The sequence below is a fragment of the Helicobacter sp. 11S03491-1 genome, from assembly GCF_002272835.1.
Classification (GTDB): domain Bacteria; phylum Campylobacterota; class Campylobacteria; order Campylobacterales; family Helicobacteraceae; genus Helicobacter_J.
In genome coordinates this window covers 1-57,671 of record NZ_MLAO01000001.1, presented here as the reverse complement: position 1 = coordinate 57,671, position 57,671 = coordinate 1, and the positions used below count along the sequence as shown (strand labels likewise).

The window sequence follows — 57,671 nt, the reverse complement described above, 5'->3', positions numbered from 1 at the left end:
GGGCATCATCAATAGAAGATTTTGCTTGGTTGTAGGTTTGAAGCATTCGTTCTAATTTGACTTTTTCTTTATTGATTTCTCCTGCTTTTTTTGTATCATTCCAAAATTCCGGGTTTTGCTGTATTTGGATAATCTCATCTAATCTTGTTTGGAGTTTTGCAGGTTTGATAATTTTGGCAATATTTTCACATTTATTTTTAAGATCTTTGAGTAATTCGCCATATTCATAAGAATCCATAATTCCTGCCTTTTGGGTATTGGTTTAATACAATTGTACAAAAATAATGTATAGTTTAAAATAAAAATTAGCAAGAAGGCATAGATGTTAATAAAAATAAAAAACAATTACGAAATTTCTCAAAATCTTGCGACGTCCCAAGATATCTATTCTTCTCGTAGAAAAATTCTTAAAACAATGGCTGTTTTAGGGGCTGGAAGTGTTTTGGGAATAGATATTTTAGGAGCTCAAACAAGGCAAATAGAAATACATAAAAATATCTATCCTTATGAAATAAATTCTTCTTATTCCCAAAGTCCTTTAACCCCTTATCAAAAAGCTACAACTTACAATAATTTTTATGAATTTGGAATGCAAAAAGAAGATCCCTACCATCGTGCTCATATTTTGCAAACATCTCCATGGAGTGTCATCATTGATGGAGAAGTGCAAAGACCTATGAAAATCGCACTAGAAGATATTCTTAAAAAAGTGAAACTTCAAGAGAGGATTTATCATTTTCGCTGTGTGGAAGCTTGGAGCATGAATATTCCTTGGATTGGTTTTGAACTTAGAGAATTATTGGCATTTACAAAACCCAAAGGAAATGCAAGGTTTGTTTTGTTTGAAACACTCAAACAAGCAGATATGCCCGGAGTAAAAAATCCTTCTATCGTGGGGTATATTAAATTTCCTTATTATGAAGGATTGCGATTAGATGAAGCGCAAAATTCTTTGACAATATTGGCAGTGGGAATGTATGGCAAAATTCTTCCTAATCAAAATGGAGCACCTCTACGATTAGTAGTTCCATGGAAATACGGATTTAAAAGTGTTAAATCCATCGTGCGTATTACTTTGGTTGAAAAAATGCCTGTTTCAACATGGATGGGACTAGACAGTTCCGAATATGGTTTTTACGCCAATGTCAATCCTCATGTTGCCCACCCAAGATGGTCTCAGGCAAATGAACGTTTTATTGGAGAGGGATTTAGTTTTCACCGAATGCCTACAAAGCTTTTTAATGGCTATGCCCAAGAAGTTGCAAATTTATATACAGGAATGGATTTGAGAAAAAACTATTAATTTTTATTATGAATAGTTTTGAATTTTATGTTTTAAAAAATTAAAATAATTTAAAAAATAAAATTACTAGATAATCTTAAGTGACTATAAAGCACTTTTAGGTTTATTGCGATAGAATAAGTCTCCATCCCAAAATAATGAAAGGAAAATAGAATGTATGTAAAAAATGTCATCGAAAAAGTTAAGTCTAATTATCCGAGCCAAAAGGAATTTCATCAAGCAGTTGAAGAAGTACTCATATCTTTATCTCCTGTAATTGATAAAAATAAAAAATACCAAGAAAATGCCATCTTGGAACGATTGGTTATTCCTGATAGAGAAATTCATTTTCGTGTGACATGGGTAGATGATAAGGGAAATGTTCAAGTAAATCGAGCTTATCGAATTGAATTTAATTCTGCCATTGGTCCTTATAAAGGCGGGTTGCGATTTCATCCAAGTGTTCATGAGGGTATCATCAAGTTTTTGGGTTTTGAGCAGGTATTCAAAAATTCTTTGACAACACTTGCTATGGGTGGAGGAAAAGGTGGGAGTGATTTTAACCCTAAGGGAAAAAGTGATGGAGAGGTAATGCGATTTTGCCAAGCTTTTATGAATGAACTTTATCGTCATATTGGAGCGCATACAGATGTTCCGGCTGGAGATATTGGCGTAGGAGGAAGAGAAATTGGCTATCTTTTTGGGCAATACAGAAAGCTTACTAATCGATTTGATGGGGTTTTAACAGGCAAGGGGCTTAGTTGGGGCGGTAGTCTTGTAAGACCTGAAGCTACAGGTTATGGTTGTGTTTATTTTGCTGAAGAAATGCTTAAAGAAAGAGGAGAGAGCCTTGAGGGCAAAGTTTGTACAGTCTCAGGAAGTGGGAATGTGGCTATTTACACGGTTGAAAAACTTTATCATCTGGGTGCTAAACCGGTAACCGTAAGTGATTCTAAGGGGATGATTTATGATGAGGGAGGGATTGATGTGGCTCTTCTTAAGGAACTCAAGGAACTTAAAAGAGCAAGCTTAGAAGAATATATTAAAATCAAACCTCAGGCTAAATATACAAAAATTAGTGATTACAAAGAGGGAAGCAATGCTGTTTGGAGCATTCCTTGTTTTGCTGCTTTCCCAAGTGCAACAGAAAATGAACTCAATGCTATAGATGCAAAAACTTTACTTCAAAATGGTTGTAAATGCGTTAGTGAAGGAGCTAATATGCCCTCAACCCTTGAAGCAACAGACTTATTCTTGAAAGCTAAAATTTGCTATGGACCTGGAAAAGCTGCTAATGCCGGGGGTGTAGCTGTGAGTGGTTTGGAAATGGCTCAAAACGCAAGCAAACATTCATGGGATTTTGAAGTTGTTGATAAGCATTTGCATAATATTATGGAAAATATTTTTGCTAATTCTTCTCAGACAGCTAAAGAGTTTGGAGATCCTACCAATCTTGTTTTAGGTGCTAATATTGCCGGATTTAGAAAGGTAGCTGATGCTATGATTGATCAAGGTATTTTATAGGACTTAATCCATTTTATAGGTTAGGAAAATAAAAAATACCAAAAAGCTTTGTTTATAATTTTCAAGATTTAAAGGATATTTTAGTTTTTATGATGTAAAGTAAGCAAAACAAAAAAGAGAGTGGTATTTGCTTTTAAAATGGGAAGATAACTATAGTGTCGATAATGAAATGATCGACACGCAACATAAAAAGCTTTTTGATTTAGCTCAAAAAGCTTACTTAATGACTAATCGTCCTGTAACAAAAGAAGAAATTAAAATAGTTTTAAAAGAATTTTTTGATTATATGCACGAACATTTCAATGACGAAGAAGCCTATATGGAATCTATCGGCTATCCGGGTCTGGAAGAACATAAAAAGTTTCATCGTCAAATTATTTTTAATTTTTCAGAAGCTATCAAAACAATCCATTCAGCCAATGATTTGAAAGATAAAGTTGGTGTTATCGCCAAAGAATGGCTTCTACAACATATTCTCAAAGAAGATATGCAAATTCGTCGTTATTGTAAAGAGAGGGCTTATGTTGAAAATAAAAGTAATGAAAATATCTATGAATATACTTGTGCTTGTAAGGGCAAGATTCATCGTGTCCCTCTTGAAATACATCAAAAAATCCAAACTCAAAACGCAAAATTTATGTGTCGGTTTTGTAAGCAAATTATTCGTTTTAGGTCTTGAAGTTTTTGCAATCTTTTTATTGATTGATTTTTTACTTACATTGATGACATTTTTTTGATGCTTGCTTGTTGCGTTTCTAAGAACATGAGATTTTATTATTTTAATCAAAGTAAGGAAGGATTTTAAAATAGAGAATCTCAATGATAAAGTTTTGGACTATTTTACAAAACTTAAAATTAACAATAACTTTGATGAGTATCGATACTGACAAAATTGTTCTACAAAACGATCCGGAAATAAAGTTTATATTTGTAAAATAAACCTCGAATTTTTTTTAAAATTCAAATTGATATCATGAAGGTAAGTTTCAGAAAATAAAAAGTGGAAATTATTGATTTTATATTGTTTTATGAGAATAGTTTGAAAATAGTGAAATCAAAATAAAAAATCCAGAATTGATAGTTGATCGGTGTTGTAGGAGATTAAGATAGAATTACTTTGATGGTAAAATAAAAAACTTTAATCATTTTGATGATAAAATAATCCAAGAAGAAATAATCTAAAAAGAACAGATCAATCAATCATTTTAAAATACTTCATGCAGAGGGGATTGGAAGTTAAAAATGAGACAAAAGAGTTGTTAAAAGGGATTTTTAGTTAATGGCCGGGTTTAAAAGATATGCAGAATATAAAAAGACTAACATCAAATGGATAAGAGAAATCCTTCAACATTGGGAATACTTACCAAATAGAGCTATATTCAAAGAAAGAAAAACTCGAAATAAAGTTAACGAAGAATTACTCTCTGTTACTATTAAAAAAGGAATAATAAAACAAACTGCACTATTAGAAAATTCTTCCAAAAAAGATTCCTCAAATGAAGATAAATCTAAATACAAATTAGTCAAAATGGGTGATATTGTATACAATAAAATGAGAATGTGGCAAGGTGCAGTGGGTTTTTCAGAATATCAAGGTATAGTTAGTCCTGCATATATAATCTTAAGTCCTTACAAAAAAATATGTTCAAAATTCTTTCATTATATTTTCAGAAGCCCTAATTATATAAAATATTCATATAATAATTCTTATGGAATTTGTGATGACCAATTAAGCTTGCGTTTTGAAGATTTTAATACAATGTATTCGATATGTCCCCCAATTGCAGAACAACAACAAATCGCCACATTCATTGAACATAAAGAAGAACAAATTAACAAATTAATAAGGCGGCAAAAAAGGCTAATAGAGCTTTTGTAAGAATACAAGAAAATTACCATCACTGAGGCTGTAACAAAAGGCTTGGACAAGAATGCCCCTATGAAAGACAGCGGCATAGATTATATCGGTCAAATCCCTCGACATTGGGAGATCAAAAAGTGGAGGCATCTTTTTAAATTTGGCAAAGGTTTAACAATCACAAAGGAAAATCTTCAAGAAAAAGGCGTACCTTGCGTCAATTATGGAGAAATTCATTCTAAATACCCCGTTCAACTTAAAACTGAAATTCATCCATTAAAGTGCGTATCGGAAGACTATATAAAAAAGTACTCTAATAGCCTTATTTCAAAAGGGGATTTTGTCTTTGCTGATACATCAGAGGATCTTGAAGGTTCTGGAAATTTTACATGTTTATTCTCTGATGCCAAAATATTTGCTGGATATCATACAATCACATTGAAACCAATGACACCAAGTTCTTATTCAAATTATTTTGCATATCATTTTGATTCTATTTTAATACGCAAACAAACAAGATTAAAAGTACAAGGTGTAAAAGTTTATAGTGTTTCGCAAAAAATACTTAAAAATAATCTTTGTTTTTATCCGCCATTAATTGAGCAAGAACAAATAGCAAATTATTTAGATTGTATATGTGAAAAAATTGATGCCACAATTAAAAATAAACAACAACAAATCAAATTATTGCAAGAATACAAGAAAATTACCATCACTGAGATTGTAAGTGGGCAAATTGATGTGAGAGATTATAAAATACCCCCCCGGCATTGAAATTGATGAAAATGACACAGAAGATAGAATAAAAAACTTTAAATTGGATGAATAAAGTAATAATATTTTAATATATTAGTTTATAAATAGGAGTTTATACAATATTGTTAAAGCTATAAAATCAATAAATATTTAAAATCTAAATTTATAAAATTGTTTTATATTTATTTGTCAAGACAGATATGGATCTTTTTTGGCGATTTTATGATTCGCTATTTCCCATTACCTGACTTTGAGCATTGGCAATGAGGGGATCAATGATGGTATCTAAATTGCCGGAGAGCATTATCTCTTCTAAACTATAAAGTGTTATTCCAATACGATGATCGGTAAGTCGATTTTGAGGGTAATTATAAGTTCTAATTCTTTCACTTCTATCCCCGCTGCCTACTTGAGTTTTTCTAGCTTCTGAATTTTGTGCTTTTTGTTCTTCAAGTTCGGCTTCATAAATTCTTGCTTTGAGGATTTTCATCGCTTTATCTTTGTTTTTATGTTGAGATTTTTCATCTTGCATTGAGACGCTAATGCCTGTAGGGATATGTGTAATACGCACTGCTGAGTCTGTGGTGTTCACGCATTGCCCCCCATGCCCTCCGGCACGGAATACTTCTATTTTGAGATCATTGGGATTGATAGTGATTTCTACATCATCTACTTCAGGCATGATAGCCACAGTGATAGCAGAAGTATGGATTCTTCCTTGTGATTCGGTTTCAGGAACTCTTTGGACACGATGCGTGCCTCCTTCGTATTTGAGCTTTGAATAAGTCCCCTTTCCCTTTATGAGTGCGATAATTTCTTTATATCCTCCAAAATTATTTTCACTAGAACTTATGATTTCAACCTTCCATTTTTTTAACTCAGCATACCGGCAATAAGCCCGAAAAAGATCCCCTACAAAAATTCCGGCTTCATCCCCGCCTGTCCCTGCACGCAATTCCAGATAGATATTTTTGTCATCATTTGGATCTTTGGGTATCAGGAGAATTTTTATTTCAGATTCCAGGGAATTTTTTTGAGCTTCAAGTAGTTTTAACTCTTCTTTAGCTAATTCGCCTAATTCTTTGTCTTCAAGAAGTAATTTATTCTCTTTGATAGATTGAATGATTTGAATATATTCTTTCGCATTCTGAGCAATTTCTTCAATATCACTTTGTTCTTTGCTGAGCGTAGTAAGTTTTTTGACATCACTAATAACCTGTGGATTGGCAAGCAGTAAGGAGATTTCATCATAACGTCGAACAATAGGAGTAAGTTTTTGAACAAGCATTAAGATCTCTTTTTGCTAGATTGACTTAAGAAATTCTAAAGAAAATCGATTAAATAAATCAAGCAACTTTGGTGGCAATTTTTTTCACTGATGCATGCAGTCTGGATACTTTTCTAGAGGCTGTATTTTTTTTGATAATGCCTTTTGTAACAAATTTATGCAATTCTTTATTGGCAATTTTGAGATTCTCTTGAGCTTTGGAAATGTCATTGGCACTTACAGCCTCACGAACTGCTTTGATGATATTTTTGATTTTTGTTCGATAATATCTGTTTCTCTCTGTTCTTTTTTCCGTTTGTCTAATTCTTTTTTCTGCAGATTTATGATTGGCCATCTTTTTGGTTAATCCTTTTATAATTTTTTTTAAGGCAAAATTATGCCTTAGTTTTGATTAAATGCAGTTTAAAGTATTTTGGCATTGAAATTATGATTTTGGAGATTAAAGATGAAGATTTTTGGAACTGATGGGGTAAGGGGCAAGGCCGGTTTAGATATTACTCCAATGTTTGTGATGAAATTAGGCGCTGCTGCAGGTTTATATTTTCGCAAACATTCTATTACAAATAAAATCTTAGTGGGCAAAGATACGAGACGAAGTGGCTATATGATAGAAAATGCCCTTGTGAGTGCTCTTACTTCAGTGGGTTATGATGTTATTCAAGTAGGACCTATGCCCACTCCTGCGGTTGCATTTTTGACTGAAGATATGCGTTGTGATGCGGGTATTATGATAAGCGCCAGTCATAATCCTTATGAAGACAATGGAATTAAATTTTTTAATCGTTTTGGATACAAGCTTGATGAGAATGCTGAAGCTAAAATAGAAGATCTATTTTATAATGAAGCCTTGATTTCTCGTAGTTATAAAACGGGATTAGAAATTGGAAGTTCTAAACGCATTGATGACGTTGTGGGGCGTTATATTGTACATATCAAAAACTCTTTTCCAAAAAATTTGACTTTACAAGGAATTCGAGTGGTGATTGATACGGCTAATGGAGCGGGGTATAGAGTTGCTCCTACTGTATTTAGTGAGCTTGGGGCAGATGTAGTTGTAATCAATGATGAACCTAATGGTTATAATATTAACCAACAATGTGGGGCAATGCATCCTTTGGCTTTGAGCAATGAAGTTAGGCGTTATCGTGCTGATATTGGGTTTGCCCTTGATGGGGATGCAGATAGGCTTGTGGTTGTTGATAACAAAGGGAACGTCGTAGATGGAGATAAACTTATTGGGGCTTTAAGTGTTTATGAAAAATCATTAAATAAGCTTAAAAATAATCAAGTTGTAGCTACATTAATGAGCAATTTGGCACTACAAGAATATTTATACCGGCACGATATTAGGCTAATTCGATGTAATGTGGGGGATAAGTATGTGTGCGATGAAATGCAAAAAAATAATGCAAATTTTGGAGGGGAACAAAGTGGGCATATCATTTTTGGTGATTATGCCAAAACAGGGGATGGATTAGTTAGCGCTTTGCAGGTTATGGCAGTATTGATGCAAAGTGGCAAAAAAAGCGCTGAAGTTTTAAACCCCTTTGAACTTTATCCCCATAAATTGATTAACCTTGTTATTGAACAAAAAATTTCACTAGAAACTATTGAGGGCTATCAAGATTGGCTTAAGAAAATTGAAGCGCTGGGAATGAGGCATTTAATACGTTATTCAGGCACTGAAAATAAGTTGCGTATTTTGCTTGAGGGCAAGAATAAATTGTTATTGGAATCCACCATTAAAGATTTAAGCGAATTTTTAAAAAGTAAGCTTTGTTAGGTATGGAATGAAAAAAGCTCTTTTGATTTCATGTGTTATATTCCTTCTGACTTTAGGGGTTGATCAATGGATTAAACATTTTATATTAGATGGCTTTGGTTGGGAAAGCAAAGCCCTTTCTATTGTGCTTGTATTTAATAAAGGCGTAGCATTTTCAATGTTGAGTTTTTTGGGTGAAGGGCTTAAATACCTTCAATTAATGCTTATTGTTTTTGTTTGGGTATTGCTTTTACGTCAAAAGGAATTTTTTCTAAAAAATTATTATGCCTTTGGGATAATATTCGGAGCCGGTTTTTCAAATATTTTAGATAGATTTATTCACGGAGGTGTGGTAGATTATGTCTATTGGCATTATGGATTTGAATTTGCGATTTTTAATTTTGCTGATGTGATGATTGATATTGGCGTAGGAATTTTGTTATTAAGAATGGTCTTAAGTAAAACTAAATAATCTATATTGTATAATCGTCTCTATGCTTTTAACTTCTTTAGACTTAGTAAGCTAAAATTACAATCAATGTTAGGTAGTCCGGGAACTAGCTTAAGACATGGTTTGTTTTATTTTGGTTGTTTGGCTAAGACAATAATCAAGAGTGGTCGCGTAGCTCAGTTGGTAGAGCACTACCTTGACATGGTAGTGGTCGTTGGTTCAAGTCCAATCGTGGCCACCATAATAACCCTCAAGTACTTTTTTATTCCCTAATAATTTTATACCTTAGATAAGAAGAGTTTTTGTTTCTTTGTGATCTTTTTTGAGTTCATACTTAGAATCTCATGTTTAATTTGTAAGTCAAACAAATATATTTAATAGACAAAGGCTAACAAGGTTGTTTTTGTGTTTTAAAAAGACTTTAAATACATTTAGATGGAGCAGATTAAAGTTTGTAACTCTTGCGCAGATTGGTTGGTGGGGTATCACCTTAGTAATTTATATTTATGTCTTATATTTTTATATTTCAAAAAACTCAATTTGTAATTTTGTTTTTTGAAACTCAAGCTATCCAAAAATAAAAACAAGTAATTATTATATATATTGCTTATTGGGAAAATATTTATTCCATCGTATTAAGATTTCATTATATCAAAAGTGTCTCTTAAATATATTTTAGAGTATAGAGGCAGTGAGATTATTTTGCTATTGTGGGCAAAGTTATAGAAGATATAAATGGCAAAATGTGTAATGGTTTTAGAAAAACTAAGCCATAACAGACACCATAAGGCTTTTGGATTGCAATGCAAAAAAGGAGAATAATATGGAAAATATTAAAAGTTTTACAACACAAAGAATTCCTGCTAAAGGTTATGCCGTATCTTCAAAGACCGGCAGATTCGAGCCTTTTAGTTTCAATCGTCATCCTATAGGCGATCAGGACATATTTATAGAAATTTTATATGCAGGTGTTTGTCATAGCGACATTCATAGTGTGCGTAGTGAATGGCAAGAAGGGATTTATCCTATGGTTCCCGGTCATGAGATTGCAGGACGCGTGGTAGGGGTAGGTAAGAATGTAAGCAAATTCAAGGTAGGGGATTATGCCGGTGTTGGTTGTATGGTGAATTCATGCGGGGAGTGTGAAGCTTGCAAAAAGAGTCAAGAGCAATTTTGTGAACGTGGGCAATGTGTTTTGACTTATAATTGCATTGATTGTTTTCATGATAATGAACCAACCTATGGAGGGTATTCTAATAATATTGTCGTCTCTGAAAAATTTGCTATTAAAGTCCCTCAAAGCGCTCCCATTGAAAAAATTGCTCCTTTATTGTGTGCAGGGATTACGACTTATTCACCCATTAAATTTTCCAAAATCAAAAAAGGCGATCGCATTGGGGTAGCAGGGTTTGGCGGGCTTGGAAGTATGGCTGTAAAATATGGCGTTCATTTGGGCGCAGAAGTAAGTGTTTTTGCGAGAAATGACAAAAAGAAAAAAGAAGCCTTAGACATGGGAGTAAAAAACTTTTACAGCTCTTTAGAAAATATAAAAGAAAGATTTGATTTTATTATTAGCACTATCCCAACTCATTATAATATTGATGATTATTTGAAATTACTCAAATATGGTGGAGAAATGGCAATTGTTGGTTTGCCTCCAACAGATGTAAATCCTCTTATCAGCGCTTCTGAGCTTGTTTGGACTGCCGGACGCAAAGTTTATGGATCTCTTATTGGGGGCATTCAAGAAACTCAAGAAATGTTGGATTTTTCTATCAAGCATGGTATTTACCCTGAGATTGAGATTATTAGGGCTGATGAGATTGATAAAGCCTATGAAAATCTGACTACAGGCAAGGCTAAATTTCGCTATGTAATTGATATGAGCACTTTATATTAATCCCAACTCATTTTTAATAAATTGTCTATTTGGTGATTTCCAAATAGACGAAAAATCAAAATAGCAAAAATTAAAGACTAGCATCTCCTAAAATCATCTTCTATCCTTATAATATCATCTTCTCCCAGATATTCTCCGACTTGAACTTCAATAATAACAAGATCAATTTTTCCGGGATTTTCTAAGCGGTGCAGTTCTCCCATGGGAATATACGTAGATTCATTGGCTTTTAAAAATATTTTTCTCTCTCCGAGTGTTACATTTGCACTTCCACTTACAACAATCCAATGCTCATTGCGATGAAAATGTTTTTGCAGACTTAAACGGGATTTTGGTTTGACTGTAATTTGCTTGATTTTATAATTAAAAGATTCAAGCAAAACACTATAATGTCCCCAAGGACGATAGGCAGTAGTATGGATTTGAGTAAGTTCGGGACGAGTTTTTTTAAGATCTTGGACAATATCTTTTATTTTTTGGGATTGTCCTTTTTTGCTTATCAATAAAGAGTCATTTGTATCCACAATGATAAGATCCTCAATGCCAATAGTAGCCACTAGTTTATCAGAAATAACAAAATTATTTTTACTGTCTTTAAGAATAAGATCGCTCTTAGAAGCATTTCCTAAGGAGTCTTTTTTCCATTCTTCATTTAAGGATTCAAAACTCCCTACATCATTCCAAGAAAAATCCCCAATAACACATTTAACTTTTTGACTTTTTTCCATTAAGGCATAATCAATACTTATATCCGGAATTTTTTGTGACAAGTCAGGATCTAATCGAATATATTCTTTATCTTTTTGAGACCCATCATAAGCTTTTTTACACGTTTCATAAATCTCTTTGGCATATTTTTGAAGTTCATGTAATAATAAAGATGCTTTGAAACAAAACATCCCGCTATTCCAAAAATAATCGCCTTCTTTGATGTATTGTCGGGCTAGGTTTAAGTTAGGTTTTTCAATGAAGCGTTCTACATTATCTTGATTGCATTTAATGTATCCATAGCCTGTATGCGGGTAAGTGGGTTTTATCCCGAAAGTTACCAGACAGTCTTGTTTGGCATATGCTAAGGCTTCGTTGATGGCTTTTTGATAATTTTTGGTATTTTTGATTAGATGATCACTGGGCAGGGCTAAAATAATCTCATCTTTGCCATATTTGTGAAGGATATCCAAAGCGCTAAAACACAAGGCAGGAGCAGTATTCTTGCCTATTGATTCCAAGATAAAGCTTTCAATATGCATATGTGATTTTTTGGCTTGATCTTGAGCGAGAAAATAATGGGATTGGTTTGCAATTATTTGGAAATGCGCCTGATGAGATTTGATAAAAGGAGCATTTCTAATGAGAGTTTGGGTAAAAAAAGATCCTTTTTGCAAAAGAGGAGCAAATTGTTTTGGTAAAAGAGAACGTGAAAGAGGCCACAGCCTTGTGCCTGAACCTCCACAAAGAATTGCTATTGTCATAAAAATCTCTTTGTAATTGTAATATTTTATATAATTATATAAGATATAAATTGAAAAACTTGTTAAAAACATTTCAATATTAATTTTGCAGGGTTGTGATTTTGATTTTTCTAAAAAATAAAATAGAGGCTTGACAAAATGATTGTAAATTTAATATAATTGCGCCTTTGCAATGTATTTTGCAACTATGAAAGTGCTGGTTTAGCTCAGTTGGTAGAGCAGCTGCCTTGTAAGCAGCAGGTCGGGGGTTCAAGTCCCTTAACCAGCTCCATATTATTTTCAAACCCTAACAGAAATTTCTCTGAATCAGTGTTTGACCAGTGTTGATTGACCATATACGAATGGCTAGCAGGTGAGATACTCAAGTGGCCAACGAGGGCAGACTGTAAATCTGCTGACTATGTCTTCCGTGGTTCGAATCCACGTCTCACCACCAGTTAAAGCAATGCTTTAATTGAATGTTTGATATTATTTTATGGTTCTTAATAGATGCGGGAATAGCTCAGTTGGCTAGAGCATCAGCCTTCCAAGCTGAGGGTCGCGGGTTCGAGCCCCGTTTCCCGCTCCATTTACTGGGAGCTGAACTTCTAAACTTATTAAAAGGTTTTTATAGCTCCAAAATGCCCATATAGCTCAGTGGTAGAGCACTTCCTTGGTAAGGAAGAGGCCGGCGGTTCAATCCCGCTTATGGGCTCCAGTTTTTCTAGATTTTGATATTTTTGTTTTTAGTATCGTTTTTTAACATTGTTGTAAGGACATTTTTATTAGAATCAAAGTTTAAATTTTATTCAGGAGAAAACAATGGCGAAGGAAAAATTTGTCAAAACTAAACCCCATGTTAATATTGGGACAATTGGGCATGTCGATCATGGTAAAACTACTTTGAGTGCCGCTATCTCTGCTGTTTTGTCTCTTAAAGGTCTTGCAGAAATGAAGGACTATGACAATATAGACAACGCCCCGGAAGAAAAAGAAAGAGGTATTACAATTGCAACTTCTCATATTGAATATGAGACAGAGAATCGACATTATGCACACGTAGATTGCCCCGGACACGCAGACTATGTGAAAAATATGATTACAGGTGCTGCTCAAATGGATGGAGCGATCTTGGTCGTATCCGCAGCAGATGGTCCTATGCCTCAAACTAGAGAGCATATATTGTTATCCAGACAAGTAGGTGTTCCTTATATAGTTGTTTTTCTAAACAAGCAAGATATGGTTGATGATCAAGAATTGCTTGATTTGGTTGAAATGGAAGTTAGAGAGCTTTTAAGTGCTTATGAATTTCCCGGAGATGATACTCCAATTGTAGCCGGATCTGCTTTGAAAGCATTAGAAGAAGCGAAATCCGGAAGTGTTGGTGAATGGGGAGAAAAAGTTCTTAAGCTGATGGCAGAAGTTGATCGATATATTCCAACTCCTCAAAGAGATACTGACAAAACTTTCTTGATGCCTGTGGAAGATGTGTTTTCTATTGCAGGTCGCGGGACTGTTGTAACAGGTAGAATCGAAAGAGGTGTAGTTAAAGTTGGCGATGAGGTAGAAATCGTAGGTATTAAGGCAACTCAAAAAACTATAGTTACCGGCGTGGAAATGTTTAGAAAAGAACTTGAAAAAGGTGAAGCTGGCGACAACGTAGGGATTCTTTTGAGAGGCACTAAAAAAGAAGATGTTGAAAGAGGAATGGTTTTATGTAAGCCCGGTTCAATTACCCCACATAAAAAATTTGAAGGTGAGATTTATGTCCTTTCAAAAGAAGAGGGCGGAAGACATACTCCATTTTTTGACAATTACAGACCACAGTTTTATGTTAGAACTACAGATGTGACAGGTGCTATCAGATTACCACAAGGTGTTGAAATGGTTATGCCCGGAGATAATGTAAAAATTAATGTTGAATTAATCAATCCTATTGCGCTTGAGCTTGGAACTAAATTCGCTATCAGAGAAGGTGGTAGAACTGTTGGTGCAGGCGTTGTAACAAAGATTATTGAATAATTAGGAAAAAAAATGAAGGTTAAAATAGGGCTAAAATGTTCTGAATGTGGTGATATTAACTACAGCACAACAAAGAATGCAAAAACAAATACAGAAAAACTGGAGCTCAAAAAGTTCTGCCCTAGGCTTAACAAACACACTGTCCATAAAGAAGTTAAGCTAAAAAGCTAGAGGTTCCTCTAGCTTATAGGTCAGTAGCTCTAATGGTAGAGCATCGGTCTCCAAAACCGAGTGTTGGGGGTTCGAGTCCCTCCTGGCCTGCCATTTTTAAATTGGGCTATAATTTAGAAGTGAGATTTTATGAAAAAAATATTTACATATTATAGGTTAGCTAAAGAAGAGTTATCAAAAGTAATTTTTCCTACCAAAGAACAAATTAGAAATGCTTCAATATCCGTAGTGATTGTTGTGGCTGTTATTACTTTGTTTTTAGCGTTAGTTGATCTTATTTTGTCTGCTTCTGTATCTAGTATTCTGTAAGTAGGAGAATTTATGTCATTAGATTGGTATGCTATACAGACTTATTCGGGTAGTGAGCAGGCTGTTAAAAGAGCAATTGAGAATCTTGTTCAAGAGTATAAAATTGGCGATCGCTTAAAAGAAATTGTAGTCCCTACAGAAGACATTATCGAAATTTCCAAAAAGAGTAAAAATAAAGTTACTGCACAAAGTTTATATCCGGGCTATGTTTTTATTAAAGTGGATTTAGATACTGCACTTTGGCATAAAATACAATCTTTACCCAAGGTTTCAAGGTTCATAGGTGAAAGTAAGAAACCTACACCACTTGGAGAAGCAGATATTAACCATATTTTAGAAAAGGTTAGAAATCGCGCAGCACCTAAGCCTAAAATTTCTTTTGAATCAGGTGAAGTAGTGAGAATCGTAGAAGGTCCTTTTGCAAATTTTACAGCAACAGTTGAGGAATATGACATTGAGCATAGAAAATTGAAATTAAATGTTTCTATATTTGGTAGAAATACTCCTATAGAGATACTATATTCACAAGTAGAGAAAATAGTATAGACTAAAATATTTTTTAAGGAAATAATATGGCAAAAAAAATTGTGGGTGAATTGAAACTTCAAATTCCTGCCGGTAAGGCAAATCCATCGCCCCCTGTAGGTCCTGCTCTTGGACAAAGAGGCGTTAATATTATGGAATTTTGTAAGGCATTTAACGAGAAGACAAAAGATATGGGGAATTTTAATATTCCTGTGATTATCACTGTTTATCAAGATAAGAGTTTTACTTTTATTACTAAAAAACCTCCGGTAACGGATTTGATAAAAAAGACAGCCGGTATTGCTAAAGGTTCAGATAACCCGTTAAAAAACAAAATAGCCAAACTAACACAAAAACAAGTTGAAGAGATAGCAACTCTTAAAATGGAAGATTTAAATGCCAATACTCTTGAAGCAGCTAAAAACATTGTTGCCGGTAGTGCAAGGAGTATGGGTGTTGAAATCGTTGATTAATAAATAATTTTAATGGAGTTTATGGTATGGAAAAAAAGGTAGCCAAAAGATTACAAAGCTTGCTTTCAAAAATTGATAGTAATCGTATATATGATATAAGCAGTGGAGTAGGTGCTGTTAAATCTTTAGCTTCTGCTAAATTTGACGAAACAGTTGAAATTGCTCTTAAGCTTGGCGTAGACCCAAGACATGCCGATCAGATGATAAGAGGAGCGGTTGTCTTGCCTCATGGAACAGGTAAGAAAGTTAGAGTAGCCGTTTTTGCAAAAGGTCTTAAAGCTGATGAGGCAAGAAACGCCGGTGCTGATATAGTCGGTGATGAAGATTTAGCAGAAGAAATCAAAAATGGAAATTTGAATTTTGATATGGTAATAGCAACACCTGATATGATGGCTCTTGTTGGAAAAGTTGGTAGAATTTTAGGACCAAAAGGATTGATGCCAAATCCTAAAACAGGCACTGTTACGATGGAAATAACAAAAGCTGTTGGCAATGCTAAAAGTGGTCAAGTAAATTTTAGAGTGGATAAAAAAGGTAATATTCATGCCCCTATTGGAAAAGTGAGTTTTCCGGAAGAAAAGATCAAAGAAAATATGTTAGAATTCGTCAAAACAGTCAATCGATTGAAGCCTGCAAGTGCAAAAGGTAAATATATCAAAGGGGGCATTTTATCTTTAACAATGTCGCCTTCTATTAAAATTGATTCTCAAGAATTAATGGACATTAAGTAAAATTTAGTTTTTAATCTTTGGACTCAAGATCACAAGGGCGTTTGCTTAATTGATTGAATCTCCTTGTAGAAGTCTAGTCTGGAAAGGAGGAAAAAATGACCAAACATCAAAAAGAACAAGCAGTTGAATATCTCAGCTCAGAATTTAAAAGCGCTTCTGCCCTACTTGTATGTGATTATAAAGGTCTGGCAGTGAAAAACTTAGAAGAACTTAGAAAATCTGCCGGAAATTCAGAAATTAAAGTTCAAGTTATCAAAAATACTTTGGCTAAAATTTCAATGAATAATGCCGGATATCCGGATTTGGACTTGAAAGATACAAATATTTTTATTTGGGGTCAAGATCAAATAACACTCTCAAAATTGGCAGCTAAGTTTGCTGAAGCCAATAAAGAGAAGTTTGTTATTAAAACAGGGTGCTTTGATAACAAAAAAGTTGAGACAGATCACATTATGGCTATTTCTAAATTACCCGGTAGAGATGAGCTTATTGGAATGCTATTGTCTGTTTGGACAGCTCCGGCAAGATATTTTGTCACCGGATTGGACAATCTTAAAAAGCAAAAAGAACAAGAATAAAAAATGAGGAGATCATTATGGCTATTACAAAAGAAGAAATTTTAGATTATATCGGTGGCTTATCAGTTCTTGAATTATCAGAACTTGTTAAAGCTTTTGAAGAAAAGTTTGGTGTAAGTGCTGCGCCTACTATTGTTGCAGGTGCCGGTGTAGCTGCAGGTGCCGGTGGGGCAGTAGAAGAAAAAACAGAATTTAATGTTGTTTTACTTGAAAGTGGTGCTAATAAAATTAATGTTATTAAAGCTGTCAGAGAGATTACGGGTCTTGGCTTAAAAGAAGCTAAAGATGCAACTGAAAACACACCTCATACTCTCAAAGAGGGTATTAATAAAGATGATGCAGAAGCATTTAAGAAAAAACTTGAAGAAGCCGGTGCTAAGGTTGAAATTAAATAATTTTGCTTTTACAGCAATGATTTTTAAATTGCCCAAAAATAGATGTGTGTCTATTTTGGGCTATTCGTTTTTATAGACACTCCAAATAAATTTGATTTTAGAGATAAAATAGGTTTATTTGGAGTGTTTGACTCTTCTAAATTCCACTGAGTGAAGGTTGAAAGTATGCCAACAAAAGTTAAAACAAAAAACAGATTGCGAATTGATTTTACAAAATTACCACAAAGTTTAGAAGTTCCTAATTTGCTTTTATTGCAGAGGGACAGCTATGATTCTTTCTTATCTCCAAAAGATAATAAAGAAAGTGGCATAGAAAAGGTTTTTAAATCCATATTTCCAATTCAAGATGCTCAAAATAGAATTACATTAGAATATGCAGGGTGTGAGTTTGGGAAGCCAAAATATACAATTCGTGAGGCTATGGAGAGAGGGATTACCTATGCGATTCCTTTGAAAATAAAAATCAGATTGATTTTGTGGGACAAAGATGAAAAAGGAGAAAAAATAGGGATTAAGGATATTAAAGAACAAAGTATTTTTATCCGTGAAATTCCCTTGATGACTAACAGAACATCTTTTATTATTAATGGTGTTGAAAGGGTTGTTGTAAATCAGTTGCATCGAAGTCCGGGAGTTATTTTTAAAGAAGAAGAATCCAGTACATCTTTTAACAAACTCATTTATACCGGTCAAATTATTCCTGATAGAGGCTCATGGCTATATTTTGAGTATGATGCAAAAGATACTTTATTTGTCAGAATTAACAAACGTAGAAAAGTACCTGTAACTATACTGTTTAGAGCAATGGGATATAGCAAACGAGATATAATTAAAATGTTTTATCCTCTATTAAATGTTAGGTTTGAAAAAGGCAAATATCTAATCCCTTTTAACCCAAAAGATTTTGATGGAAGGATTGAGTTTGATATAAAAGATTCAAGTGGTGAAGTCGTGATTCCTGCAGGCAAAAGACTCACAGCCAAAAAAGCAAAAGAACTTCAAGAAAAAGGATTAGAGTGGATAGAATACCCTGCAGAAATTCTTTTGAATCGTTATTTGGCTGCACCTATTGTTGATAAGAAAAGTGGTGAAGTTATCCTTGATGCATTAACACAACTTGATGAAGGCAAACTCAAAAAGATTTCAGAAGCAAAAATTAAAGATTTTGTTATTGCTAATGACTTGGCATTGGGATTTGATGATTCTATCATGAATTCATTTGCTTCAGATGCAGAATCTTTGAGACTTCTGAAACAAACTGAAAAAATTGATGATGAAAATGATTTAGCAGCAATTAGAATCTACAAAGTCATGAGACCGGGCGAGCCGGTAACTAAAGAAGTTGCCAAACAATTTGTTAAACAATTATTCTTTGAACCTGAAAGATATGATTTAACCCGTGTGGGTAGGATGAAAATGAATCATAAACTTGGTTTAAATGTGCCTGATTATATAACAGTCTTGACACATGAAGATATTATGGAAACTGTTAAGTATTTGATGAAAGTCAAAAATGGGCAAGGTAGAATTGATGATAGAGATCATTTAGGTAACAGAAGGATCAGAGCAATTGGGGAGTTATTGGCAAATGAGCTTCATACAGGGCTTGTAAAAATGCAAAAGGCTATTAAGGACAAACTTACTACAATGAGTGGTGCTTTTGATACGATTATGCCTCATGATTTGATTAATTCCAAAATGATTACAAGCACAATATTAGAGTTTTTTACAGGGGGTCAGCTTTCTCAATTCATGGATCAAACAAATCCACTTTCAGAGGTTACTCATAAAAGGAGACTTTCAGCGCTTGGAGAAGGTGGTTTGGTTAAAGAAAGAGTTGGGTTTGAAGCTAGAGATGTTCATCCTACTCATTATGGAAGGATTTGCCCAATAGAAACTCCGGAAGGTCAAAATATCGGATTGATTAATACTTTATCTACCTTTACAAGAGTAAATGATCTGGGTTTTATTGAAGCTCCTTATAAAAAAGTCATTAATGGCAAAGTTACAGATGAGATTGTTTATCTTACAGCTACTCAAGAAGATGGCCAAGTGATAGCCCCTGCAAGTGCAAAAGTAAATGATAAGGGGATGATTGTTGAAGATTTGATTGAAACAAGAGTCGGTGGGGAAATTATGTTGAGTGAAAAAAATAAAGTTACTCTCATTGACTTAAGCCCTAGAATGTTAGTTGGCGTTGCAGCTTCTTTGATCCCCTTTTTAGAACACGATGATGCTAACCGTGCTTTGATGGGATCGAATATGCAACGTCAAGCTGTGCCTTTATTGCGTCCGGATGCTCCTATCGTAGGTACAGGGATAGAAAGAATCATTGCTCGAGATTCTTGGGAAGCTATTAAGGCTGTGAGAAAAGGCGTAGTTGAAAAAGTAGATGCAAGAAATATTTATATTTTGGGCGAAGACGAAAATGGCGCTTATATTGATACTTATTCATTGCAAAAAAATCTACGAACAAATCAAAATACAAGTTTTACTCAAAAGCCCATTATAAAAGTAGGCGATGTGGTCGAAAAAAACCAGATCATTGCAGATGGTCCCAGTATGGACAATGGAGAATTAGCGCTTGGTAAAAATATTCGAGTTGCTTTTATGCCTTGGAATGGGTATAACTTTGAAGATGCTATTGTTTTGAGTGAGAGAGTCATTAAAGAAGATGCCTTTACGTCTATACATATTTATGAAAAAGAAATTGAAGCTAGAGAACTGAAGCATGGCATAGAAGAAATTACAGCAGATATTCCAAATGTAAGAGAAGAAGAAATCATTCATCTTGATGGAAGTGGGATTGTTAAAATTGGAACTTACGTAAGCGGGGGAATGATTTTAGTAGGCAAAGTTTCTCCAAAAGGTGAAGTTAAACCTACTCCTGAAGAAAGATTGTTGAGGGCAATTTTTGGAGAAAAAGCCGGGCATGTAGTGAATAAATCACTTTATTGTCCTCCTTCATTGGAAGGGACTGTTGTTGATGTAAAAATTTTTACTAAAAAAGGTTATGAAAAAGATTCAAGAGCTATTAGCGCTTATGAAGAAGAAAAATCTGTTTTGGATATTGAGCACCATGATCGATTAACGATGCTTAATCGAGAAGAAATGTTGAGAATAGGGCTTATGCTTTCAAAAGAAACATTAAGCGGGGATGCTGTTGTTAATGACAAAAAATACAAGAAAGGCGAAATGATCCCAAAAGAAGAAATTGCCAATATCAATCGTTTTACATTAAATACATTAATCAAAAGTTATTCAAAAGCGGTGCAGGCTAAGTATGAGCAGATAAAGACAAACTTTTTGGAACAGAAGAAAACTTTAGGCGAAGAACATGAAGAAAAACTTTCTATTTTGGAAAAAGATGATATCCTCCCTAGCGGTGTTGTCAAACAAGTTAAAATTTATATTGCCACTAAGAGGAAGCTTAAAGTGGGAGATAAAATGGCAGGAAGACATGGAAATAAAGGCATTGTCTCAAATATTATTCCGGCTGTAGATATGCCCTATACATCTGATGGAGAACCTGTTGATATTGTTTTAAATCCTTTGGGTGTCCCTAGTCGTATGAATATTGGACAGATTCTTGAAGTGCATTTAGGATTAGTTGGCAAACGTTTTGGAGAGCAAATCTCTGAAATTTTGAAAAAGCAAACAGGATCTTTTATTAAAAATCTTCGATCTAAAATGCTTGAAATTGCTGAGATAGTCAATGAAAATGAACCTGAAGTCATTGATATTCTCAAAAAATGCAATGATGAAGAATTGCTGGATTATGCAAGAGATTGGAGTCATGGCGTTAAGTTTGCTATTCCTGTATTTGAAGGTATTTCGCAAGAAAAATTTAATAAATTATTTGAAATGGCAAAAATTGCTATGGATGGTAAAACCGATCTTTATGATGGCAAAACAGGCGAAAAAATGAGGGAACGAGTGAATATTGGCTATATGTATATGCTTAAATTACACCATTTAGTTGATGAAAAAGTTCATGCACGAAGCACAGGACCTTATTCGCTTGTAACCCAACAACCTGTTGGAGGTAAGGCACTTTTTGGAGGACAAAGATTTGGAGAGATGGAAGTATGGGCACTAGAGGCTTATGGGGCTGCCCATACACTTAAAGAAATGCTTACAGTTAAATCCGATGATGTTAAAGGTAGAGAAAACGCTTATCGAGCAATTACCAGAGGAGAACATGTAGGAGAATCTGAAATACCTGAAACTTTCTATGTTTTGACTAAAGAACTTCAATCTTTGGCGTTAGATGTTAATATTTTTGGTGATGATATTGATGAAGATGGCAATCCTAAGCCTATTGTAATCAAAGAAGATGATAGACCAAAAGATTTCAATTCTTTTCAATTGGTATTAGCTAGCCCTGAGAAAATTCACTCTTGGAGTCATGGAGAAGTCAAGAAACCTGAAACTATCAATTATAGAACACTTAAGCCTGAAAGAGATGGGCTATTTTGTACAAAAATATTTGGTCCTGTTAGGGATTATGAGTGTTTGTGCGGTAAATATAAAAAACCCAGATACAAAGGGATTGTTTGTGAGAAATGTGGAGTTGAAGTAACAAGCTCCAAAGTCAGACGTTCCAGAATGGGGCATATTGAACTTGTTACTCCTGTTGCTCATATTTGGTATGTAAGCTCATTGCCAAGCCGGATTGGTACATTACTGGGTGTAAAGATGAAGGATTTGGAGCGTGTGCTTTATTATGAAGCCTATATTGTTAAAAATCCCGGAGAAGCATTTTATGATAATGAATCCAGCAAACCTGTAATGAAATATGATGTACTCAATGAAGAGCAGTATCAAAATATTCATCAACGATTTGAAGATAAGGGGTTTGTAGCACAAATGGGCGGTGAGGCAGTAAAAGAATTGCTAGAACAGCTTGATTTAACTATTTTACTCCAAAGTCTTAGAGAAGAAGTTAAAAATACAAATTCAGAAGCAAAGAAAAAAACTATTATCAAACGATTAAAGGTAGTTGAAAGCTTTTTAAATTCCGGTAATAAACCTGAATGGATGATGCTAACTGTGCTACCGGTTCTGCCGCCTGATTTGAGACCTCTTGTTGCTTTAGATGGAGGAAAGTTTGCAGTCAGTGATGTGAATGATTTGTATCGAAGAGTTATCAATAGAAATCAAAGATTGAAACGATTGATGGAATTAGATGCTCCTGAAATTATAGTAAGAAACGAAAAAAGAATGCTACAAGAAGCAGTGGATGCTTTATTTGATAATGGTAGGAATGCAAATGCAGTAAAAGGAGCTAATAAACGCCCTCTCAAATCTTTGTCTGAAATTATCAAGGGCAAACAAGGCAGATTTAGACAAAATTTACTTGGAAAACGTGTGGATTTTTCCGGAAGAAGTGTTATTGTAGTGGGTCCAAATCTCAGGATGGATCAATGTGGTTTACCAAAAAATATGGCTTTGGAACTTTTCAAACCCCATCTTCTGGCAAAATTAGAAGAAAAAGGTTATGCAACTACCCTCAAACAAGCTAAAAAAATGATTGAACAAAAATCCAATGAAGTTTGGGAATGTTTGCAAGATATTGTAGAGGGCTATCCTGTATTATTAAATCGTGCGCCAACTTTGCATAAACAATCTATCCAAGCATTTCACCCTAAGTTAATTGATGGCAAGGCAATCCAATTGCACCCACTTGTTTGTTCTGCTTTTAATGCTGATTTTGATGGGGATCAAATGGCAGTGCATGTTCCTTTATCTCAAGAGGCTATCACAGAATGTAAGATCTTAATGCTAAGCTCAATGAATATTTTATTGCCTGCAAGTGGTAAGGCAGTCGCTGTTCCAAGTCAAGATATGGTTTTGGGGTTGTATTATTTATCGCTGGAGAGGACAGGGGTGAAAGGCGAGCATAAATTATTTGGCAATATTAATGAAATTATGATTGCTATTGATGCTGATGAATTAGATATTAATGCAAAGGTTCGAACGGTTATTGATCGTAGAGTATTGCATACAACAGCAGGCAGATTAATTTTAAAATCTATTTTGCCTGATTTTGTGCCTACTAATCTATGGAATAAAGTGATGAAAAAGAAAGATATCAGTTCTTTGATTGATTATGTATATAAAGAAGGTGGTATCGGGATTACAGCAACTTTTTTGGATAATCTTAAGAATTTAGGCTTTAAATATGCTACCAAAGCAGGTATTTCTATTTCGGCAGCAGATATTATCGTCCCTGATGATAAGCAAAAAGTAATCAATGTTGCAAAAAATGAAGTCAAAAAGATCCAAGCTCAATATGACCAAGGTTTGCTTACTGAACAAGAAAGATATAATAAGATTATTGATATTTGGACAGATACCAACAATAGAATGGGTAAAGAAATGATGACATTAGTAGAGGCTGATAAGGGAGGTTTCAACTCTATTTATATGATGGCTGATTCCGGTGCAAGGGGATCGGCTGCTCAAATCAGACAGCTTTCTGCTATGCGGGGTCTGATGGCTAAACCTGATGGCACAATCATTGAAACTCCCATTATTTCAAACTTCAAAGAAGGATTGAATGTATTGGAGTATTTCAACTCCACACATGGGGCTAGAAAAGGTTTGGCTGATACTGCGCTTAAAACTGCAAATGCAGGGTATTTGACCAGAAAACTTATAGATGTATCTCAAAATGTTAAAGTTATTATGGAAGATTGTGGGACTCATGAAGGGATTGAAATCACCGATATTACTGTGGGTAGTGAGCTTATTGAGCCTTTAGAAGAGAGAATATTTGGTCGGGTATTAGCTGAAGATATTATCGATCCAATCACTAATGAAATTCTCTTGAGCGCAGGGACTTTGATCAGTGAAGAAAAAGCCAAAAAGATTACTGAAGCAGGGGTGAAATCCATTATTATTCGAACTCCTGTTACTTGCAAAGCCCAAAAAGGTGTTTGTGCAAAATGTTATGGGCTTAATTTAGGAGAGGGTAAAATGTCCAAGCCCGGTGAGGCGGTTGGAGTTATTGCAGCCCAATCTATCGGGGAACCCGGAACGCAGCTTACCCTTAGAACATTCCACGTGGGTGGAACAGCATCCAGAAGCCAGGAAGAAAGAGAAATTTTGGCAGAAAAAGAAGGTTTTGTCAGGTATTATAATCTCAAAACTTACAAGAACAAAGAGGGTAAAAATATTGTAGCCAATAGAAGAAATGCCGCTATATTGGTTGTAGAACCCAAAATAAAATCTCCATTTGATGGCGTGCTTAAAATCGATAGCGCTCATGATGAAGTCATTGTAAGTGTCCATAATGATAAGCAAGAGGCTAAGTTTATTTTAAGAAAAGGTGATGTTGCAAAACCCAATGAATTAGCCGGTGTCAGTGGTAAAATAGAAGGAAAAATATTTTTACCTTATGGAACAGGACATCGTGTGAAAGCAGGTGGAAGTATTGTAGATATTATCAAAGACGGTTGGAATATTCCAAATCGTATCCCTTATGCAAGTGAAATTGTTGTGGATGATAATGCTCCTATTGCTCAGAAAATTTATGCAAAAGAAAAAGGTATTGTCAAATACTATACTTTGGAAGCCGATCATCTCCAAAGAGCTAAAGATGTCAAAGCAGGTAATATTGTTAAAGAAAAAGGTATTTTTGCTGTTGTAGCTGATGAAAATGGTCGTGAAGCTATTAGACATTACTTAACAAGAAACTCAAAAATCTTAGTTGGCGATAATAATGAAGTAGATTCTCAAACCCTTATTGCAGAACCCAATTCTAATCTCAAAAATATTATTGCTATTTGGGATCCTTATAATAATCCTATCATATCTGATAAGGCAGGTATTGTAAAATTTGAGGATATTATCCCAAGTGTTACAGTGGCAGAAAAAGAAGATGAAAATACAGGTATTACTAATTTGGTTGTTAATGAATATATTCCTGCAGGGTATAAACCAAGCATTTTGATTGATAATCAAAAAGGTGAAGTCTTGAGATATGTTTTAGATCCTAAAACTTCTATATCTGTTGTAGAAGGATCAAGCGTAGAGGTAGCTGATATTTTGGCAAAAACTCCAAAAGCCACAGTGAAATCAAGAGATATTACCGGAGGTCTTCCTAGAGTTTCAGAACTTTTTGAAGCCAGAAAACCAAAAGATATTGCTGTTCTCTCAGAAATAGATGGTGTTGTAAGTTTTGGCAAACCTATTAGAAACAAAGAGAGAATTATTGTAACTTCTGATGATGGAAGAAGCACAGAATATCTCGTAGATAAGAATAAGCAGATTTTAGTACATGCAGATGAGTTTGTCCATGCAGGTGAAGCCATGACAGATGGAGTTATTTCAAGTCATGATATTTTAAGGATTAGTGGTGAAAAAGAATTGCATAAATATATTGTCAGTGAAGTCCAACAAGTTTATCGCAGACAAGGTGTTAGCATCGCTGATAAGCATATAGAGATTATTGTTTCACAGATGTTGCGACAAGTTAGAATCGTAGATAGTGGCAATACAAAATTCATTGAAGGTGATTTGATAAGTAAAAAACATTTTAAAGAAGAAAATGATAAGACTATCAGATTAAATGGAGAGCCTGCTATTGCAGAGCCTGTTTTACTTGGTATTACCAGAGCTGCAATTGGAAGTGATAGCATTATTTCTGCAGCTTCTTTCCAAGAAACTACCAAAGTCCTTACAGAGGCAAGTATTGCAGCTAAAAAAGACTTTTTGGAAGATTTGAAGGAAAATGTTGTGCTTGGAAGAATGATTCCTGTAGGGACAGGACTTTATAAGAATAAAAAGTTTATTATCAAAGCAGATATACAAGATTGATTGTTTGTATATCTAAGATAAATAAAAGATTTTTTAGTGTAGAATTACAGCATTTTTATTTTAAATTTAGAAAAAGGAATTAAATAAGTGCCAACTATTAATCAACTAGTCAGAAAAGAACGAAAGAAAATTATTAGAAAAACTAAGTCTCCGGCGTTGTTAGAGTGTCCTCAAAGAAGGGGAGTTTGCACACGTGTTTATACTACAACTCCCAAAAAACCAAATTCTGCTTTAAGAAAAGTAGCCAAAGTCCGACTTACAAGCAAAGTAGAGGTGATTAGTTATATACCCGGAGAAGGGCATAACCTACAAGAACACTCTATTGTATTGGTAAGAGGAGGTAGGGTAAAAGACTTACCCGGTGTTAAATATCATATTATTAGAGGTGCTTTAGATACTGCCGGTGTTGCTAAAAGAACAGTATCTCGAAGTAAATATGGTGCCAAAAAAGCAAAAGCCGGTGCAGATAAAAAACAAGGAAAATAAGGAAGGATATTTATGAGAAGAAGAAAGGCTCCAATAAGAGAAATTTTGGGTGATCCTATTTATGGCAATAAGGTTGTAACAAAATTTATCAATAAAATGATGTATGATGGGAAAAAAAGTATTGCTGAAAAAGTGATGTATGCCGCTTTTAACAAAATAGAAGAAAAAAGTGGAGAAAAAGGGATCGAAATATTTGAAAAAGCCCTTGATAAAGTAAAGCCTCTTGTTGAAGTAAGAAGCCGAAGAGTAGGGGGAGCTACTTATCAAGTCCCTGTAGAAGTCAGACCCACAAGACAGCAATCTTTATCAATTCGATGGATACTTGAGGCTACCAGAAAAAGAAACGAGCGGACAATGACAGATAGATTGGCAAATGAACTTATGGACGCTGCAAGCGACAAGGGATCTGCTTTTAAAAAGAAAGAAGATGTACATAAAATGGCTGAAGCCAATAAAGCCTTTGCTCACTATAGATGGTAAGTAAATTTCTTTATCTTTTTCATTCATCAAACTAAACACAAAATCTTTAAATAAGGAAAAAAATGGCAAGGAAAACACCATTAGATAGAATAAGAAATATTGGTATAGCTGCTCATATTGATGCAGGTAAAACAACGACTTCAGAAAGGATACTGTTTTATACAGGTGTTAGTCATAAAATAGGTGAAGTTCATGATGGTGCTGCAACTATGGACTGGATGGAACAAGAAAAAGAAAGAGGCATTACAATTACATCGGCTGCAACTACGTGTTTTTGGAAAGATTACCAAATTAACTTGATAGATACTCCCGGACACGTTGATTTTACCATTGAAGTTGAAAGATCCATGAGAGTTTTAGATGGAGCTGTTGCTGTATTTTGTTCTGTAGGGGGTGTGCAACCCCAAAGTGAAACTGTCTGGAGACAAGCTAATAAATATGGTGTCCCCAGAATGGTATTTGTCAATAAGATGGATAGAATTGGGGCAAATTTTTATAATGTAGAATCTCAAATCAAACAAAGATTAAAAGCCAACCCTATTCCTATCAATATCCCAATAGGAGCAGAAGACACATTTAAAGGTGTGATTGATTTGATAGAAATGAAAGCGATTGTTTGGAATGATGAAACAATGGGTGCCAAATATGATATTGAAGAAATTCCTGCTGATTTGAAAGAAAAAGCAAAAGAATATAGAGAAAAACTTTTAGAAGCTGCTGCAGAGCAAGATGAAGCTTTGATGGAAAAATATTTAAGCGATGGAGAATTGAGTCCTGAAGAAATTAGAAAAGGTATTAAAATTGGTTGTCATAATATGAGTTTAATCCCTATGCTTTGTGGTTCTTCTTTTAAAAATAAAGGCGTGCAAACTTTATTAGATGCAGTTATCCTATTTTTACCGGCTCCTACAGAAGTTGTAGATATTAAAGGGATTGATCCTAAAACTGAGGAAGAAGTCCATGTCCAATCCACTGATAATGGTCATTTTGCCGGTCTTGCTTTTAAAATCATGACCGATCCTTTTGTGGGGCAATTAACATTCGTGCGTGTTTATCGAGGCATGCTTGAATCAGGGAGTTATGTTTTCAACTCTACAAAAGGCAAAAAAGAACGTGTAGGACGATTGTTAAAAATGCACTCTAATAAGCGCGAAGATATTAAGGAGGTTTATGCAGGTGAAATTTGTGCTTTTGTGGGTCTCAAAGATACTTTGACAGGGGATACGCTTTGTGATGAGAAATCTCCTGTCATCCTCGAAAGAATGGAATTTCCTGAGCCTGTGATTCATATTGCAGTAGAACCAAAAACAAAAGCCGATCAAGAAAAAATGGGTATTGCTTTGGGGAAATTAGCCGAAGAAGATCCAAGCTTTAGGGTAAGTACTCAAGAAGAAACAGGACAAACACTCATTGGTGGTATGGGCGAACTTCACTTAGAAATCATTGTTGATCGTCTTAAGAGAGAATTCAAAGTAGAAGCTGAAATTGGACAACCTCAAGTGGCTTTTAGAGAGACTATAAAATCTTCTGTTAATAAAGAATGTAAATATGCCAAACAATCCGGTGGTAGAGGACAATATGGTCATGTGTTTATCAAACTTGAACCCAAAGAACCCGGCAGTGGTTATGAGTTTGTAAATCAGATTTCCGGTGGTGTGATCCCAAAAGAATATATTCCTGCTGTAGATAAAGGTATCCAAGAAGCAATGCAAAGTGGTATTTTGGCAGGTTATCCGGTTGTGGATTTTAAAATTACCCTTTATGATGGCAGTTACCATGATGTGGATTCTTCTGAAATGGCATTTAAGATTGCAGGGTCTATGGCATTTAAAGATGCTTGCAGGGATGCGAATCCGGTTTTGCTTGAACCTATGATGAAGGTAGAAGTAGAAGTTCCTGAAGAATACATGGGTGATGTTATTGGTGATTTGAATAGAAGAAGAGGTCAAATTAATGCTATGGATGATAGAATGGGCTTGAAGATTGTCAATGCTTTTGTTCCATTAGCAGAAATGTTTGGATATTCTACTGATTTACGTTCAGCCACACAAGGAAGAGGCACTTACTCAATGGAATTTAATCATTATGGAGAAGTTCCATCAAATATCGCTAAAGAAATTGTAGAGAAACGCAAAGGCTGATTTCATTAATTTTAAAGATTAGGGTATAAATCTTATCCTAATCTCATTTTGATTTTATTTTTGTACTACTATTTTTGATAAATTTTTTAAAATTCTCTAAATTAATCTAAAATTGCTTTCTTAATTCTTGATTATAAAATATTTTATTCCAATTTGATTGTTGCGATTGATATTCCAAAATATTATATAGAATCTAAGTTTTATAATTTTGAGATCTAAATGAAAAGTTCCGTTTAGATTTTTTATGGCAAATTAAATAGAAAATATAGTCTCTAGTATGTAAAAATATAATATGTAATATATCTATGCCAAGCAAGAGGGCATTCTTATCTAAATTACTAAGTATTGATAAAAAATAATGATAGTAAATATAGTAAAATTATAACTATTTTTTGTCTAATAAACTTCTAAATTCCCTGTTGCTCTTCATTTTATGATAAGAATTTTCTTAAGGATGAGATAAATTTATTTTGGTTTTAAAGAGAGGATAAAAAATTTATAAATGAAATTATTTTTTAATTATATATTATTTCATTAAAAGATAAATATATTTATTTATATATAAAAATTATTTTTTTAGTATTTAGTAATTAGAGATAAAATATAGAGAATTAATAATAAAAAATATCAAAAAATCATGAATATGAAGAATTTAAATACTATTAAAATACATAAAATAGACTATAAATAAAAAATAGTTTAAAATTCTAACCTCTCAATTTTTATTTTATAAGAATTAAGAGGTTTTGAAACTTAGTTTAAAAAAGCATCTTTGACTTTTTAAAACTTAGCAATTTTACCTTTTGCTATAATACAAACTTTATGAGAAAAAAATCCATTTTTGATGGTTTGATTGATTTGGGCATCTATGAGGAAATTACCCTCAAAGCCTCTCTTATTTCCATTTTCTATGGCATTTTCTACGGCTTTTCTCACCAGAGCGCTAACATCTTTATCTACAGGATTTAAAATAGTATTATAGCAGCTTTCCCCTTCCACAGGTATTTCTGATATTTTGATATTGGAGGGGATATTTACTTTATCTGTAGAAATGAGTGTAAAATTTGCAGAATAATTTTGGGGCGCACATCCGATAAATAAAAGAGTGCAAATACACACATATAAAATCCTCATTTTAATCCTTTTGATTTAAAATATTAATTTTGATTTTCATGTCCGAAACCGGACTTAATCTCAGACACATTGATTATTCCATTTTTAAGAAAAGCGCATTAAAGCAAAGCTAAAATTCCGCCTATAATTCCAAATCCTGAGCCTACTCCTAGTGTAGCACCAAGTCCATCCCAAAAACTACTCTAAAATCCAAATCCTTGAGTATGTCTCATTTCGTCATTATCAAGCGCCATTATATTAACTTTTGCATCTCCAAACATAAGATTGATATCTTTGTCATTCAATGTGGGTACATTTTGAGTCAAAACAACTTTTTGGGTTTGTAGATCTGTAGGTTTTGCATATACAAATCCGGAAGATAAAAATAAAATAGAAGCAAAAACTAAAATTAGTTTTTTCATTTCTTCTCCTTTAAAAATTATTAATCTATAAAATTTTATTATAGATTCTAGAATTTTAATATATTTTAATATTAAAGTCAATATAGATAAATATAAATTTTATTATTTAAAATAAAATATTCATTATAGAATATTCTATTATTATAAATGATAAGAATTAACATAAATAGATTTAAAATATTTCGTAATGAAATAATATAAATGGTATAAAAGACATCTTTAAATACAAATTTTTGATATTTATAGATAAAAATATCATTAAATTGAAACTAAAATAACCAATAGAATAAATTAGTGTTACTATAAAAATCAAATGATATTTTATTTGAAGGTTTTTTGCATAGGAAATTTTAGATTGAGATCTCGATAATTTTTTGAGGATTTTCTAAATTAATTGTTGGAGTTTATTGAGATGCTTTGGTTATTCTTACAAAAAGTAAAAAATCAATTAATGATTTTAAAATATGATAAAATAAGAAGATGTTTGAATCTTTAAAATTTCAAAGACTCTTGGGGCAAGCAGGAGGAGGTCTATTTTATGAAAAATTTTGGATAAATCAGGTATCTTTGTGATTAAAAATAAGATTGGGTGTATGAAAGATATTTTAATAAAATCAAGTCAAATCTATTATCAATTTTTAGAACAAAATCATTTAGGTTTGGATGAAATAAAAATTATTGATTATAATCTTCAAAAAGATGAAATTTGTTTTATGCTTAAAAGTAAGATTTTTAATTTCGAAAGTTTGATATTAAGAATAGAACAAGAAGATTTTTTGATAGGTGAGGAGGGATTAGAACAAAAATATTTTGATGAAAAGTCAAATATTTTATGTCTAAATATTGATAAAACAATGTATCAAATCATCACAAAAGCTCAAAAAGCAAATATAAGGCTTTTTAGTGATCTGAAATTTTTGGTCAAAAATGTTGAAGATTTTTTTCGAGCAAGTCATTTTATCGGGCTACCTAAAAAGGTGGATATGCTTGAACCTGTTGTGATGAAAAATGCTACTCCTGAGCAAGTTTTTGCAATCAAAAGTATTTTTTCTTATCCCATTACTTATGTGTGGGGACCTCCGGGAAGCGGAAAAACACAAATTATTTTATTTCAATCACTTTTTAACTTAATTCAAGCGGGCAAAAAAGTCTGCGTACTTGCCCCTACAAACAATTCTTTAGAACAAGTCTTAAAGACCTTAATCAAAAAGTTTGATGAGCTTGGGTTAAATCGGGAAAAAATTTTACGCTTGGGAATGCCTACAAATACATTTTTAAGCGCTTATTGGGAAGTTTGTGATCCCAATATTCTCAAAAAATCCGCTTCCCAAAATCTTTTTAGTTTTGATGTTAATTTGAAAGATAGGCTTAAAAATTCTCTGATTATAGGCATGACTGTTGATGGTTTTATCCGTAAATACAGGAGTTTGGAAGTGAATTTTGAGCATATTTTTTTGGATGAGTGCGCTTTTACCCCGCTCATTAAAAGTTGCGCTCTTTGTGTAGATAATATCCCGCTTACTTTGCTTGGAGATCACAAGCAGCTTAGTCCAATTTGTGAAATGCCCCTAAAAGATATTCAAACCCAAGAAAATTTTTATGCAAATTTATGGAATCTTTCTGCCTTGAATCTTGAAGAGTTTTTGAGTAGCCAAGATTTTAATAAAGACAATTCTATATTCACAAAAACACAATATGATCAAGTGCATTTTGAGGATATCTATGTGGCAAGATTGACAAAAACACACCGCTATGGAGATAATTTGGCAAAGATTTTAGATAAGCATATTTATAAAAATGGACTTCGCGGGCTACATAGCCATACAGAACTTTTTTATTTGCATAGCCCTCCGGACAAAAGAGACAGAGATTATATAAGTTTTAGTGAGGCTAAAAATGCCCTAGAGCTTGCGCGTTTATTTTGGAAAGACAATTATGGTGTCCTCACCCCTTTTGTGAAACAAAGACGCCATATGATTGAGATAGGTATCCCACATGATAAGGTCTGGACTATCCATGGTTCACAAGGTCAAGAGTTTGATACTGTGATTTTTTCTCCTGTTGTTTTGCATTATCATCTTACAAATTCATCTAATCTCAAGGCTTTGCATGCTTTAAATGTTGCTATTAGCAGGATCAAAAAACGACTTATCATTGTCTGTGATTATCAGTTTTGGCATCTTCAAAAGGGGCAATTTCTCAAAAATATTCTTGATATTTCAAAACCTTTTGATAAAGGCAGTGTTTTACCTTTTTGATCATTCAATATTGCCATATTTATAATACGCAGCGCAAGCCCCTTCTGAGCTTACCATACAACTTCCTATAGGATTTATGGGGGTGCAAGATTTGCCAAAGACTTTGCAATCATAGGGTTTGGCGACTCCTCTGAGAATATCCCCGCATCTGCAAGCTTTATTATCTTTGATAGGGGTTTGACGTAGAATTTTTGAAAACAAAACCTCTGCATCTAAGAAAGCATATTCTTCTTTGAGTTTGAGCGCAGAATAAGGGATGTTCCCTAATCCCCTCCATTCAAAGTTTTGCCTTGGGGTCATAAATTTTTCTATCATTTTTTGGGCTTTTGTATTGCCCTCCATATTCACAATGCGGGAATATTGTATTTCAAGCTTAGCTGTTTTTTGAGTCGCTTGGGTTACCAGATGCAAGATACTTTCCATCATGTCCACAGGCTCAAAGCCACTGACCACAATAGGGATATGGTATTTTTCCAAAATAGGCCGGTAAATTTTTGCCCCTGTGATAACACTTACATGAGAAGGGGCTATGAGGGCATTGATTTTGCAATCAGGAGAATGAAGGATTACCTCTAGAGGGGGAGGGACCAAAACATGGTTGATGTGAAAAAAAAGATTTTTGATTTTCAAATTTTGTACTTGTTGCAATAATGCTGCGCTCATAGGTGTCGTCGTTTCAAATCCAATAGCAAAATAAACAACTGTTTTATCAGGATTTTGACGCGCAACCTCTAAGGCTTGCAAAGGTGAATAAATAAAACCAACATTTTTTCCCTTTGAACGCGCATCTTGCAAGCTACCTTTAGATCCCGGGACTTTAAGCATATCCCCAAGTGTAAGCAAGATTGTATTCTCAGCACAAGCAATATCATAGGCTTGATCAATTCTATTTTTGGGCATAATACATACAGGACAACCCGGACCATGGACAAACTCTATATTTGGAGGTAACAAATGAGATAAACCATATTTCATTAAAGTATGCGTATGTCCTCCACAAACTTCCATAATATAAAGTTTTTCATTAAGTTTAGAGGCGATATGAGAGATCTTTGCAGATAGAGCAAGAATAGCTTGCTTATCTCGAAAAGAGTCTATCAATAAGGAATCACTCATATTTTAATCTTTAGGTATATTTTTGATGATTTCTTCAAGAGGTGGCTTTTGAGGTAAATATTTTTTTACTTCATTTTCAGAAAGTTTTTTCCATATAAGGTTTTCTCCCATGAAGCCGGTTTTATCAATACTTGCTCTTAGTTGGAGTTCATTATTTTCAGGAGTGATTTTGAGGTAATAGGTTTTACCATTATCAAAGTTATAGATTTTGCCATTTTTGTAGTTATCCCCATTTTTTACGAGATCAAAAACAAATACCACTCCCTTATCAAGCCTGTTTCTAAGATTTATATTAGGATTGTGAATATCTTTTCTTGGCTGTGATCCATCAATATTTGCAAAACCATAAGCATAATATTTATTATTATATTTGAAAAATTCCACAATGGCTTGAGTTTTGTCTTTTCCCCCATGGGTTAAATAAAAGCCACTGATGTCATTTGCTCCGACAAATCCTATGAAACAAAACAAAACAATGAATAATTTTTTCATTTATACTCCTCATCAATATATTCTTCATCCATTGATTGTATCATTTTTTCATAGAGTTTGATAGATTCCAGAGCGCTAGCTTCGTCAATTTTACTCATAACATACCCGATATGCAACAATACATATTCTCCAATATGGACTTCTTCTTCCATCAAATCAAGGCTTGCTTGACGTCTAACTCCCATAGTTTCAAGAGTAACCGAATGGGTAGCTTTATCAATGCTGATAACTTTAGAAGGGATAGCTAAGCACATTTTATCTTCCTTAAAATGAGTATTTGGAATAATATTCTTGCTGTTTATTTTTGACAATAAAATCTTTAAAAATTTCAAGACTTTTTGTATCTTTGGTGCTGGTAAGGAATAAGGGCACATTGGGTTTAAGCTTTGCCATATCTTCTTTGACTTGAGAAACTCTAAAACCAAAATAATCAATCATGTCTGATTTGCTGATAACTACAGCATCTGCACATAAGAACATTGTGGGGTATTTGAGAACCTTATCATCTCCTTCGGGTACAGACAACAAGACGATATTGAGTGCAGCTCCCAAATCATAACTTGCAGGACATACGAGGTTACCTACATTTTCTATAACCAAATAATCAACATCTTCGGTAGCTCCTTGGGCTTGAAGTTTTTCATAAGCTGTTTCTACCATGCTTGCTTCAAGATGACAAGCTTCTCCGGTAGCAATTTGTTGGGCATGGATACCTTTTTTGATAAGCCTATCTGCATCGCGATTGGTTTGGAGATCCCCTTCAACCACGCAGAATTTAAAATCATCAAACATGCTCAGACTTTCTAACAATGTAGTTTTTCCACTTCCCGGAGAACTCATCAAATTGATGGTATAAAGTCCGTCATCTTTGTATTTTTGGCGTAAGGAATTGGCTTTGATGTCATTTTTGCTGAGAATTTTTTCTACAATTTGCACGCTTTTTTTATTGAGATTGGGGTTGTTGTTGAGGGATGCGGCTCTTGTGTTCATTGTTTTTCCTTAATTTTTGGGTTGTTTGATATATTATACTTTTTAGATCTAAATATTCAATTATTTCAGCGCCCCAATCAACCCAAATCTTCCTGTAACCCCTTCTCTACGATAAGAAAATAAATCTTTTTGGCAGCAAGAACAAGAGGGCAAGATTTCAATATGGTCTTTTTGAATATGGTTTTTTTCTAATTCATCTTGAAGCAAACCAATCAAATCCAAATGATGGGAATCATTTTTGCCAATAAGATAATTTTTGTCAAAACATAGGGCAACATCTTCTTTGACTTCATAGCAACATTTTCGAATAGATGCCCCTACAAAGACAAACATACGGGCACTATCCCCACCATGTATTTGAACAAGAGAGTTGATTGTATGGGTAATAATAGATTTTCTCATGCCTTCTCTGCCGGCATGAATAAGGGCAAAAGCACGGATATAAGGCTCATAAATCAATATAGGATTGCAATCAGCAACCATTACCATACAACAGAAATTTTTATCTTTGCAAATCATGGCATCTCCTGTGCCTACAAACCCATCAGGATAATATTTTTTATCAATATTTAAAATATGCTTGCTATGGGTTTGATCCATCCACAAAAGTTGCTTATGGGGATAGAGAGTGTTTTGAATTATTTCTCTATTATGTCGGACGCAGGATTTTTTATCCCCGACATGATAGGCAAGGTTGAGGTTATCATAAGGGGGCGAGCTTATGCCCCCATGTCTTGAAGTAAGAAAAAATTCAATACCGCCGGATTGGAACAAAGGGCTTTGATTGCTGGAATAAAAAATTTCTTTTTCATTAACCATTTATTTATCCTTATAAAATAGTCAAATTGACTTAAGTCAAAATATAGTTCTCATTTTATCACTAAAATAACAATTGCAAATCACAAAAAAAGGAGGATTTTTGAAAACAAGTAAGTCAAAAGCTTTATCCCTTCTTGCTGTTATAGCTGTATTTGTAGTAGTTATGGTCATAGGAGGGGGGATATATACATTTTATAACGCGAAAGGTTTTTCTTATTTGAGTAGTGATTCGAGTGCTTGTAATAATTGTCATGTAATGAATAGTGTTTATGATGATTGGAATAAAAGCTCTCATAAAGGGGTAGCTACGTGTATTGATTGCCACTTGCCTCATGAATTTATTCGCAAATGGATAGCAAAAGCGCAAAGTGGAGTAGGGCATGCCTATGCTTTTAGTTTCAAAAAAGATTTGCCTATGTATTTTCATGCCACCCAAAAAACTCAAGAAGTAGTGCAAGAGAATTGCATGCGTTGCCATTTGCCATATGTAAAAAATGTTGTAAACCCAACTTTAGGTGATCCCCATCAAGACAAAGCTTTGAAATGTGTCTCTTGTCATAAGGGCGTGGGGCATTTACGCGGATTTTAATTTTAGGAGGAGATAATGAAGAATAAGATATTATGGATTGTAATTGTTGTGGGTATAGTAGTGGGAGCGGGAATATTTTGGTTAAATACGGACATCACGCATAAAAAAATGGAAGCTTTAGAAATCAAATCTGATTTTAAGCTTAGCGATGAAGATCCAAGATTTCAAACCTGGGGCAAATACTTTCCGGATTATGTAGATATGTATTTAAGTATAGAGGATCAAAAGCCATCCCCCACACATTTTGGTGGAAATCTTGCTTACAATAAATTGATGAGATACCCTCAACTTACTATACTTTGGGCAGGGTATGCTTTTAGTGCGGATTTCAATGAAGAAAGAGGGCATTTTTATGCTCAAAATGATCAAATGAATACAGCCAGAAATCATAAGGATTTTTTAAATTCTTTTGGTTTGGCAAGTTTTGACGGGCAGCCAACTGCTTGCATGAATTGCCATAGCGGTTGGACGCCGTGGTTATATAAAAATGTTGCCAAAGGGGATTGGGCAGTTTTTAATACAACTCAATATTGGACAATGATTAAAAATGTTCCCTTGATGGATGCAAAAGACCCCAATAGTCAAGATCATAGAGGGATTCATGGGGGGACAAGGATGGGATTGGTTTGCGCAGATTGTCATAATCCCAATGATATGGGCTTGAGATTGACTCGCCCTGCAGCTATTAAGGCATTGATAGCCAGAGGTTATGAACCTGATAGTATTGCAGGGATCAAGGCTGGCAGACAAGAAATGCGGACTCTGGTTTGTTCTCAATGTCATGTAGAATATTATTTTCGCCCCACAGGGGGAAAAGTAGTCGTAATGGGAGAGAGTATCTCTTCAGATCCCAATGCCAAATGGTGGAATGGTAAGCAAAAAACTTATGATGAAACAGATATTTGGAGAAACAATAATAAACCTATTGAAATAGCAGCCAATGGAATAGAACTTACTTTTCCTTGGGATGAATGGAAAAAAGGCAAACCTTTTAGGATTGAAATGCTTGATGATTACTATGATAAAATTAAGGATATTTTTCCTTATGATTGGATTCATAAAGATACCAAAGCCCCTATGTTAAAAATGCAACACCCGGAATCAGAAATGTATAGTGGAGGTGTGCATGCAGCTAATGGTGTCAGTTGTGTAGATTGTCATATGCCCTATATCCGAAAAGGGGCAAAAAAACTCACCCAACACAATATTACCTCACCTCTTAAAGATATCAATAGTTCTTGTAAAAGTTGCCATGCTCAAAGTGAGGATTATTTGAGAAAACAAGTCTATGGGATTCAAAATTCTATAGCTTATGATTTAAGAAGCGCTGAATATGCTATTGTAAGCTTAATAAAAGACATTAAATATGTCCGTGAAGAACTTGGCAAACAAAAACTTTATCAAAGTAACTCTAAGCCTGATAATGCCAAGATTACTCAAATCCTTCAAGAAGTCTTAGAACTTCATAGAAAATCTCAAATGAGGGCAGATTTTGTCAATGCGGAAAATTCCGGAGGTTTTCATAATCCAAAAGAGGCTGCCAGAGCATTATTGCAAGCAATTAACATGGCAAGATACGCCCAAAGTTTGCTTACAGAAGTAGCCGCAAAAAATCATATCCAATTCAAGCCCTCTAATTTGGGATTTCAAGATATTTTTAAGCTTGCCCCCAGTCAATTACGATGGAAAGCAGATGTAGGTGATCACAAAAAAGGAGATAAATTTTATCAAGAAAATGATGTCAATGTTGCTCCTCCCAAAGAACTTATAGAACTTGATAAAGAAATAAATCCTTATAATTACAAGGCTTTAGATTAAAACAAGCCTGTAATGTTGTATGGTTGTGTTTGGTTTATGGGATACTTGATTGATATTAAACATAGGAGATTTTCCTGTGTTTAATCAAATTCTTTTTAAAACTCTATTGTACAAAGAGATAAAATAATGGCTTTATATTGTCCTTTTAGTTTGGATTTTATAATAGAATGTTAGAATTTGAAGATAAGTTTATTTTGAAAGGATAAATAATGAGTATTCCTAAGCGTAATGAATTAAAGGATATCAAAGATTTTTTTGCTTTTTGTAAGGAAAATGATGTAGAATTTGTGGATTTTAGATTTACAGATATTAAAGGAATATGGCATCACATGGCTTATTCTTTTAGCGCTATCAATGAAGAAACATTTCAAAATGGCATTCCTTTTGATGCAAGCTCTCTAAAAGCATGGCAGCCTATCCAACATTCTGATATGATTTTGTTGCCTGATTTGGTGAGGTATTTTATCGATCCTTTTAGCGCAGATACGACAATAGTTGTTTTTTGTGATGTTTGGGATATTTACAAAAATCAACCTTATGAGAAATGCCCTAGAAGCCTGGCAAAAAAAGCTGTTTCTTATTTGAAAGAGACAGGTATTGGTGATGTAGCCTATATTGGTCCTGAGAATGAATTTTTTATTTTTGATTCTATCAAAATTACAGATGCGGTCAATTGCCAATATTACGAGATTGATAGTGAGGAAGGCGAATGGAATAGAAGCAGATCTTTTGAAGGGGGTATCAATTCAGGTCATCGCCCCGGCACGAAGGGGGGATATTTCCCTGTCCCGCCGGTAGATTCGATGATGGATTTGCGTGCAGAGATTGTCAAAGTCCTCAACCAAGTAGGGCTGGAAACTTTTGTTGTCCATCATGAAGTTGCCCAAGGTCAAGGTGAGGTCGGGATTAAATTTGGTGATTTGGTAGAAGCTGCTGATAATGTTCAAAAGTTAAAATATGTCGTTAAAATGGTGGCTCATCTCAATGGTAAAACAGCAACTTTCATGCCTAAGCCACTTTTTGGAGACAATGGAAGTGGTATGCACACGCATGTGAGTATTTGGAAAGAAGGACAAAATCTCTTTGGAGGACAAAAATATCAAGGCTTAAGCGAAGATGCTTTGTATTTTCTAGGGGGGGTATTAGGACATGCCAGAAGCGTAGCTGCTTTTACAAATGCTTCTACTAATTCTTACAAAAGATTGATTCCGGGATTTGAAGCGCCTTCTATTTTGACTTATTCAGCACAAAACAGAAGTGCAAGTGTTAGGATACCTTATGGTGTTTCAGATAAAAGTGCAAGGTTAGAATTTCGTTTTCCGGATAGTTCTGCCAACCCATATCTGGCATTTTCATGTATTTTGATGGCAGGGCTTGATGGTATTATTCATAAAATTGATCCCGGAAAACCTATGGATATTGATTTGTTTGAACTTTCTCTTGATGAGATTCGAGAAAAAGGCATCAAACAAATGCCCCATACCCTAAGAAGCGCGATAGAAGAAATGCTTTTAGATAGAAAATACCTCAAAGCAGGCGATGTTTTTACAGAGGATTTTATACAAGTCTATAAGACTTTCAAATTTGAGTCTGAAATTTGGCCATGGGAAGGACGCCCTCATCCATTTGAATTTATTTCTACTTATTCTTGCTGATTTTTATCATAATCATCTGCTAAGGCAGATGATTATTTTTTCAAATTGATCTCTTCATTAAAATATTTGGCACACTAATTGCTTGTTATATCTAAAACATTAGCAAAAGGATTTATATATGCTTAGATCTATGTGGTCTGGTGTGAGTGGTATGCAAGCTCACCAAATAGCGCTTGATATTGAGAGCAATAATATTGCAAATGTCAATACGGTAGGGTTTAAATATTCCAGGGCTTCATTTGTGGATATGCTTTCGCAGATTAAATTGATTGCAACTTCTCCTTACAAAAATGGTTTAGGCGGTCAGAATGATTTTTCTGTAGGCTTAGGGGTAGCTGTGGATGCGACAACAAAAGTTTTTTCTCAAGGAAGCACCCAAAATACAGATGTAAAAACAGATTTAGCCATCGAAGGAGAAGGCTTTTTTGTTATCAGTCCTGATAGAGGCACAACAAGAAATTTTACAAGAGATGGGGAGTTTGTATTTGATGCTGATGGTAGTCTTGTAACTACAGGGGGATATGTTGTCCAAGGTTGGGTGAGAAATGACATTGAAAATGCTTCTAAAATGAGTGATGCAGATTTTTTCAAAGTCGATAACACGGGTCCTTTAGAAAATATTCGTATTGATCCGGGCATGGTGATGCCTGCTCGGGCAAGCACAAAAATCAGCATGAGGGCAAATCTGGATGCAGGGAGACACGTAGATCAAACAGGCAATATTTTTGCACTGGATTCTAGTGCAAAAACAGCTTCTGATGGGGTTAGTCCTATTTATGATTCAAAATCCAATCTCACACAAATGGCAGAAGATTTTGGAGCATTGTTTAATCAAGATGGAGATGCTTTTTCATTGAACGAAAATCAAGGGATCTGGGTGAGTTACAAGACTTCTGAGATGAAAAATGAAATTATCAATTCTAATGAGACAAATACTATCGGACTCAATGATACTCAAATCTCTTTTAGCAATGACTCGGCAGTTAGTGGGATTTCTACCATGATTGCTGCCCAAAATGCCATCAATGCCGTGAAAGACAAAACCGGTGTAGAAGCTTATGTAGATGCCGGATTGTTGCGATTAGAGAATAGAAATGAACTTGATGGAGACGAAAAGGTTAAAAATATTCGCATAACCTCTTCAGGAACGGGTGCTTTTGCTGATTTTATTGAAGGAGATGCCAACATTACTGCTTTTAGATATCGCTATACCAAATCTGTTAGTCCGGATTCTGCAACAGGACAATTCCGGACTACTGAAGATCTCAGAGAATTGATGCAATATGATGCTAATATGATCAAAGAACCTACCAAGATCTATAGTGATAGTGCTGCCTCTGTATCTGTTACGGTTAATAAATTTGGTATGTTTGAAATTTCCAATAAAGATAATGGAGATGACAAAAAAGACAACCTCAATATCTTTGTGAGTAGTTATGCATCCGAAAATGTTACCAATAATATTTTATTCAAAGACACTATGAAAGCGCTTAATACTGCCTCTTTGATAGAAGGAGGGACAGCGACAAGCACTTCAAAAATTACCCATGCTATCCATACAACAAGTATTGATATTGTCGATAGCTTAGGGACAAAACATACATTAAGATTTGAATTTTATAAAAGTGGTGGATCTGAGTGGAATTATCGGGCTGTTGTCCCGGAACCCTCAGAGATATATGGAGGTTCCCCTAGCAGGCCTAATATCTTTGAAGGAGGGCGATTACGCTTTAACAGCGATGGGAGTTTGGCAAGCATGAACCCTCCTGTGTTGCAATTTGATCCCAAAAATGGATCCAATGCGCCCCAAAGAATTGATTTAAATTTTGGTGCTATGGGTGGTTTTGGCGGATTGACAAGTGTTGATAAAATCTCAGAAACCTATGCTATCAATCAAGATGGTTATCAAGCAGGTGATTTAATGGATGTGAGATTTGATTCGAACGGATCATTACTGGGGGCTTTTAGCAATGGGAGGACATTAGCACTTGCCCAAGTCGCCCTTGCAAATTTCTCTAACAATGCAGGACTCCAATCAGAGGGCGGGAATGTCTTTTCACAAACAGGGAATTCAGGTGATGCTATGATTGGAGCAGCCAATACAGGTAGGAGAGGGGGAGTATCAGGGTCCAAACTTGAGATGAGTAATGTTGATTTAAGCCGTAGTCTTACGCAATTAATCGTCGTCCAAAGAGGGTTTCAGGCTAACTCCAAAGCCGTAACAACCTCTGATCAAATTCTCAATACACTTTTAAATTTGAAGCAATAATCCGCCTGTTGGTGAGATTAGCTTCTATAATCTGCATTAATATCAATATATTGATGGCTTAAATCACAACCATAAGCCCTAAAGCTTCCATTGCCAACTCCTAGGGCGCATTGGATAACAAAAGAATCTGTTTGCATGATGGCAGCAGCTTTTTTCTCAGTATGTGTATCAAAAAGAATTTGACCTCTATCAAACACAAGTACATCCCCAATTTGGATTTTTAAACTATCTTCATAGGCTTCTATACCACAAGAACCAATCGTTGAAGCAATGCGTCCCCAATTAGGATCACAGCCAAAAATAGCTGTTTTGACCAACAAAGAATTGCTGAGGGCTTTGGCAGCTTTGATGGCTTGTTCTTCATTTTTGGCTTGGATAACTTCAAAAGCTACTAATTTATGGGATCCTTCCCCATCTAAGACAATATCCATAGCAAGTTTATTCATGATGATTTTTAAGGCTTCTCTAAAGGCATCTTCATCATAAGCCCCACTGAGATTATTAGCAAAAAGCATGATAGTATCATTGGTGCTCATATCCCCATCAACACTGATAGCATTGAATGTGGTGTGGGCACATTCAGCAAGAATATCTTTTGCCTGATGGGGAGGCACGCAAGCATCTGTAGTGATAAAACATAACATAGTAGCCAAACTCGGGTTAATCATGCCCGCGCCCTTTGCCATCGCGCCGATACAAAAACTGCCTCCATCTGAAAGTTTGACTTCAAGGGCAATTTCTTTGTGGTATCTATCTGTTGTCATGATAGCTTGAGCAGCTTGAGTGTGCGAGAGAGGAGTTTTTGAAGTGAAATTAATTTTACAAAAAGATTGCATTATTTTTTCTTTTGGTAATCTTACCCCGATCACCCCTGTGCTACACATGATGGGATGTTGGATTTGGGGGAATTTTTCTTTGAGATTTTTGAGAATCTCTATAATATCTTCTACGCCCTGCGCGCCTGTTAAAGCATTGGCATTTTTTGTGTTGATGAGGACAAAGTTAGTGGGATTCTCTTTTACATAAGTTTTGAAATGTTTGATTGGAGCAGCTTGAAATTTATTAGAAGTAAAGAGAGCATGAGCAAGACAGGGGGGATCCATATACAAAAAGCCAATATCCGGCTGAGGTTGGTGAGAATCAAGCCCTTTGAGTCCTGCGCTTATCCCACCGGCACAAAATCCATTTGGACTATCAACACCTCCCTTGATGGGCAAAATTTCAAAAGTTTTCATGTGTCTCCTTATACATAATCAAGTTCTTTGGGTTTTTGTTTTCTGGTAATGAGACGTTTGGTTTCTCTAATCCCATTAGAAGTGCCAATCATAAGAAGTTTAGCTTCACTTGCAATAATAGCATCCCCATCAGGCATAGCCAGATATTTCCCATCTTTTTGAGTAATGCCAATGATAGATACCCTTGTGATTTCTCTAAAATGAGCTTCTTTGAGTTTATGTAACACAAGCCAACTGTATTTAGGGACAATGACTTCTTCTAAGTCCAGGGGAGTATCTTTTTTATAAACAAATCTCTCTAAAATATTTTCCATATCAGGTCTGATAGCCATTGCACTAATTCTTTGAGCCATTAGTTTTGTAGGGGAAACAACCACATCCGATCCCAGTTTTTTTAGTTTTTCTACATCTTCCTCTGTATCCGCGCTAGAGACAATATAGTAGGGTTTGCGGCGAAGTTCTTTTTCGAATAATCGCACCGAAACAATCAAAGCGATATTATCAGAAGAAATTTTTGAAAATGTAACAATTCCCTTAGCGCTTGATAAATGAGTTTTGAGCATACTGATATTGGTATGGGGATCTCCGATGATATAATAAGGGTATTTATGTTTGAGGGCTTCTTTTTCAAAATCAGGGTGATTATCTACGACTACAAATGGGATTTGGGCATCTCGAAACTGCTTGCTAAGCTCAATTGTGTATTCATTGTGATAACAAATAACATAATGGTTTCGCAATCTTGCTATTTTATTGACCATTTTTTTTTCCTTGATAAGTCTTGTTAGGGTTCCATTGTTGATGATACTGATGATAAAAGCAACACTAAAAGTAATGACTCCTGCGCCACTTAACATTAAAAATGCCGTAAAAAGAATGGCTACAGGTCCAAAATCTTTTTCATTCAAAGCACCAAAACCTGTATTGGTGAAAGTATAAGAAGATTGGAAAAATGCTTGAATAAGGGTATAGTTTTCTAAAATAATATAACCCAAAGTCCCCACCAGAATGAAGACTTGAATGAGAACAAGAGGGAGTCTAAAGGGTTTTAATTGCTCGTATAATTCCGGTCTTAAGTCTATATCAGGCTTTGAGTTACTGCCCCAATGAATGATCTTTTTTAATCGTTTAAACAAGGCATTTATGCCCTAACGTTAAGATTTTTTCTTCATTGTTCTAAGCGCAGAAGCGGCTACTTTGATTTTTACAGATGTGCCATCTTCAAGCTTGATACGGATACTTCTTAGATTAGGGAGTGCTCTTTTTTTGTTTTTGTTATTGGCATGGCTTACATTATTTCCTACCATTGGTCCTTTGCCTGTGAAAAAACATCTTCTTGCCATAATACAACCTTGTTTTTAAATATTGAGTCTGTTATTATACAGAAATATTTACAAAACTACCTTAAGCTTTTTTAAATCTTGGTATGTCTCCATAAGCTTATTGGGATTTCAACATGAGAGTGGGCTTTATAAAAGCAAATTCGAGATTCCAATTTGTTTGTTTTCTTTAATAGAAACTCTCAAATTTTGCCAAACAAAATTTAAAAAATAATTTGAATTATTTTCACAATATACCCACAATTGACAGAAAGTATTCAAAAGATATAAGAGTAGAAGAGATAAAAGAAGTTTAAAGTAAATTAGAGAGAAGATTTAAAATCTTCTCTCTAAAAATACCTAAAATATTACAAGTTTGTTAGCCTAAAAAAGTAAGCAATGCTTCTTACTTCACATTTTTGACTTCATAAACCACAGCATAAGCTTGATCGTTGCCATTAAGATCTTGGACAAATTTATCTACAAAGGGTTTGATTTTTAAGAGGTCTTGAGCATTTTTAAAAGGACCTACTAAATAACGTTTTTGTGTTTTGCCCTCGAAGTTTTTGAAGGCATAAGCTCGGTAAGAGAATTGGTTTATTTTCTTAAGGAATGCCTCATTATCTTGAGAGAATACAGCAATTTGGAAATAATACCCACTCTCCGGCTCACAACCTTGGCAATGAGTTTTGTTTGTTTTTAACAAGACAGTTTGCTTATCTTTAAACAAAGCTTTCTCCTCAGCTTGTTGGTTTTGAGTTTCTTTTTTCTCAACCTCTTTGGATTCTTGTTTTTGTTGGAAGTTTTCAGGAGAATTACTTCCTTTTTGGTCAATATAATAAACCCTTCCTTCATCAGGAGTGCCTAAGTTTCTAGAAGAGTTGAAGTCAGCTACAGCCTTACTCTTAGATCCAAAATTCCATCTCACGCCTATATTGATGTTATAGTCAAAATTATAAACCCCTAAGAAACTTCTGGAAACATCTGCATATACTTTCCAATCATCATTGATTTTTACATTAGTGCCCAAAGATAGGTTAAGCTTATTATTCATTGGGGTAGATTGTGTAAAGGCTACAGGAGTTCCTTCAGAAGTATCCATTAAATGAGTAGTTCCTCCGGTATTGATTTCATTGATATAAGAGAGACCCAAACGCACATCTGCAATAAGTCCGCTTGTAGTTTGGAAACGTTTGCCAATCACCCCGCCCACTCTGGAGATAAAGGCATTATCCCCATCAGATTTAGCCAAAGCTTGTTCTTCATTAACCATCGCATTAAAGGAAGTCCCACCAATATAGCCATAGATAAGCTCTAATTGAGGTTCAACATAATAACCTCGACTCCAAGGGTTTGCTTGTAGTTTCATAATATCAAAGAATTTATCCAGATTGTAGCGATACCCCACTTCGCCTCCCAAAAGGAAAGCATTAGAATATACTTGAGATTTCTCACTCTTAGCTTGTTGGGTAGAGACATTGAGGTTATTGCCAATATTGAGGTATTTTGTAATCGCATCGACATAAAAACCATTATCCATGATATAGGTATTATAGATCCCTATACCCAGATTTCTTCCTGTGAGATGATAACCGTTTCCTTTAGAGGAAAGCATGGTTGCATCGGCGCTGACCCCTACATAATTCACCCCACCTGAGACATCAAATTTATAGTCATAGCCGGCTTGGAGAGTGGTATAGAAGTCTTTGTTGTTAGAAGTATCTGATCCCATTCCATTGATGACTCTAGCCCATACTCCTTGTGTAGCATCAATCCCCCGAAGTTCTCCCATTCTAAGGTTGAGATTATTAGTTTCAATCCTAAAGGCTCGGTAGAAAGAACCCAAAGAGTTTTCCAAAGGCGACATAGCTTGTTCTTTGGTTGCATCACTTACTCCTTGGGTGAAGCCTACCAAATTAAAGTTTGTAGCCTTAACATTAGCAGAAGTATCTGTTGGCGTTGTATCTGTGCCGGAAGAGCTGCTGCTTCCATCAGAATCTGCTCCCAAAACCAGTGCCCCACTTACAGGAGATGGAGAGGATTCGCTTGGAGTAGAACTTCCACTTCCCTCAGTAGGGGCAGTAGAAGTATCTGTTGATGGGACACTTGGGGTATCCTTAATGGTTTGAGTCTGAAGGATTGGGGTATAAGTGGTGAAGCCTTTTGTATAGCTAACTCCTGAGAAAGCATTCCCATTGGCTGCTCCTGCTACAGAGACTAAAGTAATAGGATTAGCCACGCTGTTGCCTCCTTGAGTATAGACTTGCAAGTAGTTATTTTTACTCTCATCACTCAAAGTTTTGATTTGAAGTTTATCGCTTTTTCCGGCTTGAGTATCGACATTCAAACGAATGAGGGCATTTTGGGCATCAAAATGTCCAACCTCAAGAGTATGGTAAGCCTCAGCAGCAGAAGAGGGAACATTTTCCAAAGTTGTTGCACCCAAAATGGCTGCTGAGTCAGGATTTTGTGCCCCATCCCCTCTCAAATCCAAGATACTATAGGCATTTCCTAAACTACCACTCAAGAGAGCTTGTTGGTTATGAGGATCAAAGGAAGTATTAAGCACACTCAAATTCTCTACTTTGGAATCTTTTTGCACTATCCATGATGCTCTCTTAGAAGCATCATCGCTACTTCCAAATACATAATTATTGTTTGTCGTTTTAGCAGCAATAGAATTGCTTGCATCTGTGCTATCAGTTGTGGCGGCAACATTGTAGTCTTGGATAGAACCTACCAAAGAAACATTTCCATCAAATCCATCTACTTCACCTAACCCGGTAGCATCTTTTGAGGCTTGTGAAGTCAAATCAATATTGGCTACAACAGGTTGAGATTTGCCCTCATAAGCAGAAAAATCATAAATAGAGTTTTCATTTTTATTGACAATGTCCACTCTAGATCCTACGCCGATTCTGGCATTTAATTTGCCGGAAGTATTTAAGAGCGCTTTTTCTCCTTGTTTTTCTCCAACTATGAGGATACCTTGAGTGTCATTGATACCCAGATTGATAGTTTGATCTTTGGCATTGGTAGCGTCTTTGGCATCTACAAGATTACCTTTAATAATACTATCCCCTCCAATAGTGAAAGTCCCTGCATTGGTTTGTTTGCCTTGAGGACTTGGAGTATTTGGAGTGCTTGTGCCGGAAGATGGTGGTGTAGCAAGTTCATCAGCAGCTCTGAGGGCACTCGCTATGATAGCCCCTGAATTTGAAACTCCCTCCGAAGGCACAGCGCTATCACCCTCAGATACTGCCGGAACACCGGGAGATGAGGGTGGCGTATCAACAACCGGTTGTGTTGGTGCAGGAGTGCCGGGGGCAGGAGACTCATTCCCTCCATTGAAGAGATTATTAAGAGTCTGTGTATCCAAAACCCCTACATTATCAAAGCTATAGCTTGAATCTTTATCCCCGCCACTGATAATAGTAGGGCTATTAGCAGAATCTGAGAGATTAGACATCTCTTCTTTTAAGAAACTATTGCTTCCTTCAAAGATGATTTCTTTGGTAGCGCTCCCTTTGATGCTTCCTCTGAGATGGTGAGTATCATCAAAGCTAAGTTTCAAATGTAAATCAGAAGTTACCACAGCAGGATCAGAACTGCTGACTTCTTTGTTTTGGACAATATCTCCAAGAACAGTTGTATCTCTTAACCCAATGGTTCCATCAGTTAGTTGGATAATTTTTTTATTGACATCTGCTGTACTGGCAGTGTAATTTTTTAGGTTGATAGCTTTTGAGAGAGCATCTGAGAATACAAGAGTAGAGCCAGATCCGTCTGAAGTACTTACAGGACTTCCCAGATTTTTAAAGGTATAGCTGGAATCTTTAGAATAAGTGTCTTCATCAATATGTCCTGTCATTTTATAGATAGGATTCTCAGCAGTTGAGTTTGCTTTGACAGTAGAACCTCCAAAATCAAAAACAATAGTTTGAGAACCTTGTTTGGCTTTGTAAATATTTACAGCTGCTTTAGAGTCTGCAGGGAGGGCATCAAAATCCAAAGTCCAGTCATGGATACCATTTTCAATAATCCCTATCAAATAAGTATTGCCATAAATACCCAAAGAACCGTTGATGATGCGATTACCATCTTTGGTTAAAGCCGATGTATCTAATTCTCCAAAATCGACGAAATTATACTTATTGTCCTTATTATCATCATGGATATAAAAACCACTGCTTGTATTGGTGGTATATGTCCAAGTGCTCGCATCATCAGGGTTATACCCTTCTTTGGAAGCATCTAATGTGGTAGCCAAACTAAGAGAGTCTTTGCCGATGAAATTCAAAGTCAAAGCCTTATTAGTATAGCCTACTGCTTGATTGAGGGCATGGACAGAACTTAAGTCTATGGTTGCTTGGTTTCCTAAAGAATCTTTTAAATTGTTTAGAATGGAGTTTTGAATGAAACTCATCCCGTTTGCGCTTAATTTAGGAATTGTTGTGTCTGCAGAAGCGTTGGAATCATTAAGGAAAATACCGTTAAAAGTGAGGTTTGCTCCACCAAATTGAGATTTGTCAGCGTTCTCATAAGTACTTCCGGAAGCAGGGGTAGGATTATTGTTCCCCGCGCTTAAAGTATTGGTAACCCCGGTTTTGTCTTCTAAGGCAGAATCAAAGGTAGCATTCACAGAAGTGATTTTACCCTGAAAGCCTTTGAACATATCAAAATTCAAAACAGCCCCATCAGGAGTTGCTACAGGAGTAGAACTGTCAGAAACAGTCTCACTTCCTGAATCTTCTGAGACAGCAGGAGCTTTGAAAGTCCCGCTTCCATCTATGAAGATGGCAGATCCTGTACTCCCTCCAATGATTTTGGCATCAGATGCCAGGGCATTTTTGCCATAGAAAGAGAAGTTTGCATTTACAAACGCAGAATAATCATACGTAACCGAATTTGAAGTTGATTGGGTTCCTAAAGTAATGGTGCCTCCTAAACTTGATTTGGCGATTTCAAGGTTAGCATTCCCCAGATTAGTATAATTACTAGAACCTAATTTGTTGGTGTTTGTATAATATTTGAGGTTATTTGCTTGTCTGTTATCCAAATCTCTTTGGTCAAAAACAGCTGTAATATTCATCTCGGATTGTGTCCCACCCTTATTCGCTTGAATTACTTTCCCACTGCTATCAATAATTCCGGAATTGAGAGCTTGGACATTGGTTGTGTCTAAGCTTGAACCCAAAAGAGTATAATTGAAATGAACTTGACCACCACTTCCATCAGCATTCCCTCCATTATCTCCCATAAATACACTATCAGAAGCTTTAAAGGCGCTATCTCCTGAGCCTATAGTGGCTTTGAGGGCATCTCCCATGTTGATAAGGTTAATCGCTGCTTTTGTCCCATTATTATTGGTGGTGAGTTTGAGATGGGCATCTTTTGTTGCAGGGATTAGAGATTGATCCCCGATGAAAGTAAAGCTGTTATTCCCACCTCTGAGATGCACAAGTCCATCTAATTTCAAGCCGGAAGTTTCAATATAATCATCAAGCCCTTTTTGGACAACTTCATCATTCCCTTGTGCATTTTTTTGAGTGTAGTCGGAATCAGTAATCAAAGAACCATCTTTGGTTTTTAAAAGAGAATCTTTCTGACCCTCAGAGGCTTTGGCAAAAACAAGATTGACTTGAATATTTTTATTAGAATCAAGCGTATTGGTGATCTCTACGTTTGTACCTTTGATGGTATAACTTCCTTGAACCTGCCAGCCATTAGTACCTCCTATTTGAGTAAAAGCTGCAGTTGCTCCTGTGTTTATCATAGTGTAATCTACTTTTGTCCCCCCTGCAAGAGTGAAAGTAGTCTTGCCATCATCGCTTACGACTCCATCTTGGAGTTTATAGCTATTTGAACGCAAAGATCCTAAACCTATGAAACTCAAACTTGAATTAGCAGCGAGTTGTCCTATAACATTTCCTTGATAATAACTACTATGATCTGTATCGGTAGTATCAAAGCTAAGATTGGCTTTGAGCGAGCCCATTTTGTTGCTAATATTTGTATAGAGATTTCCAATAAGTGTAGTGCCACTCGAACTCAAGGTAGAAACTGCAGAAGTATCCGCGCTGCCATCAGATTTTTTGCCAAAAGCAAACTTGCCTCCGGTTGGATAGGTCAAATTGCTTGTAGAAGCATCTTTGGTTATTGTCCATGTAGCAGCTGTGGGATCTGTATTGGAGCTGGAGATTTTGACAACTCCACCATTTTTGAAAGACAACTTACTCACTCCGGTCCCAATAATGATATTAGGAGCATCCTCAGCAGAAGAAATAGGAGTATAAGTATTTGTGTTGGTCTCATTGGTAGAATCTTGAGTATAATCAATATTAATATTTACTTCCCCATCCAACGATCCTAAAACAGCCTTTTTGTCCAGAGATCCCAAAAGATTAAACTTAGCTGTAATATCTCCGCTACCTTCTGAACCTCCTTTGGAGAGATAAACTCCTCCAACTCCCAAAGAACTGACATCTAAGATCCCACCTTCATAAATATTGTCGGCAGTAGGATCAAAAACTACATGCCCTACAGAACTACTGTCATTTGTACCGCCTTGGGCGATTAAATGGATAGTTTTGCCGCTATCTACCTTGAGAGTTAAGGGAGCTGTAGGATCGTTTGGATTGAGTGCGCCTGCTCCATAAAGTTCTAAATTCAAATTCCCTTGCGTATCAATATTAGAAGCGCTTAGGGTAGATTTATCCAGTGTAATGGAGCTTTCATCGCCACTCAAATGACTCACCATCGCACGTTCACCATCTTTTCGATTATCAAAGACGAAACTCAAGTCATATTTTGACCCAATCGATTCATAGCCTCCTCCTGTTTTTGAGGAAGCTTCAATAGAAGTGCCGCTAAACTTAAAGGTAGTATTTTTATCTAAAGTTTGAGAAACTTCACTCCCGTTGATAGTAACCTTTTGGTCCGCGTTAGGGGCTCTGAGGTGTATCCCTGCATGCTGTAGGGTAGCAAAGACCCCATCATTAGAAGAGCTGCCTTCTTGCCAAATCACACTAGTGTGATTAGTATTAATACTTTGAGGAGTCGCTTCAGCAGATCCTTGCGCATAGTCTTGAATATTTAAAAAAGTAAAAACAGAGTCTTTGCTTCCTGTAATGTAGTAATTCTTATCTGCTGCAGAAGTGTTGATGATCTTATCTGTTTTTGTGTTGCCTGTGAAGTTAAAAGTAATGTCTTTAACATGAGTTTCACTATTAGCTAAAATCAAATTCCCATTGAGACCTTGGAAGCCTTTGACAGCACTTGGAACATTAGGATTAGGGGTGAAATCCAAGAAAAGCTGATCATTAGAAATATCTCCTTTGACCAAAGTTTTATCTAAGATAATTTTAGCTTTTGTGTTATTGATTTGATCCGAACTGAGGTAACCTGCATTTTTGAAGCTAAAGACAGAATCACTGTTGGTAGTGGTGATAGTCCCGCTATAGAGCTGATTGCTTAGTTCAGGATAAGGGTAATCCCCTACAAAATTAAGTTTCCAAGTAGGCGTAGATTCTCCTGCTGTGCTTGAATCAGCGATATTAAAATTAAAATTGGCATGCCCGCTGCTATCTGTTGTGCCTCCCCATGCCCAAGCATTGTCTTTATCTAAAGTTGCACTCACAGTGAGCTTAGAATTAAGAGATAAAGATTTGCTAACAGAAACACTCTCTCCTTCTGTTGTGCTTGTAGAAGTGGGAGCGATCCCTGTTTGCCCATAGAGATTAAGTTTATTTCCATCTTTAGCAGTCCTGGAGAGATTGGCTGTATTTAAAATACCTCCATCGACTACATTGATAGTAGCACCGGCAAGATTGGCATCAAGCTTGGTTTGTTTGGAAGTATCGGTAGTTTCTCCAAAACCTTGTGCATCTTTGCCTATAAAAGTATAAGTAGTAGCTGTAGTCGTAGCCAGAGTGCCATAAAAAGACCCTCCATTACTTACTTTAGTATAATCATACCCATCAATATTGTTGAGATTATAAGGATTTGCACGAGATTGCCCGGAGTTTTCGGGCTCAGATGAAGTCGAAGGCATATTAGCGCTTCTAAAAGCAAGGATATTATCCAGAGACTTGGTAGTATCAGCTACTACATTATCATTGCTATCAAGTTTTACCCCACTGACTCCTAAAGTTTGGATTTTGAGATTAGTATTATTCTCATTTTTCCCACTCAAGGCAACTCCATCTAAGAAAAGATGCCCTTTGATTTTAGAGAGTTGGACATCTTTGTTTATATTTAAGCTTACCCCACCCCCAAAGGTATAGTTTGAGTTGTTACTCCCTCCGATGATTTTAGCACTGCTTCCAAAAGAATCTTTACCATAAAAAGAAAGGTTTGCAGTTACAAAATTGGAAGCATCTACAGTTTCAGTAGTGCCTATTTGGGTATTGCCAGAATTAAATTGCTTTTTGGTAGAGTTTAGTCCCAGACTTAATGTGCCTTGAAGACCGGATTGTCCAATCTCCAAATTTGTATTGCCCATTACAGCAGCATTGGTATAGTATTTGGCATTTTGTGATCTTTCTTGGAGAGATCTGGTATCAAAAGAAGCGTTGAAGACAACACTTACTTGAGAAGAAAGGTTTGGTTGGGTAGTAACCAAAGGAGCTAAGACATTGACATTTTTTAGATTTGTCCCTTTGATATTGTAGGTGATAGTAGTATCTCCACTCCCCCCTCCATTGGCTATTTGGAAAAGTTCATCCGATAAGCTGACAGCCGGAGTAGTCACTCCTCCGGAGACGCTTGAGGGTGTAATTTCTTTTTGGAGAGCATCTTTCATATTGATAAGGTTGATAGTAGCGTTATTCCCTCCATTTAAAGTCGCAAAAGGTATGTTTTTTGTCACATCATAAGAAGTATCCCCGATAAAAGTAAATTCATGATTCCCCCCTCTGAGGACAATAGAACTGCTTGATTGAGTGAGGGTAGATGCTTGGATGTAGTCATTGATTTCTTTAGTCACAGTATTCCCATCGTTGGCATAAGTGTCAGATGTGATCAAAGAGCCGTCTTGGGTTTTTAAGAGATCTTGATTCTCTGAGCTTGCATTTGCAAATGTCCAATGAAGATTAGCTAACGTACTTGAAGAAAATCCATTCTTAGATAATTTCAGATTTGTCCCTCTGATATTGTAATTCCCATTAGCAAACCAACCGGATGTGCTTGCATTTTGAGGGAGATCCACATTAGCACCTGTGTTGTTTAAGGTGATATTGAGAGAATCACTCCCTTGAGTATTGAGAGTTACCCAGCCATCATCACTTGCTTTCCCATTTTCGATTTTGTAGTCATTGGATCGGATCGAACCTAAACCGGTGAAACTCAAACTGGAACCGTTTTTGAGTCCATCAATTTGAGAGCCTTGATAATAATGAGCATCACCGGCATTGGTGGTATCAAAGCTTAGATTCACGCTCAAATTACCTCTTTTGGAGCTATAACTTCCAAAAATATCTCCAATAATCGTGGTATTGTTAGAAACAAGATTGGAATCATTTGAGAGAGTCAAAGATTGGGTTAGCCCTTGGAGTTTCAAGATGCCTCCGGGATTGTTGAGAGTAAGCTTGTTATTAGCAATGGTAGAGTTGGCAAACACAATGGTAGCAGGGAGTAAATGTATGCTGTCACTTGGTTTGAGAGAACCGTTATAGGATCGCACAATAAGGCTATCCCCAGGATTATAGATAGCATTGGGATTAAGAGTAATGTCAATCTTGCCGGAACTTCCCGTGGAGAGCTTGCCATAGAATTTGCCATTGGTTGCAACAGAGCTGCCTTTGTCATCTTCAAGATTCACATCTCCGAAAATAGCAGTGATATTGCCGGTAAAATCACCAATAATATTAGAACCCTTAGCCATTAAAGAAGAGGAAGTATTTGGAGTGGAAGCATCCGTGATATTAAAAACATCATTCCCTGTATGATAAAAATGAAGATTGCTTGCTCCTGAGCCCAGCTTGATACTCAAAGGCGTGGGGTTACCATCAACCAGAGTAGTGTCGGGTTTATGGGCATTGATCCCAAAAAAAGTAATTTGCTGAGCATAAGGATTTTCACTCAAATCAATCTCATTGCCCATAAAAGAAGATTTGGCAATATTAGGGTAGGCTTCAGAGAATCCAAAAGATGTATTTAAGGGGATTTTCACATCATCTCCAAAGAAAACTAAGTCCAGAGCATAATCTTTTTCTTTGAGATTGCCTTTAAAATCAGAACCTGCCAGAGTGAAAGAAGATCCTTTGACAAGCCCAGCTTTGTCTGCATTATCCACTTCATCCCATTTTTCGAGAGCCTTAGAGGGATCTTGAGAATCTTTGGGAGATTGCTCATTGAAGCCAAATACCCCGGCACTTGCTAAAGCCCCAAGGAAAGAGAGAGAATCCGGTTTAGGATTGATAGTGGAGGGTATGCTGGTGGAAACATTAGTATTTATCCCTTGAAGGTTTAAGATTTTATAGCTATTTTTAGAGGGATCCGCAGTGTTTCCTCCCAAAAGAGATCCTGAAAATTTCACTTTGGAAGTATTGTCTGTAAAGTTGAAGCTAATATCATGAGTACCTTGCCCTACAAAAGCCAATCCATTTGGATTAGCCACATCTCCTGAATAATCCAAGCTCAATGTAACATCAGGGTGAGTATCACTCCCTCCTTCTGTAGCTGCTTTGACGGTCTTGCCAATAATCCCATTGAGGTAAGTTTTGTTAAGGGTAATGGTGCCTTGAGCTCTGTAGAGTTGTTCAAATAAAATCACCCCCGCATTATAGAAGCTATAAGTAGAATCTTGCGTACCTCCCAAGATAGTGCCTGTATAACCTTGCTCTGCTTTTTTAATATCAAAAGTGCCCGGAGTGAAGATAAAAGAAATATGTTTGATAACATTGTCATTTTCTGATCCAATATCTCCATCAGAACTCTTTCCTTGGATATAACCATCTGTATAGCCTTTAGAAGCATCATTGGTATCTGCTAAGGTGTGAGTTTTGTCTTTTTGAGTCAGGGTAGAAAACTCAAGCGTGTTTGGATCATAAGCGCCGGCAAGATCAGTGTTTGAAGAACCGTTAGTTTTAGAAGATCCATCTGCCTTCAGATTGGGGATGAGGATGATATTCCCATCGGCATCTTTTTGTATATCGCCTTGTTCATTTCTGGCAAAACCGGCATTTCCAAAATCAGCACTCAAGGAACTAAAGGTATTCGCACTCACGGCTCCTTTATTATCAGCAGTAGTTGCGATACCCAAAATTGAGCCTTGTTCTCCCTTTTTGTTGAGTACTACAGAAGTATTTGAAATCTCCAGATTGCCTTTAGGGTTAGCTAGCGTGATCCCGGTATGAGAACTCAAAGAACTCAAAATATCATGAGTAGAGTTAGAGGTATCACTGAGATCAAGCTTACCGGCATTCACAAAGGCATAATGAGATTTAGCATTTCCTCCCTTGATGGTAACGTTTTGTTTATTGAGTACAGAACCATCCTCCTTGGTGGGATCGATCCCATCAAAGATAAATGTAAGATTATTTGAAGTATTCGCAGCATCTGCGTTAATGTTAGAGAGAGATCCATACACAGCCGGAGACTCTGAGCTTGTTGAAGAGCTTCCCCCATTCCCTACCATCACAATAGGCATTCCCCAATTAAGTGGAGGTGGGGTTGTTTGCGTGTTTGATGCAGTAGTATCTGATGGGGTATTTGCGCTTGGGGTTGTTGGGGATAAATCAGTGGTAGAATCTGTGATAGTAGATCCTACAGAAGTAGGGGTAAAGGTAACATTTTTGGCATCTCTGAGATCAAAGATAGCTGAAATAGATTTGCCCTTAAAAGCAGTATCTGCGCTATCACTCCCGCCACTAGAGTTTTTGCCTCCTCCAATAGATCCGATCTTTTTACCCAAGGTATTGCCCAAATCAATACTGGAAACAGGATTAGTATTGGTAATATTTCCAACATTAGCGCGATTAGCAATAATATTTACTTGTCCTTTAAAATTAATATTGCCTATATCCAAGCCTGTGCTATTGGAATTATCAATCTTCAAAAAAGCTTGGGCATTACCTGAAGCTGAAGTAATATTCCCCACACTGCTTTGAGTGAGGTTTACCTTAGCCAGGGTTTGAGATAAATTCAAATCCTTGAGGGCAGAATTTTTT

The 57,671-nt window shown here is 35.6% G+C and carries 40 protein-coding genes and 6 tRNA genes (1 of these 46 running past the window's edge); 31 read left to right on the top strand and 15 right to left on the bottom strand.

Going from position 1 to position 57,671, the window contains the following annotated elements; translation table 11 throughout:
* A protein-coding gene (gene prfB / locus BKH45_RS00230; protein ID WP_095273462.1) for a peptide chain release factor 2 crosses the window boundary here: on the bottom strand, positions 1 to 238 show its 5' end (the start). 854 nt of this gene lie to the left of the window's left edge; 238 of the gene's 1,092 nt are visible here — the first part of the coding sequence; it begins with the start codon at positions 236 to 238; its stop codon lies off the left edge, out of view.
* An 84-nt stretch (positions 239 to 322) separates the two neighbouring features.
* On the opposite strand from prfB, the gene msrP reads away from it, so the two are divergent.
* The 5 genes from msrP (at position 323) to BKH45_RS00205 (ending at position 5,438) form a co-directional block, all read left to right on the top strand.
* Positions 323 to 1,303, top strand: coding sequence for a protein-methionine-sulfoxide reductase catalytic subunit MsrP (msrP, locus tag BKH45_RS00225; RefSeq protein ID WP_095273461.1), 981 nt, complete (start codon positions 323 to 325; stop codon positions 1,301 to 1,303).
* Between the two features lie 153 nt (positions 1,304 to 1,456).
* Positions 1,457 to 2,806, top strand: coding sequence for an NADP-specific glutamate dehydrogenase (gene gdhA, locus BKH45_RS00220; protein ID WP_095273460.1), 1,350 nt, complete (start codon positions 1,457 to 1,459; stop codon positions 2,804 to 2,806).
* A gap of 127 nt (positions 2,807 to 2,933) precedes the next feature.
* A complete protein-coding gene (locus BKH45_RS00215) occupies positions 2,934 to 3,485 on the top strand; it encodes a hemerythrin family protein (RefSeq protein WP_095273459.1) in 552 nt (183 codons plus the stop codon).
* A gap of 600 nt (positions 3,486 to 4,085) precedes the next feature.
* Positions 4,086 to 4,685: a restriction endonuclease subunit S gene (locus tag BKH45_RS00210; protein ID WP_095273458.1), complete on the top strand. Its 600-nt coding sequence runs from the start codon at positions 4,086 to 4,088 to the stop codon at positions 4,683 to 4,685.
* Between the two features lie 60 nt (positions 4,686 to 4,745).
* Positions 4,746 to 5,438, top strand: coding sequence for a restriction endonuclease subunit S (locus tag BKH45_RS00205; RefSeq protein ID WP_095273457.1), 693 nt, complete (start codon positions 4,746 to 4,748; stop codon positions 5,436 to 5,438).
* Between the two features lie 202 nt (positions 5,439 to 5,640).
* Here BKH45_RS00205 and prfA read toward each other — a convergent pair whose 3' ends face one another.
* Positions 5,641 to 6,714, bottom strand: coding sequence for a peptide chain release factor 1 (gene prfA / locus BKH45_RS00200; RefSeq protein WP_180675564.1), 1,074 nt, complete (start codon positions 6,712 to 6,714; stop codon positions 5,641 to 5,643).
* A gap of 52 nt (positions 6,715 to 6,766) precedes the next feature.
* Positions 6,767 to 7,042 carry a 30S ribosomal protein S20 gene (rpsT, locus tag BKH45_RS00195; RefSeq protein ID WP_095273455.1) on the bottom strand — a complete coding sequence of 92 codons (276 nt, stop codon included), beginning with the start codon at positions 7,040 to 7,042 and terminating at the stop codon, positions 6,767 to 6,769.
* A gap of 111 nt (positions 7,043 to 7,153) precedes the next feature.
* Here rpsT and glmM point away from each other — a divergent pair, with 111 nt between their 5' ends.
* The 4 genes from glmM to BKH45_RS00175 all read left to right on the top strand — a co-directional run bounded on the left by glmM (position 7,154) and on the right by BKH45_RS00175 (position 10,821).
* Entirely contained in the window at positions 7,154 to 8,491 is a 1,338-nt protein-coding gene (glmM, locus tag BKH45_RS00190) for a phosphoglucosamine mutase (RefSeq protein ID WP_095273454.1), read from the top strand.
* Between the two features lie 7 nt (positions 8,492 to 8,498).
* The gene (gene lspA / locus BKH45_RS00185) at positions 8,499 to 8,942 is read left to right on the top strand and encodes a signal peptidase II (protein ID WP_095273453.1); all 444 of its coding nucleotides are present in this window, start codon (positions 8,499 to 8,501) and stop codon (positions 8,940 to 8,942) included.
* A 144-nt stretch (positions 8,943 to 9,086) separates the two neighbouring features.
* A tRNA-Val gene (locus BKH45_RS00180) sits at positions 9,087 to 9,162 on the top strand.
* A 582-nt stretch (positions 9,163 to 9,744) separates the two neighbouring features.
* A complete protein-coding gene (locus BKH45_RS00175) occupies positions 9,745 to 10,821 on the top strand; it encodes an NAD(P)-dependent alcohol dehydrogenase (RefSeq protein ID WP_095273452.1) in 1,077 nt (358 codons plus the stop codon).
* A 77-nt stretch (positions 10,822 to 10,898) separates the two neighbouring features.
* Here BKH45_RS00175 and BKH45_RS00170 read toward each other — a convergent pair whose 3' ends face one another.
* Positions 10,899 to 12,293: a mannose-1-phosphate guanylyltransferase/mannose-6-phosphate isomerase gene (locus BKH45_RS00170; protein WP_095273451.1), complete on the bottom strand. Its 1,395-nt coding sequence runs from the start codon at positions 12,291 to 12,293 to the stop codon at positions 10,899 to 10,901.
* A 195-nt stretch (positions 12,294 to 12,488) separates the two neighbouring features.
* On the opposite strand from BKH45_RS00170, the gene BKH45_RS00165 reads away from it, so the two are divergent.
* From BKH45_RS00165 to fusA, 17 genes are all read left to right on the top strand, one after another.
* A tRNA-Thr gene (locus BKH45_RS00165) sits at positions 12,489 to 12,564 on the top strand.
* 80 nt (positions 12,565 to 12,644) lie between these two features.
* A tRNA-Tyr gene (locus BKH45_RS00160) sits at positions 12,645 to 12,729 on the top strand.
* Positions 12,730 to 12,784: 55 nt separating this feature from the next.
* Positions 12,785 to 12,861 (top strand) — tRNA-Gly (locus BKH45_RS00155).
* Positions 12,862 to 12,915: 54 nt separating this feature from the next.
* A tRNA-Thr gene (locus BKH45_RS00150) sits at positions 12,916 to 12,990 on the top strand.
* Positions 12,991 to 13,094: 104 nt separating this feature from the next.
* Positions 13,095 to 14,294 (top strand): elongation factor Tu, encoded by a 1,200-nt coding sequence (gene tuf / locus BKH45_RS00145; protein ID WP_095273450.1) that lies wholly within the window; start codon positions 13,095 to 13,097, stop codon positions 14,292 to 14,294.
* Positions 14,295 to 14,306: 12 nt separating this feature from the next.
* Positions 14,307 to 14,465, top strand: coding sequence for a 50S ribosomal protein L33 (gene rpmG / locus BKH45_RS00140; RefSeq protein ID WP_095273449.1), 159 nt, complete (start codon positions 14,307 to 14,309; stop codon positions 14,463 to 14,465).
* A 17-nt stretch (positions 14,466 to 14,482) separates the two neighbouring features.
* A tRNA-Trp gene (locus BKH45_RS00135) sits at positions 14,483 to 14,558 on the top strand.
* A 36-nt stretch (positions 14,559 to 14,594) separates the two neighbouring features.
* The gene (secE, locus tag BKH45_RS00130) at positions 14,595 to 14,774 is read left to right on the top strand and encodes a preprotein translocase subunit SecE (RefSeq protein ID WP_095273448.1); all 180 of its coding nucleotides are present in this window, start codon (positions 14,595 to 14,597) and stop codon (positions 14,772 to 14,774) included.
* Between the two features lie 12 nt (positions 14,775 to 14,786).
* Positions 14,787 to 15,320: a transcription termination/antitermination protein NusG gene (gene nusG, locus BKH45_RS00125; RefSeq protein WP_095273447.1), complete on the top strand. Its 534-nt coding sequence runs from the start codon at positions 14,787 to 14,789 to the stop codon at positions 15,318 to 15,320.
* A gap of 26 nt (positions 15,321 to 15,346) precedes the next feature.
* Entirely contained in the window at positions 15,347 to 15,772 is a 426-nt protein-coding gene (gene rplK / locus BKH45_RS00120; protein WP_095273446.1) for a 50S ribosomal protein L11, read from the top strand.
* 26 nt (positions 15,773 to 15,798) lie between these two features.
* Positions 15,799 to 16,503: a 50S ribosomal protein L1 gene (rplA, locus tag BKH45_RS00115; RefSeq protein ID WP_095273445.1), complete on the top strand. Its 705-nt coding sequence runs from the start codon at positions 15,799 to 15,801 to the stop codon at positions 16,501 to 16,503.
* 95 nt (positions 16,504 to 16,598) lie between these two features.
* Complete coding sequence (gene rplJ, locus BKH45_RS00110) at positions 16,599 to 17,081, top strand: 50S ribosomal protein L10 (protein WP_095273444.1); 483 nt, start codon at positions 16,599 to 16,601, stop codon at positions 17,079 to 17,081.
* Between the two features lie 17 nt (positions 17,082 to 17,098).
* Complete coding sequence (gene rplL / locus BKH45_RS00105) at positions 17,099 to 17,476, top strand: 50S ribosomal protein L7/L12 (protein WP_095273443.1); 378 nt, start codon at positions 17,099 to 17,101, stop codon at positions 17,474 to 17,476.
* Between the two features lie 165 nt (positions 17,477 to 17,641).
* Positions 17,642 to 26,299, top strand: a complete 8,658-nt coding sequence (locus BKH45_RS00100; protein ID WP_095273442.1) for a DNA-directed RNA polymerase subunit beta/beta' — start codon at positions 17,642 to 17,644, stop codon at positions 26,297 to 26,299.
* A gap of 87 nt (positions 26,300 to 26,386) precedes the next feature.
* Positions 26,387 to 26,785, top strand: a complete 399-nt coding sequence (gene rpsL / locus BKH45_RS00095) for a 30S ribosomal protein S12 (protein WP_095273441.1) — start codon at positions 26,387 to 26,389, stop codon at positions 26,783 to 26,785.
* Between the two features lie 12 nt (positions 26,786 to 26,797).
* A complete protein-coding gene (gene rpsG / locus BKH45_RS00090) occupies positions 26,798 to 27,265 on the top strand; it encodes a 30S ribosomal protein S7 (protein WP_095273440.1) in 468 nt (155 codons plus the stop codon).
* 62 nt (positions 27,266 to 27,327) lie between these two features.
* Complete coding sequence (gene fusA / locus BKH45_RS00085; protein ID WP_095273439.1) at positions 27,328 to 29,406, top strand: elongation factor G; 2,079 nt, start codon at positions 27,328 to 27,330, stop codon at positions 29,404 to 29,406.
* A gap of 780 nt (positions 29,407 to 30,186) precedes the next feature.
* On the opposite strand, the gene BKH45_RS00080 is transcribed toward fusA, so the two are convergent.
* Both BKH45_RS00080 and BKH45_RS00075 read right to left on the bottom strand, forming a co-directional pair.
* Positions 30,187 to 30,540 carry a hypothetical protein gene (locus tag BKH45_RS00080; RefSeq protein WP_095273438.1) on the bottom strand — a complete coding sequence of 118 codons (354 nt, stop codon included), beginning with the start codon at positions 30,538 to 30,540 and terminating at the stop codon, positions 30,187 to 30,189.
* 182 nt (positions 30,541 to 30,722) lie between these two features.
* Entirely contained in the window at positions 30,723 to 30,941 is a 219-nt protein-coding gene (locus BKH45_RS00075) for a hypothetical protein (RefSeq protein ID WP_095273437.1), read from the bottom strand.
* Positions 30,942 to 31,510: 569 nt separating this feature from the next.
* Here BKH45_RS00075 and BKH45_RS00070 point away from each other — a divergent pair.
* On the top strand, positions 31,511 to 33,199 hold the full coding sequence (locus BKH45_RS00070) for an AAA domain-containing protein (protein ID WP_143428360.1): 1,689 nt from the start codon (positions 31,511 to 31,513) through the stop codon (positions 33,197 to 33,199).
* Here the strand turns inward: BKH45_RS00070 and hypD are convergent, their stop codons facing one another.
* From hypD to BKH45_RS00045, 5 genes are read right to left on the bottom strand one after another with little or no spacing between them, the layout of a single operon-like run.
* Positions 33,200 to 34,315 (bottom strand): hydrogenase formation protein HypD, encoded by a 1,116-nt coding sequence (gene hypD / locus BKH45_RS00065; RefSeq protein WP_095273435.1) that lies wholly within the window; start codon positions 34,313 to 34,315, stop codon positions 33,200 to 33,202.
* Between the two features lie 3 nt (positions 34,316 to 34,318).
* Positions 34,319 to 34,807, bottom strand: coding sequence for a DUF2147 domain-containing protein (locus BKH45_RS00060; protein ID WP_095273434.1), 489 nt, complete (start codon positions 34,805 to 34,807; stop codon positions 34,319 to 34,321).
* On the bottom strand, positions 34,804 to 35,061 hold the full coding sequence (locus BKH45_RS00055; protein WP_095273433.1) for a HypC/HybG/HupF family hydrogenase formation chaperone: 258 nt from the start codon (positions 35,059 to 35,061) through the stop codon (positions 34,804 to 34,806). Before BKH45_RS00055 ends, BKH45_RS00060 begins: the two co-directional genes overlap by 4 nt.
* Before the next feature lie 10 nt (positions 35,062 to 35,071).
* Positions 35,072 to 35,797 carry a hydrogenase nickel incorporation protein HypB gene (hypB, locus tag BKH45_RS00050; RefSeq protein ID WP_095273432.1) on the bottom strand — a complete coding sequence of 242 codons (726 nt, stop codon included), beginning with the start codon at positions 35,795 to 35,797 and terminating at the stop codon, positions 35,072 to 35,074.
* A gap of 60 nt (positions 35,798 to 35,857) precedes the next feature.
* On the bottom strand, positions 35,858 to 36,616 hold the full coding sequence (locus BKH45_RS00045) for a polyphenol oxidase family protein (protein ID WP_095273431.1): 759 nt from the start codon (positions 36,614 to 36,616) through the stop codon (positions 35,858 to 35,860).
* 163 nt (positions 36,617 to 36,779) lie between these two features.
* Here BKH45_RS00045 and nrfH point away from each other — a divergent pair, with 163 nt between their 5' ends.
* The 4 genes from nrfH to flgE all read left to right on the top strand — a co-directional run bounded on the left by nrfH (position 36,780) and on the right by flgE (position 42,947).
* On the top strand, positions 36,780 to 37,205 hold the full coding sequence (gene nrfH, locus BKH45_RS00040; protein WP_257874467.1) for a cytochrome c nitrite reductase small subunit: 426 nt from the start codon (positions 36,780 to 36,782) through the stop codon (positions 37,203 to 37,205).
* A gap of 15 nt (positions 37,206 to 37,220) precedes the next feature.
* On the top strand, positions 37,221 to 39,023 hold the full coding sequence (locus BKH45_RS00035) for an ammonia-forming cytochrome c nitrite reductase subunit c552 (protein WP_095273429.1): 1,803 nt from the start codon (positions 37,221 to 37,223) through the stop codon (positions 39,021 to 39,023).
* Between the two features lie 209 nt (positions 39,024 to 39,232).
* The gene (gene glnA, locus BKH45_RS00030) at positions 39,233 to 40,678 is read left to right on the top strand and encodes a type I glutamate--ammonia ligase (protein WP_095273428.1); all 1,446 of its coding nucleotides are present in this window, start codon (positions 39,233 to 39,235) and stop codon (positions 40,676 to 40,678) included.
* Positions 40,679 to 40,796: 118 nt separating this feature from the next.
* Complete coding sequence (flgE, locus tag BKH45_RS00025; RefSeq protein WP_095273427.1) at positions 40,797 to 42,947, top strand: flagellar hook protein FlgE; 2,151 nt, start codon at positions 40,797 to 40,799, stop codon at positions 42,945 to 42,947.
* A gap of 17 nt (positions 42,948 to 42,964) precedes the next feature.
* Here flgE and argJ read toward each other — a convergent pair whose 3' ends face one another.
* From argJ to BKH45_RS08750, 4 genes are all read right to left on the bottom strand, one after another.
* Positions 42,965 to 44,182 carry a bifunctional glutamate N-acetyltransferase/amino-acid acetyltransferase ArgJ gene (gene argJ / locus BKH45_RS00020; protein WP_095273426.1) on the bottom strand — a complete coding sequence of 406 codons (1,218 nt, stop codon included), beginning with the start codon at positions 44,180 to 44,182 and terminating at the stop codon, positions 42,965 to 42,967.
* 8 nt (positions 44,183 to 44,190) lie between these two features.
* A complete protein-coding gene (locus BKH45_RS00015; protein ID WP_095273425.1) occupies positions 44,191 to 45,318 on the bottom strand; it encodes a potassium channel protein in 1,128 nt (375 codons plus the stop codon).
* Positions 45,319 to 45,336: 18 nt separating this feature from the next.
* Positions 45,337 to 45,525: a 50S ribosomal protein L28 gene (gene rpmB, locus BKH45_RS00010; RefSeq protein WP_095273424.1), complete on the bottom strand. Its 189-nt coding sequence runs from the start codon at positions 45,523 to 45,525 to the stop codon at positions 45,337 to 45,339.
* 382 nt (positions 45,526 to 45,907) lie between these two features.
* A complete protein-coding gene (locus BKH45_RS08750) occupies positions 45,908 to 57,649 on the bottom strand; it encodes a hypothetical protein (protein ID WP_219349975.1) in 11,742 nt (3,913 codons plus the stop codon).
* Positions 57,650 to 57,671 lie beyond the last annotated feature (22 nt).

What these genes read in the sequence shown, in the direction of transcription:
- msrP (WP_095273461.1), top strand. Translation starts at nt 323, where the DNA reads ATGTTAATAAAAATAAAAAACAATTACGAAATTTCTCAAAATCTTGCG.
- gdhA (WP_095273460.1), top strand. Translation starts at nt 1,457, where the DNA reads ATGTATGTAAAAAATGTCATCGAAAAAGTTAAGTCTAATTATCCGAGC.
- BKH45_RS00210 (WP_095273458.1), top strand. Translation starts at nt 4,086, where the DNA reads ATGGCCGGGTTTAAAAGATATGCAGAATATAAAAAGACTAACATCAAA.
- BKH45_RS00205 (WP_095273457.1), top strand. Translation starts at nt 4,746, where the DNA reads ATGAAAGACAGCGGCATAGATTATATCGGTCAAATCCCTCGACATTGG.
- rpsT (WP_095273455.1), bottom strand. Translation starts at nt 7,042, where the DNA reads ATGGCCAATCATAAATCTGCAGAAAAAAGAATTAGACAAACGGAAAAA.
- glmM (WP_095273454.1), top strand. Translation starts at nt 7,154, where the DNA reads ATGAAGATTTTTGGAACTGATGGGGTAAGGGGCAAGGCCGGTTTAGAT.
- lspA (WP_095273453.1), top strand. Translation starts at nt 8,499, where the DNA reads ATGAAAAAAGCTCTTTTGATTTCATGTGTTATATTCCTTCTGACTTTA.
- BKH45_RS00175 (WP_095273452.1), top strand. Translation starts at nt 9,745, where the DNA reads ATGGAAAATATTAAAAGTTTTACAACACAAAGAATTCCTGCTAAAGGT.
- BKH45_RS00170 (WP_095273451.1), bottom strand. Translation starts at nt 12,293, where the DNA reads ATGACAATAGCAATTCTTTGTGGAGGTTCAGGCACAAGGCTGTGGCCT.
- tuf (WP_095273450.1), top strand. Translation starts at nt 13,095, where the DNA reads ATGGCGAAGGAAAAATTTGTCAAAACTAAACCCCATGTTAATATTGGG.
- rpmG (WP_095273449.1), top strand. Translation starts at nt 14,307, where the DNA reads ATGAAGGTTAAAATAGGGCTAAAATGTTCTGAATGTGGTGATATTAAC.
- secE (WP_095273448.1), top strand. Translation starts at nt 14,595, where the DNA reads ATGAAAAAAATATTTACATATTATAGGTTAGCTAAAGAAGAGTTATCA.
- nusG (WP_095273447.1), top strand. Translation starts at nt 14,787, where the DNA reads ATGTCATTAGATTGGTATGCTATACAGACTTATTCGGGTAGTGAGCAG.
- rplK (WP_095273446.1), top strand. Translation starts at nt 15,347, where the DNA reads ATGGCAAAAAAAATTGTGGGTGAATTGAAACTTCAAATTCCTGCCGGT.
- rplA (WP_095273445.1), top strand. Translation starts at nt 15,799, where the DNA reads ATGGAAAAAAAGGTAGCCAAAAGATTACAAAGCTTGCTTTCAAAAATT.
- rplJ (WP_095273444.1), top strand. Translation starts at nt 16,599, where the DNA reads ATGACCAAACATCAAAAAGAACAAGCAGTTGAATATCTCAGCTCAGAA.
- rplL (WP_095273443.1), top strand. Translation starts at nt 17,099, where the DNA reads ATGGCTATTACAAAAGAAGAAATTTTAGATTATATCGGTGGCTTATCA.
- BKH45_RS00100 (WP_095273442.1), top strand. Translation starts at nt 17,642, where the DNA reads ATGCCAACAAAAGTTAAAACAAAAAACAGATTGCGAATTGATTTTACA.
- rpsG (WP_095273440.1), top strand. Translation starts at nt 26,798, where the DNA reads ATGAGAAGAAGAAAGGCTCCAATAAGAGAAATTTTGGGTGATCCTATT.
- fusA (WP_095273439.1), top strand. Translation starts at nt 27,328, where the DNA reads ATGGCAAGGAAAACACCATTAGATAGAATAAGAAATATTGGTATAGCT.
- BKH45_RS00080 (WP_095273438.1), bottom strand. Translation starts at nt 30,540, where the DNA reads ATGAGGATTTTATATGTGTGTATTTGCACTCTTTTATTTATCGGATGT.
- BKH45_RS00075 (WP_095273437.1), bottom strand. Translation starts at nt 30,941, where the DNA reads ATGAAAAAACTAATTTTAGTTTTTGCTTCTATTTTATTTTTATCTTCC.
- hypD (WP_095273435.1), bottom strand. Translation starts at nt 34,315, where the DNA reads ATGAGTGATTCCTTATTGATAGACTCTTTTCGAGATAAGCAAGCTATT.
- BKH45_RS00060 (WP_095273434.1), bottom strand. Translation starts at nt 34,807, where the DNA reads ATGAAAAAATTATTCATTGTTTTGTTTTGTTTCATAGGATTTGTCGGA.
- BKH45_RS00055 (WP_095273433.1), bottom strand. Translation starts at nt 35,061, where the DNA reads ATGTGCTTAGCTATCCCTTCTAAAGTTATCAGCATTGATAAAGCTACC.
- hypB (WP_095273432.1), bottom strand. Translation starts at nt 35,797, where the DNA reads ATGAACACAAGAGCCGCATCCCTCAACAACAACCCCAATCTCAATAAA.
- BKH45_RS00045 (WP_095273431.1), bottom strand. Translation starts at nt 36,616, where the DNA reads ATGGTTAATGAAAAAGAAATTTTTTATTCCAGCAATCAAAGCCCTTTG.
- nrfH (WP_257874467.1), top strand. Translation starts at nt 36,780, where the DNA reads ATGGTCATAGGAGGGGGGATATATACATTTTATAACGCGAAAGGTTTT.
- BKH45_RS00035 (WP_095273429.1), top strand. Translation starts at nt 37,221, where the DNA reads ATGAAGAATAAGATATTATGGATTGTAATTGTTGTGGGTATAGTAGTG.
- glnA (WP_095273428.1), top strand. Translation starts at nt 39,233, where the DNA reads ATGAGTATTCCTAAGCGTAATGAATTAAAGGATATCAAAGATTTTTTT.
- flgE (WP_095273427.1), top strand. Translation starts at nt 40,797, where the DNA reads ATGCTTAGATCTATGTGGTCTGGTGTGAGTGGTATGCAAGCTCACCAA.
- argJ (WP_095273426.1), bottom strand. Translation starts at nt 44,182, where the DNA reads ATGAAAACTTTTGAAATTTTGCCCATCAAGGGAGGTGTTGATAGTCCA.
- rpmB (WP_095273424.1), bottom strand. Translation starts at nt 45,525, where the DNA reads ATGGCAAGAAGATGTTTTTTCACAGGCAAAGGACCAATGGTAGGAAAT.